Below are 56,724 nucleotides of genomic sequence, written 5' to 3'. Positions count from 1 at the left end.
GATCAACTCGCCGATCGCTTCCGCACCTTCGCGGTGGCCATGCCGGTGCCGACGCACGAGCGGATCTTCGCGAACGTCTACACCGACCCGAATCCGCAGGTGCAGCGGCAGCAGCAGGAGTTCGACGAGTACCTGGCCGGATTCGACTCGGAAGCGGGGCAGTGAGATGACCGAGACCCAGGCGCAGCCGGCCCAGCAGCAGACCGCGGAGGGCGCAGCCGAGACGCTCCAGAACCTCACCCTGGCGAAGTCGCTGAACAACGGTCTGCGGGCCGCGATGGAGGCCGATCCCAAGGTGCTGGTGATGGGCGAGGACGTCGGAAAGCTCGGCGGGGTGTTCCGCATCACCGACGGGCTGCAGAAGGACTTCGGCGAGCACCGGGTGATGGACACCCCGCTGGCGGAGTCCGGAATCATCGGTGCCGCAGTGGGTTTGGCCATGCGCGGCTATCGCCCGGTGTGTGAGATCCAGTTCGACGGCTTCGTCTTCCCCGGGTTCGACCAGATCATCTCGCAGGTCGCCAAGATCACCTACCGCTCGCAGGGCGCCTGGTCGATGCCGCTCACCGTCCGCATTCCCTACGGCGGCGGCATCGGCGCCGTCGAGCACCACGCCGAATCGCCCGAGGCATTCTTCTGCCACATCGCCGGGATCAAGGTGGTGGCCTGCTCCAACGCCCACGACGCCTACTGGATGATCCAGCAGGCCATCGCCAGCAACGACCCGGTGATCTTCTTCGAACCCAAGCGCCGCTACTGGGAAAAGAGCAAGGTCGACACCGCGAACAAGCCGGACACCACCTTCAGCACCGTGGTCCGCCGTCCCGGCGACCAGGTGACGTTGATCGGCTACGGCGCCACCATGCCGGTGGCGCTGGCCGCCGCCGATGCCGCTGCCGCAGAGGGGATCTCGGCCGAGGTGCTCGATCTGCGGACGCTCTCGCCGCTCGACCTCGACCCGGTGTTGGAGTCGGTAAGGCACACCGGCAGGGCAGTGGTGATCACCGAGGCGCCGCGGGAGGGTTCGCTGGCGTCCGAGGTGGCCGCCCGGATCTCCGAAGAGGCCTTCCACTCGCTGGCCGCGCCGGTGCAGCGGGTGACCGGCTTCGATACTCCCTACCCGCCGTCGAAGCTGGAGGAGGAGTACCTGCCCGACCTGGACAAGGTGCTCTTTGCCGTCGACCGGGCCCTTTCGTACTAGGGAGGGCGTACCAGCCGGTACTGCCGTCCCGGCACGGTGCCGATGATTTCCCAAGCTGACCTTCTATTGCGCTGAACAGAACGAGGATGGCCGTGAGCAGACTGCAGGTGTTCCCGCTGCCGGACGTGGGTGAGGGCCTCACCGAAGCCGACATTCTTGAGTGGAAGGTGGGCGTCGGCGACGACGTCACCGTCAACCAGGTGATCGTCGAGATCGAAACCGCAAAGGCCGCAGTGGAATTGCCCAGCCCGTGGGCCGGGCGGGTGCACCAGCTGCTGGCCGAGCCCGGCGTCACCATCGCCGTCGGCACCCCGATCATCGCCATCGACACCGACCCCGGTGCCGGTCCGCTCCCCGGTGACGACCCGGCCGCCGACGGTGCCGCTCCGCAGGGTGCTGCCGGTGCCCCGAACGCCGGTGCTCCGGACGCCGCCGCCGCGGTGCCCGCCGGTGCGTCCGCGGCGGCTCCGGCTGCCGGTGGTCCGGACGCGAACCGGCAGGACGAAGAGAGCCAGGGCGGCGCGAAGATCGGCGAGGTCGCCGCTGACGGTCGCATCGCGACCCTGGTCGGCTACATCCCGGCGGCCGGCTCCGGTCGCCGCCGGCCGCGCAAGGGTCATGGCGCCGGTGGCGCGGCGGCAGCGGCCGCACCCGCCCCCACCTCGTCGGTGAACCTGGCGTTCGTCGGGGCTTCCGCGCCGGTGCTGGAAGACGTCAGATCCACTGCGGCGCACGGGGAACCGGGTCACGAGCTGGCCAGCCGCCAAGCCACCTCCGCCGGGGCCGTTGGCGCTGCCGGCCCGGGAGGTGCTGCCGGTGCTGACGGTGCCGAGGGCGCTGACGGCGCAGCCGGGACGGCGGGCCGGCGCAGCCAGGCGCCGCTCAGCACCCCGCCGGTGCGCAAGCTTGCCAAGGATCTCGGCGTCGACCTGGCCGAGCTCGCCGGCAGCGGTGCGGGCGGCGTTGTCACCCGCGCCGATGTGGAAGCCGCCGCCGGTGCTGCATCATCAGGAGCCGCGTCATCCGGTGCTGGGTCATCCGGCACTGCATCATCGAGCCCTGCGGGGCTCGCTGGTGCGGTCTCCGCCGGCATGCCGCCCGGCGCGGCAGCTGCCGGCGAGCGGGAGCGCCGGGTTCCGGTCAAGGGCGTCCGGAAGATGACGGCGCAGGCCATGGTGGCCAGCGCGTTCACCGCGCCGCACGTCACCGAGTTCCTGACCGTCGACGTCACCGAGATGATGCGGCTGCGGGAAAAGCTGAAGTCCCGCAGGGACTTTGCCGGCGTCAAGGTCACGCCGCTGACGTTCGCCGCCAGGGCCGTGTGCATCGCGGCGCAGCGCACCCCTGAGGTGAACTCGGTGTGGGACGAGGCGTCCGGCGAGATCGTCTTCAAGAACTACGTCAACCTCGGCATCGCGGCGGCGACGCCGCGCGGCCTGGTGGTGCCCAATGTGCCTGAGGCACAACGGATGTCACTGCTGGAACTGGCCACCGCCGTCGGCGAGCTGACCGACATCGCGCGTCAGGGCAGGACCAGCCCGGCAGCCATGGCCGGCGGCACCTTCACCATCACCAACGTCGGCGTGTTCGGGGTGGACACCGGCACGCCGATCATCAACCCGGGCGAGTCGGCCATTCTGGCGCTGGGCTCCATCAAGGACGCGCCATGGGTGGTTGACGGACAGCTGGCGGTGCGCAAGGTGTGCCAGCTGGCGTTGTCGTTCGACCACAGGGTGATCGACGGCCAGCAGGGCAGCGAGTTCCTCGCCGATGTCGGCGCGCTGTTGTCCGACCCCGGCCTTGCGATGGTGTTCTAGCCCGGCCGCGCGGATGTGCCGGCCCGGCCCGCGGACGTGCCGGACCGGCCCGCGTGCATCAGATACCGATCGGACGTCAATGGAAGATGCCGATCGGGCATCGATGGGCCACGGGGCGTTGGCGGATCTGGCGGATTGGCCGTCGGTGGGTGCCGATACCAGTCAGGCTGCTCTCGGTCTGAACCGCAGACGTGCGGTTCCGCCCCCGGCTGCCGCGTCCATTGATGGCTGCCGGTTGTTCGTCCGTACAACGCGCAATGTGCCACGCGCCAATCGTTTTCGGGTGCCCGCACCGCGCGGAACTGCACCCTCATCGCGCCACCACCGGCGCCCGAGCGGACCCGACCCCGCTCGGCAACTCGAGAGGAACCACTCGTCATGCCTACCCGATTTGTCCGTCGCACCGTGGCGGCCGCGGCTGCCGCCCTGATTGCGCTCGGTACCGCCGCCTGCGGCAGCGACAGTGATCAGGGCTCGTCGGCGAACACCGGCACCACGACCACCAGCACGTCCACCGGAAACAACGAGTCCGCCGCCGGCGGCGCGGCAGCCTCGGCTGTTGATTCGGCAGCGGAGTCCGGTCCGGCCATGGGATCAGATTCAGCATCAGCATCAGCATCGGAATCGGCTTCGGAATCAGCACCGGCAGCCGGATCCGAGTCGATGTCGTCGGAGGCGAGCTCGGAATCGGAATCGTCCGCTCCGGCGTCAGCCGAGGCCAGTAGCGCGGGCGGCGCCGACGCCAGCGCGCCGGCCGGAAACGCGGGCGGGGCCGACGGTCTCACCCCGCCGGGCACCACGTTGAAGTTGGGCGAGGCTGCCACGGTGCCGGTGGGGGGGTGAAGACCGATGAGGCAGTGGTCAAGGTGTCGGTCGATTCGATCAAGCCGGTGTCCGCGGCCGACGTCAAGGCGCTCGAGCTGGGCGACGATGCCAAGGAGTACGACCTGTTCTACGTGACCCAGACCATGGAGTTGGTGTCGCAGAAGACCAGTCAGAAGAACCTCGAGGTGTTCAACTCGCAGTTCTACAACGGCCTCGTCGGTAAGGATCCCGCCACCGACATCATTCTGATGTCGGGCTTCGACAAGTGCGAGAAGACCAAGCTGGCCAAGGGAACCGTCGGTGAGAAGGTCACCGGTTGTGCGCTGTACGGCGCGCCCAAGGGTGAGAAGGTCACCGGCGTCAGCTACGAGCCCAACGACACCCCGTACGACGACTTCGACGGTAAGCCGATCACCTGGACCAGCTGAGCTGACCAGCGCAGCTACTGCACCGGCGGCCGCCTGCGAGTCATCGAGCTACTCGCAGGCGGCCGCCGTGCGTCCGTGCAGCCGGACCCAGGCGGCGTAGCCGCCGTCCAGCGTGCGCACCCGAAAACCGTTGTCGGCCAGCGTTTGTGCCGCTCGTGGTGACGCGACGCAGTACGGTCCCTGGCAGTAGGCGACCACCTCGGTGTCGGCCGGTAACTCCGTCAGCCGGTCGGTGAGCTCGCTCAGTGGCAGCGACACCGCACCCGGGATGTGACCGTGTGCGTAGTCGTCGGCGCTGCGCACGTCCACCAGCAGCACGCCCTGCTCGCGCAGCCGCGCCAGCTCGTCCGGACCGACCGGGTCCCATTGCCCGGCACCGCCGAGGTAGCTCTGGATCTCGGCGCGCAGATCGGCCAGTGAATCGGCCGCAAACCGTTGGTAGCGGCCGAGAAACTCCGACACCGCCGGGCCGGCCAACCGGTAGAACATTCGCACGCCGTCGCGGCGGGCGACCACCAATCCGTTGGCGCGCAGGTCTTGCAGCTGCGCCGACGTGTTCTTCAGCGCGATCCCGGACGCTGCCGACAGCTCCTCGACGGTGAGCTCGGCGGTGGTGTCGAGCAGGTCGAGCAGCCGCAGCCGGCCCGGGTTGGACATCGCCTTCGCGATGCGCGAGAGCTGTTGGTAGATGGGCTGTTCCACGAACTCGTTGCCGCCGGCGCCCGTCATGCCCGGTCACCTGCCAACGCCGGCTCCGCCGGGTGCCGCTTGCTGCCGGTGAGCTTGGCGATGCTGCGGTTGGCGGCCCATGCGGTGAGCGCGCCGGCCAATGCCAGCGCCGCGAACGGCCAGAGCAGCAGCCGCGCGGAGGCGAGCACATCGTCACCGCCACGGGCGACCAGCACCCCGGCGACGGCGGTGCCGAGCGCATTCGACATCAGCTGGACGGTGCTGACTCCGGTTGCGGCTCTGGTGGCCTCCGCGGCGTCGTCGGTCGCCTTGATGGCCGACGCCGCGCCCTGCTGGAAGGCGACACCGATACCGCACCCGGCCACCACCAACGCCAGCGCCCAGCCACCGATCACCCACCACGACGGATCGTGCAGTTGCAGCGCCGCATAGCCCGCGATGCCGAGCCCGAGCACGATCGGACCGATGAGCCGGGCGCGGCCCTGAGCCCGTTCGGTGATCAGACCGCTGGTGCCGAGCGCGCCGATCGTCCAGCCCCAGGAGAGCGCGGCACCGAGGAAGCCGGCCAGCAGCGGCCCGAGACCACCGAGCTCCTGTCCGAACAGCGGAATGAAGCCCTCCGAGGTCGAGACCACCGCCAGGATCGCCAGGCTCAGGTACACCCATTTCAGCGGATTGCCGCGCTGATAGGTGATTCCGGGCAACACTCGCACGGTGGCGGTGCGTTCGCGCAGCACGAAAGCCACCAGCATCAGCACTCCGGCGGCCAACAAGATCCCGACCCAGACGCCGTCGATGACGCCGGCGATGCTGATCGCGGTGGCCGCTGCGGACACCAGCAGCAGCGCGAGACCGGGGATGGCCGGCCCCTTTTCGCCGCGCTGGTGCCCCGGCATCCGCTTGGCCGCCATCCAGCCAAGGCCGATGGCCAGCAGCACCAGCAGTGCCATGGCCCAGCGCCACCAGCCGAGTTGTGCGAACAGGCCACCGATCGACGGGCCGACCAGGTTGCCGACGCCCCACATCGCCGACGACACTCCGAGGCTGCGGGTGATCAGATGCTCCGGCACCGCCCGGCGGATCACCGCGAACCCGAGGCCGGCCAACAGCCCGCCGCCCAGGCCCTGAATGGCGCGGCCACCCAACATGATCGGCATGGTCGGGGCCACGGCGGAGATCAGCGAGCCGAGCCCGAACAATCCGAAACCGATCAGATAGGCGGTGCGTGGTCCGACGTCGGCGATCAGCCGGCTGACGAACAGCGACGCGATCACCGACGCCAGCAGGAAGACCGTCAACACCCACGCGTACAGCTGTTGATCACCGAGGTCGGCCACCGCGCTCGGCAACAGCGCGGCGGTGAGGTACACGTTCATGGCGTACAGCAGCACCCCGCCGGCCAGCACGATCACCGCCAGCCGGTATGGCGCCGAGAACAACTCGCCCCAGCTACCGGGCTTGTGCTGTGCACCGGCGCTCTGGGGTGCCGCGTTTGGGGACGCGGTCCTGTTGGGCGCTGTGCTGTTGGAGCCGGCGTTTTCGGGTGCTGTGCTGTTGGGCGGCGGGTTATCGGGTGCGGTGCCGTTGGAGCCGGCGTTGTCCGGCGGCGATCCGTCCGGCGGCGTGGTGCTCATGTTCTAAAGACTCTTAGATTAGGTGGCGAATTGTCAACCCCGGAGTGGGTGGCGCGTGGGACGGCAGCCTGACACCGGACGCCGGGAGTGGCAAAAACGGCGTCTCGAATGACGTTTGCCCAGGTGGGGTCCGAGAAATGTGGATCGAGACACCTATTTTGCCGCTGCGGCGTAGCGAAGTGGCCCCGAGGTGGCGCGCGACTGGGACGCCTGAGTGGGTCCGCGGCGCCGAGCCACGAATCAGCGTCGCCGCGACCGCGGCCGCGAGCACGGCTCGGTCGCGTGTCCACTGGGGAACCACTGGGCTACGATGAGAACGGCGGCGGCAGGACGGCGAGCAAAAGTTGCGTCTCGATCCGATCCCGCAGAACGCGACCTGGGCAAACGCGATTCGAGCTGCCGATCTTTTCCACCGCGAACCCGGGCACGGCGTCGGCGCCACATCTGTGCTTATCGGGTGCGCCTGCCTCGCAGAGGTGCGGGCCCGCTGGGCTCGCAGGGTGCCGGTCTCGCTGTGCTCGCAGCTGCGGGGCCCGATGCTCACTGTTCCCACCGCGGTGGCCGCCGCTCGGCGATGGCGCGGCGTAGTACCGCGGCCAGCGCCGCCGCCGCGACGGTCCGGCGCTGCCCGTCGCTCGGGTCGAGCACGTCGACGGTGCCGTCGGCCGCTTCGCGCGGGCCGATGACGGCGATCAGCCCGGCACGTCGCTCCCGGGCCGCGCGGATCCGGTGCCCGAGCGAGCCGTCGATGACGACGTCCGCTCGCGCCGGCGCGCATCGATCGGCCAGCTGGGCCGCGGCGCGCCCCGCTTCGTCGCCGGAAGCGCCGCTCCCGGCGACCGGCAGCACCACCAGCTGGTGCGGGTTCAGCCAGAACGGGAGCCGTCCGGAGTGCACCTGCAGCAGCAGCGCGAGCACCCGCTCCATCGAGCCGACCACGCCGCGGTGCACCATCACCGGCCGGTGTTCGGTGCCGTCCGGCCCCACGTAGCCGAGCCGAAACCGTTGCGGTTGAACAAAATCCACCTGAACGGTGGCGACGGTCTCGGTGACCCTGGCCTGCCGTTCGGCAGGGTCGGATGCGCGGTCGTCGACGTCCATGTCAGTGTCCGCGCCTGCATCCGCATCCGCATCCGCATCAGCATCACCACCAACACCAACACAAGCTCCGGCGCCAGCACCAGCACCAGCACCAGCGCCAGCACCGGCTCCGGCACCGGAGCTGGACCCTGGCCCGGAATCGAGGATCAGCTGGACGTCGATCTTCGGGCCGTAGAAGGCAGCCTCGCCCTCCGCCCGGTGGTAGGGCACCCCGATCCGGTCCAGCGCGGTGGCCAGCGCCGCACCGGCTCGACGCCACTGCTGCGGCTCGCCGAGTATCTCAGAGTCGTTGGCGGGCAGTGACAATCGGTACTCGCACTTGTCGAAACCCAACGCCGCGTGCACCCGCCGGACCGATTGCAGCCCGGCAACCACCTCGTCCTCCAGCTGGTCCAACCGGGCGAAGACGTGGGTGTCGTCCAGGTTGATCTGCCGGACCCTGGTGAGGCCGGCGAGTACTCCGGACAGTTCGTTGCGGAACATCGCGCCCACCTCGTGGTAGCGGATCGGCAGCTCGCGATAGCTGTGCGGACGCGCCGCGAACACCATGGCATGGTGCGGACAATTGGCCGGGCGCAACAGGTATCGCTCGCCGCCGACCTGCATCGGCGGGTACATCTCTGGCCCGAACTTGGCCAGATGCCCTGAGGTCTCGAACAGTTCGGCCTTGGCCAGTGCGGGGGTGTACACCTGTTGCGCGCCGCTGGCGGCGGCTTCCTCGTCGGCCAGCCGCTGCAGCTCGCCCCTGACGATGGCGCCGTCCGGCAGCCACAGCGGAAGGCCGGGGCCCACCCTGGCGTCGGTGTCGAACAGGTCGAGGGACCGCCCCAGCTCATGTGCCGAAACGGGTTGCGGCGCAACCGATCTAGGCCGAGATGCGTCCGGCCCAAGTGCGTCCGGCCCAAGTGCGTCCGGCCCTGGTGAGACCGGGCCAGCTGAGTCCGGCGCGGGCAAGCTCTCTGCAGAAGAGTCCGGCGCAGAAGAGTTCGGCGCAGCAGAGTTCGGCGCGGGAGCGCTCGATGCCGGGGATTGCGGTGAACAGGGTTTCATGGTGCTTCCGTTCCGGTCGGGACGGCGGGGGAACGGCCGGCCGCCGAGCCGGAGCGAGAGCGCCGACGGACATCCGGTGTTCCCGGAGCCGTCGGGGGGGAGAGAAGGTGGCAGGTCAGACGGCGCCCGGATCGGGCGTCGTCGTGGTGATGGACCGTGATCTCATGGGCCTCACCGTAGAGCGCACACCCAAGCCCGCGCAACGGGTTTGCGCCGACCGAGCTGCTGCCCAGGGATGCTCAGCGGGCGAGGGGAGCGTCCAGCCGGCCGGCCAGATCGGCCAGTTCCGGCACCTCGGCGGCCGCGTCCAGCGCGTCGGCCAGCACTCGATCGTGATCGGGGCGGGCCTTGGCGAGTAGCTCGCAGCCGGCCGGGGTGACCTCGGTGTAGATGCCCCTGCGGTCGTCCGGGCACAGGTAGCGACGCAGCAGTCCGCGATCCTCCAGCCGGGCCGCGGCGCCGACCGCAACCCGGACCGGACGGTGGTGACGGCGCTGCTCGCCCTTGCCGTGGTGATGGTGCTCTTCGCGCTGACCGCGCACATCAAGGTGTTGGCGCTGATCTGGCTGATCGCGATGGGCTTCTTCGCCTTTGCGACGGTGCCAGGGCTGCAGATGCGCATCATGCAGTTCGCCGGGCAGGCGCCGACGCTGGTGTCCGGGGCGAACATCGCCGCGTTCAACGTCGGCAATGCCGTCGGTGCGTGGCTCGGCGGGGTCGGCATCGGTATCGGATGGGGCTATCGCTCGCCGATCGCGCTCGGCGCCGTGCTGCCCGCTGCCGGCCTGCTGGTGCTGCTGCTGGCGATCCGGAGCGCGCGCCGGGGCGCCGACCCCGGCTCAGGCCAGGGCGGCGAGGAACGCTTGCTCGAAAGCTGCGCGGTCGGCTCCGCTTGCCACTGAACGCCGCGGACCCTTCGCGGCCCAGCTGGTGCGACCCGCCGCAGGCCCGGCAACGGTGACGTGAACGGCGCCGGCGGTGGTCCGCACCAGCTCGGGCTGTACAAGGCTGAGCGCGGCGAGCGGGTCCCACCAGTACAGCGCTCCGGTGGCGATCATCGCCGGCATGCTCGGGTGCTGCATGATGTCGCGCACGATGTTCCCGGCCGGCGTGCGGGGGAGCCGCTCGATGAGGTCCGAACTCACCGGCACGCTGTCGGTGGCGTCCAGCGGGATGAACGTCAGCTGTCCGGGTCGGGCGGCAGCATTCACGGTGGCGGCGGCGCGCGGGTCGAGCCAGATGTTGACCTCCTGGCTCTTGTCGAAGCCGGCCGCCCTCGGGCCGAAGATGTTGACTGGCACGTCAAAGGCGCCACCCATCGCAACGACCCGGTCGATCCGGGCGCGGATGCGCGGGTCGGTGAGCAGCCTGGCCGGGGTGGTCAGCGGGCCGGTCGCCAGAATGGTCACTCTCCCGCGGCTCTCGGCGACGACCTGGCGGACCAACTGGTCGGCCGCGGGCAACGGCCCGGAGGTTGCCGCGGCGTCACCGAGGGCATCGGTCAAGACCCGCTCGAAACGCACGCGGCTGTCGGGGGAAACAGTGTTGCCGCCTGGGCTCGGTGCCGGGTTCGCGGTACCGATCGGCACCGTGGGAAGGCCGCAGCGGCGCAGGATGGTGGCGGCGTGCACCTCGGCGCGGCCCGGGAGACCCATGCCGTTGCCGGTGATGGTGACGGCGCGCAGGTCAAGGCGTCCCTGCAGATCGAGATTGCACAGCAGGGCCAGCGTCGATGCGTCGTCGAAGTCCATGTCGCTGTCGAAGACCACCGCGGGCGGTCGCTGAGCCGGGCCGGGCACTGATGTCACCGGCCGCTCGGCCGCGGCGGTCGGCGTGCCCAGCAGGGACGCAAGGACGACCATGACGAGCACCACCAGCGCTGACCGTCTGGTGGTTGCGGAGCGGGTGGCGCTGGAGCGGCGGGGCATGGACACGTGGGTTTCCTTCTCATCGGTCACGTCGGGTACCTCAGGTTGTCGGGTACCTGCGGCTGTCTGGTTCCGCTGTCTGATCTGTATTTCTGATCTGTGTTTCTGGTTCGTGCGGCTGTGACGGTCGGCCGGTGACGGTCGGCCGGTGACTGTCGGGGGCGCGGCCGCGAACGGTTCCGGCTCCGGCTATGCAGGTGGCCCCGCTTGTCGGCCACCTCCGGTCGCCCTGCTTGCCGCGGCACAGCCGCAACGAAGAGTGTGCTTCGAACGGTTCCCGCGCTGGGAACGGTTCCTACGCCGGGCCTGGTCCGGCAGCGGATGGGACGGGGTTCGAGCGAGCGCGTCCGGGTGCCGGCGAGCACCGGCCGGCGCCGATGGCTACGGGCGCCCCGGCCGCCGCGGACATCGACGTCGTGGGGAACAAAGCCGTCGATCGTCCGGTTAGCACCGGTGACACTGCCGGATGATCTCCGGGATGTGTCCGGTTTCACCGGAGAATTGGGCGCCGAGTGGCGACTGATTCGATACAGTGGACTGGTCACGAAAGATTCGATCGTCGCGCCCGGGTCAGCGGGCTTCCGGATCTGCGTGTCGGAAGAGGGAGCAATCATCATGAACCGCCTCGCGAAGGCCATCGCCAGCCGCCGTGAGTCCCACCGCAACCGCCGCGAGCTCGACCGCGCCCTGCGCAACGCCAGCCCGGCCATGCGGGACGAACTGACGGTGTTCGCCCAGCGTCAGGTCCTGCGCTAAATCGCTGGATCGCCGGCATTCGGCCGCCGCTGACGCCCACCGCGTCCCGGCGCCGGATGCAGCCCGGCGGCCTGCGCCCCGGGCCAACAAACTCCATCTCGGATCCACCGGATCCTTCGGTCGCTGCCGGTAGTCTCCGCCAGTTTCTGGCACCAGCACTCCCATCGGTGCAGGTCAGAGCCTTACCGGCGAATCGGGCCAGAGAAATTCCATGAATCTTCACGATTCCTGTAACGAATCGGCCCCCTATAGCGACATACCCAATGACCCCGGACCGCTGCCGGACCCCGACCTGGTAGCGATCCGGGGTCATTCCATGTCTTGAGCCCGGGTGTCGCCAGCCCGGGTGTCGTCAGCCAGGGCCAACCCGCCGTGATCCGCCCGCCGTGATCCGCGCGGAGCGCACGGCGGCCGTCCCTCTACCCTGGCCCGGTGCCTGAATCCCCGCGCGCCATCCAGATGTTGCACGACCGCATCATGATTCGCCCCGGCCAGGCCGGCGAGCGCACCAGTCGCGGCGGCATTCTGATCCCGGCCACCGCCGAGGTCGGCAAGCGACTCGTCTGGGGCGAGGTCGCCGGCGTCGGGCAGCACGTGCGCAGCGTCAAGGTCGGCGACCAGGCGCTATTCTCGCCCGGCGACCAGTACGAGGTGGAGGTCGGCGGCGAGACCTACCTGGTCCTCCGCGAACGCGACCTGCACGCCGTCGCCAGCGACTCGGGGCAGGGCGGCACCGGACTGTATCTCTAGGTATCTCTGGGTCTGGGTATCTCTGGGTCTGAGTAGCAGCAGCACCGCCGGCGCCGACCCGACGGTGCCGCGCCAACCCCCGAGCCAACGCCGAGCCAACCCCCGAGCCAACGCCGCCGGCCAGATAGTTCTCGATACGCAGAACGGTTTATCGAAAAGTATTGAGCGCTGACCACGGCCGCCCGGCGACGGGACGGTCAGCCCGCGCGCCGGCGGGCCCGCGACTGGGCCGCCGCCATCCGGTTGCCGCAGCGGGTGGAGCAGAAGCGGCGTGCGGCATTCTTCGACAGGTCGACGAACACGTCGTCGCAGTCGCCGGCGTCGCAGACCCGCAGTCGGTCCTGGGCGCCTGCCCGCACCAGCTCGGCCAGCGCCATCGCCACGTCCAGTGCCGAGCGGACGGCAACAGGGCGGTCGGCGTCGGTGGCGTGGAAGTGGTAGTCCCAACCGTCGTGCCTGACCAGCTGCGGCAGCGCTCGGTGCCGGTGCAGCATGTTGTTGATCCACCCGGCCAGCTCGTCCCGGTCCAGCGACCAGGCCTCGCGCAGCGCCGGCCGCAGCCGTTGCACCGCAAGCAGTTCGGCGGCGTCGTGGGTCCGGCTGCCGGTCACTTCCCAGCGGTCGCAGAACGCGTCGAGCTCGTCCTGCGAGGCCAGCAGGTCAACCCCATGACCGCCGGAGCGGCCGGCGCCGCCGGGGCCACGCGCCCCGCCCTGCCCGCTGCTCGGTGCGGTGTTCACCAACGCGGCCGCGAACTGCAGGTTGAACTCGGTGTCATGACCGAACAGCTCTTGACCCATGACCAGCCACCTCTCTATCGTCACGAGCATAATCACTTTCGATCATGACGGGAGTTGGGTGGATGGCCGATCAGCGCACGGCGGCGGGCGTCGGTCTCGGGCTGCTGGCCGGGCTCAGCTTCGGCAGTTCAGGGCCGGCGGCCAAGCCGCTGCTGCAATCCGGTTGGTCGCCGGGGGCGGTGGTGCTGGTGCGGATCGGACTGGCCGCGGCCGCGCTGCTGCTGCCGACGCTGTGGCTGCTGCGCGGCCGGATCCGGCCGGCCCGCGGCGCCGTCGGCCGGCTGGTGGTGTTCGGGGTGCTGGCCGTTGCCGGCATGCAGATCTGCTATTTCGCGGCGATCAGCCAGCTGCCGGTCGGGGTGGCGCTGCTGGTGGAGTACTCGGGCATCGTGTTGGTGGTGCTCTGGCAATGGGCGGTGCGGCGCAGTCGCCCGGCGGCGCTCACCCTGGTCGGTGCGGCGGTGGCGCTGGCCGGGCTGGTGCTGGTGATCGATCCCTTCGCCGGCGCCGGCGCCGGGTCGATCTCGGTGACCGGACTGCTCTGGGCCTTCGGCGCCGCGATCGGGCTGGCCGCCTACTACCTGTTGGCCGGACGCATCGATCCGCAGCTGCCGCCGCTGCTGGTGGTCACCGGCGGCATGGTGGTCGGCGTCCCCGCGGTGGCGCTCGCCGGGGTCACCGGGCTGCTGCCGTTGACGGCCGGCACCACCCCGGTGACCATGGCCGGGCACTCGCTGCCGTGGCTGCTGCCGGTGCTCTGGCTCGGCCTGGTGACGGCCGCGGTCGCCTACGTCAGCGGGGTGCTCGCGGTGCAGCGGCTGGGGTCGACGGTGGCGTCGTTCCTCGGGTTGAGCGAGGTGCTGTTCGCCGTGGCCATCGCCTGGCTGCTGCTCTCCGAGATTCCCACCGCGGTACAGGGTCTCGGCGCGGTCGCCGTGCTCGCCGGCGTTGTCGGCGTGCAGTGCGGAGAGGCACGGTCCACCAGTCCGACGGTGCCAACGTCGGATCCGTCCCCGAGCTGCCCGATCGATGCCGCAACGGTCGAGCCCGGCGTCAGCCCGCGGGAGTGAGGTGTGACGGTGCCGTCACGACGGCACTTTGTCGAGAAATCCGATCACCCGCCCGATCCTGCCGTCGGTATCGGTGCTGAGCACGTCGAATCCGATCACCACCGGCTCGTCGCCCTCCGCCCCCAAACCCCATTGGAAGCGAATGTGCTGGTGGTGCGCGTCCGGGGTTCCGATCAGACTGAAGGTGAAGCCGGGAAACTGCCGACCGACGGCGGACATGATCGCCGCCAGCGCATCGCGGCCGTTGCCCTCGGCCATCGGATCGACGTAGCTGGCATCCTCCGTCCAGAACCGGTCGAGCAGCTCGCTGCGGGCCGCGGGATCGCTGCAGTTCCATGTCGACAGATAGGCATCGACGACGGCATCGGTGCGGCTGGTTGCGGTGTCCATGGTGGTATCCCTTCTGAGCGTCGTCACTCCGGAGCGTCCGAAGCGCCACCACCATGGCCGCGCCGGCGCAGGCGTGTCGATGACCTGCCGGGTCATGGCGCGAGCCATCCGCGCCGGTCAGGATCAGGTCATGACGACGCACACCCCCTCAGCCGCGCCGGAACCGGTCGGGCAGCTGCTGCGGCAGTGGCGCGAACGACACCGGTTTTGCTGGGCATGGCGCCGCGGATCCGCAACCTGGCGCAGTGGCGCGCTCGCCTGCTGCACCAGGTGGCGGCCCGCGCCGACCGCACGGCTGATCCGCGGCTTCGCGAGCTGCTCACCGAGCTGCGGTCGTACGCCGGCGCGGACGATGGAGTTGGAGCGCCGGGCGGGAGCTACCGAGCCGCGCACGGTGACGTGGTGGTTCCGCTGCGCGTACTGGTCGGTGGCAAAGAGCTGTCGCTTGTCAGCATGACGACCACCACCCTCACCGCCGGTGACGTCACCATCGACGAGTTGCAGATCGAGGCGTTCTATCCCGCCGACGACGCCACCGCGGCCGCGCTCCGCTGAGCGCGCCAGGCCATGCGCGGTGCGCTGATCGCCCCGATCAGCGCAACCGGGCGAGCAGCTCGTCGGCGGCAGCGAACTCGGCGACCACCTCGGCGGCGGACCGCGCCGACTCCACCAGACCGACGGCCTGGCCGGCGTAGACCGCGGCGAAGGCCACATCGCCGGCCTGCCTGGCCGACTTCAGCTGGTCGGCCAGCGCGACGACGGCGGGACCGCCGCGGGCCAGCTCGTCCTCCCGGCCGGCCCAGGCCCTGGTCACCTCGTTGCGCAGCGCCCGGCCGCCGTACTGCGGCGGCCACGGCAACGACTGCGCCAAATCGAAGATGCGCGAGTAGATGGTGTCGGTGCTGCGCGCCTCGACGACGGCCTGCTTGGCCTCGGCCGGGTTCGCCGCCTCCGGGCAGGCCAGGAACGCCGAGCCGACCAGCGCCCCGTGCGCGCCCGCCGCCAGCACGGCGGCCAGCCCGCGCCGGTTGCCGATGCCACCGGCAGCGAGCACCGGGGTGTCGACCGCGTCCAGCACCTCCTGCAGCAGCGGCAGCGTCGCCACCTCGTTCCGGCCGTGACCGCCGCCCTCGCCGCCGCGCGCCACGATGATGTCGACCCCGACGGCGTCGGCGGCCAGCGCCTCGTCGACGTTGCCGGCCTGCGTCAGTACCGCGATGCCGGCGTCGTGCAGCGGGCCGACGTGGTCGGCGATCTCGCCGAAGCTGATGCTGATCACCGCGGGACGGGCGTCGATGGCCACCCGAAGCAGCTCGTCAGGGTCGGGTTGCCCCGGGGCGGCCGCCGACAGGGCCCAGCCGATGAAGCCGATACCGAACGGCCGGCCCGGCGCCGCGGCCGACCCGATCTGCTCGGCCAGCCAGTCGGCCGAGGCACCGGGGTGCACACCGATGAGGCCCATTCCGCCGGCCGCACTCACGGCGCCGGCCAGCCGGCCGCCGGCGACTCCCGCCATCGGTGCCGACAGCACCGGAACGGAAATCTCGAACTCATCGGTCAGCCAGCTGCGCATGAAACCATTCTCGGGCACCGGCGGTCCGGGCCGGTTTCCGGCGCCACGGCCACGACCAGTAACTTTGCTCACGTGAATCGGATCGGTGTGGACATCGGCGGCACCAAGATCGCCGCAGGGGTGTTCGACGACTCGGGCGCGTTGATCGAGCGGTTCCGGCGGGACACGCCGCGCACCGGGTCTGGCGCTGACGTGATGACGGCCGTCGTTGAACTGCTCGGCCAGGTGCGGCAGAAGTACCCGTTCGCGGCGGTCGGGTTGGGTGCCAAGGGCGCGATCTCCGACGACGGAGTGGTGCTGCACGACGGTGACACGCTGCCGGGGTGGAGCGGCACCGATGTGGCAGGGCCGATCCGGGCTGCTTTCGACGTTTCGGTCGCCGTGCAGAACGACGTGCGGGTCACCACCTTGGCCGAGGCCAGGCGCGGCGCCGGCCGCGGTTACCCGCGGATGTTGTTGGCCGCCTTGGGTACCGGCGTCGGCGGTGGATTGATCATCGATGAAAGATTGCTACTCGGCCGGCACGGCACCGCCGGTGAAATAGCCCATCTGCTGGTCAACACCCGCGGGGCAATCCCTTGTGGCTGTGGACGTTTCGACCACCTTGAGGCAGTGTGCGCCGGACCGGCGATCGAGGCGGAGTATGTGCGCCGCAGCGGCGCCGACCCCGACATCGAACTCCCGGAGATCGCCGAGCGGATGCGCGCCGGCGACGAGATCGCCAGGGCCACCATCACCGACGCCGCCAGGGTGCTCGGTGCCGCGCTCGCCGGCCTCGCCACCGCCGTCGACGTCGACGTGCTGGTGATCGGCGGCGGGGTGGCGCAGATCGGCGCCGACTTCCTCGATCCGGCGATCGCCGAGTTCAGAGCCGCTGCGCTGCAACCGATCAAACAGATCCCGGTGCTGCCGGCGGCGCTCGGCACCGACGCGCCGTTGGTGGGTGCCGCCGAGTTGGTCACTGAGGTCTGAACCCCGCCGGACCCGTCCGGCACGAGAACGCGAGAACGCCGGCACCGCAACAGCAAAGGGCGCCCATCGCTGTGCAGCGATGGGCGCCCTTTGCTGTTCGGGATTGCTGTCCGGTTTGCTGTGCGGATTGTTGTTCCGGAGATCAGAACGCGGACTCAGGTACCTGCATCAGCGAGGTGTCCGCAGCTTCGATCACCTTACGGCGGCCGGTCAGCTCCGGAAGCATGTTGCGGGCGAACCACGAGGCCACCGCCACCTTGCCTGCGTAGAAGTCGGCGTCCGGCCCGGTCGCGCCGTTGTCCAGTGCAGCCTGGGCGATGACGGCCTGCCGCAGCAGCAGATAGCCGATCATCAGGTCGCCGACACTCAGCAGCAGCGAGACGGCGTGCTCGCCGACCTTGTACACGCTGGCCGGATCCTGGGCGGCGCCGGTGGCGTACGAGGTCAGCGTGCCGATCATGCCCTGCACGTCGGTCAGCGCACGGCCCAGCGCCGCGAACTCGGTCTTCAACCGGCCGTCACCCTCACCGGCATCGGCGGCCGCTGATCCGTTGCGCTGCAAGAACTCCAGCATCTCGCCGGCGACGGCACCCAGTGCCACCCCGCGGTCCTTGAGGATCTTGCGGAAGAAGAAGTCCTGCGCCTGGATGGCGGTGGTGCCCTCGTAGAGGGTGTCGATCTTGGCGTCCCGCAGGTACTGCTCGATCGGGTAGTCCTGGGTGTACCCGGATCCGCCGAAGGTCTGCAGCGACAACGCCAGGTTCTCGTAGGCCCGCTCGGAGCCGACACCCTTCACCACCGGCAGCAGCAGATCGTTGATCCGCTTGGCCAGTTCCACCGACTGCTCGTCGGTGTCGGTGGTAGCGGTGGCGGCGAAGATCTGGTCCTGCAGGTCGGCGGTGTAGCTGTACACCGCGCGCAGACCCTCGGCATATGCCTTCTGCCGCATCAGGATCCGCCGCACGTCCGGGTGGTGGATGATGCTGACCCGCGGCGCGGTCTTGTCCGCGGCCCTGGTCAGATCCGCGCCCTGCACCCGCTCCTTGGCGTAGTCGAGGGCGTTCAGGTAACCGGTGGACAGCGTCGCGATCGCCTTGGTGCCCACCATCATTCGGGCGTACTCGATCACCTTGAACATCTGCGCGATGCCGTCGTGCACGTCGCCGACCAGGGTGCCGACGGCGGGCGTCCCGTCCAGCCCGAACGACAGCTCGCAGGTGGCCGAAACCTTCAGCCCCATCTTGTGTTCGACGCCGGTGACGAACACCCCGTTGCGCTCGCCGCGCTCGCCGGTCTCCAGATCGACGTGGTACTTCGGCACCGCGAACAGCGACAACCCCTTGGTGCCCGGCTTGGTCTCGACGCCGGGGCCCTCCGGCCGGGCCAGCACCAGATGCAGGATGTTGTCGGTCATGTCCTGGTCGCCCGAGGTGATGAACCGCTTGACACCCTCGAGATGCCAGCTGCCGTCGGGCTGCCGGATCGCCTTGGTGCGGCCGGCGCCGACGTCGGAGCCGGCGTCCGGTTCGGTGAGCACCATGGTCGCGCCCCAGCCCTGGTCGATCACCAGCTTGGCGAGCTTCTTCTGCTCGTCGGTGCCCATGTAGTAGAGGGTCTGCGCGAAGGTCGGCCCTGCGGCGTACATGAACAGGGCGGGGTTGGCACCGAGGATCAGCTCGGCGCAGGCCCACCGCAGCGACGGCGGGGCGCCGTAGCCCCCGAGCTCGTCGGTCAGCTCCAGCCGCCACCACTGGCCGTCCATGATCGCCGCGAAGCTCTTCTTGAAGCTCTCCGGTACCTGCACGCTGTGGTTCTGCGGGTCGAACGTCGGCGGGTTGCGGTCGGCGTCGGTGAACGAGGCGGCCAGCGGGCCGGTCGCCAGGTCGGTCAGCTCGCGCAGCACGCCGCGCGCGGTGTCCGGGTCCATCTCGGCGAACGGGCCGGTGCCCATCCGCTGCCCACCACCGAACACCTCGAACAGGTTGAACTCCAGATCACGCAGATTCGCCTTGTAGTGGCCCATGGCCTTGTCCTTCCAGCCTTGTGGTGCTCGTTGGTGGTGCTTGTTTGGTGGTGCTTGTTTGGTGGTGCTAGCGGGTGCTGCTCGGGCGCAGTGGCCGGCGTGGCGGTAGCGGAACCGCAAGTTACCGACGAGTAGCTTCCAGGTTATTACTCGTCAGTAACTTGTCGCAACCAGGCCGGATGGGAGTCGAGTGGGAGGTGCCCGACCGGCGCTGACGGCACCGAGCTGACGGGGCCGCACCGCCGCTGACGGAGCGGAGTGGGAGCATCGCCGTCGTGGCCGACACTCCGATCCCCGCGGCGCCGTACCTGGCACTGGTGCCGCTGCCGCCGGGGGCCGGTGCAGCACCGCAAGCCGAACTGGCGCCGGCACCAGCGGCGGACGCCGCGGCGCGGGCGGTGGGCGCCGGGACGGGACCGGCGGCGGGTGCCGGGACGGAACCGGCACCGGGGATCGGTCGGGCCCAGCCGCGCTGGCTGGTCCAGCCGCTCGGCGCCGACGGCACCCCGTACCGCGCCGACGGTGGCTCGCCGACGGTGATGACCGCGGCGCAGCTGGCGGCCGCCGACGCCGGGCGTCCCCGCTGGGTGCTGGACGGCGCCGACCGGCACTACCCGGCGCTGCTGCGCGCGGGCGTCCGGCTCACCCGATGTCACGACATCGTGATGACGGAGCGGCTGCTGCAGGGCAGGGTCGGCGAGTTCGGGGTGCCGGTGGCGGCCGCCGCCGTGGTGGCCAGGGCCACCGGCGCCCCGGTACCGGCCGACCCCGGCGCGCAGCCGGCCGCCGACGCGGTGCCTGCGCTGTTCGACACCCCAGCTGCCGGGCCGCAGCCGGAGCGCCCGGATGCCGTGCTCGATCGACTGGGCGCCGCGCTGCGCGATCAACTCGGCCGGCTCAGCAGGCAGCCCCAGCCGGCGCCGCTGCGGCTGTTGGTGGCCGCCGACTCGACCAGCGCGCTGGCCGCGGTGGAGCTGTCGGCCGCCGGGATGCCGTGGGACGCCGACGAGCACGACAGATTGCTCAGCGCCCTGCTCGGCCCGCGGCCGCGGCACGGCGGCCGCCCCGCGAAACTGCAGGCGCTGGCCGACCAGGTCGCCGCGGCGCTCGGCGGCCGGGTGAATCCCGATTCGCCCACCGACCTGCGACAGGCGTTCTACCGCAACGGGATCGAGCTGACCAGCACCAGAAGCTGGGTGCTGAAATCGATCGAGCACCCTGCGATCGCGCCGCTGCTGGCCTACAAGGAGCTGGCGCGGCTGTACACCGCGAACGGCTGGAACTGGCTGAGCACCTGGGTGGTCGAGGGCCGGCTGCACACCGAGTTCGTCCCGGCCGGTGTGGTGTCGGGACGGTGGGCCACCCGCGGTGGCGGGGGCCTGCAGCTGCCAAGGGCCTTGCGCGCCGCCGGCCGGGCCCGTTCGGGCTGGACCTTGGTGGTGGCCGATGCGGCTCAGCTGGAGCCGCGGGTGCTCGCCGCCGTCAGCGCCGACCCGGCGCTGCAGCAGATCTGCCGGCAGGACGATCTCTACGTGGCGCTGGCCGCCGACGGGTTCGGGGGTGACAGGGCAGCCGCCAAGCTGGCCATGCTCGGTGCCATGTACGGGCAGACCTCGGGGGAGGCCGGGCGGCTACTCGCCACCCTGCGGGCCAGGTATCCGGCGTCGATGGCGTTGCTGCAGCGCGCCGCCGACACCGGCGAGGCCGGCGGCGTGGTGCACAGCGTGCTGGGGCGGGCCAGCCCGCCGCCCTCGGAGGCTTGGCGCACCGTCACCGCCGCCGACACTCCGCGGGCCAGGGAACAGGCCCGCTCGTGGGGGCGGTTCACCCGCAACTTCGTCGTCCAGGCGTCAGCGGCGGACTGGGCTGCGGTGTGGCTGTCGCTGCTGCGGGCCGAGCTGCTGGCGGGTGCCGCGCCCGGCGCCGAGTTGGTGTTCTTCCAGCACGACGAACTGATCCTGCACTGCCCGTCCGAGCAGGCGCAGACGGTGTGCGAGCTGGCCAGGAGCACCGCCGATGCGGCCAGGGCGCTGGTGTTCCCGCGCAGTACCGCCGCCACCCCGGTCCGCCCGGTCGCGGTCGGCTGCTACGCCGACGCCAAATAGCGCGGCCCGCACCTGTGGCGCTGCCCGCCCCCGCCGATCGGCAAGAGTGATCGGATGGTGATCTTGGGGTGGCACCATGCCTGGGTGGCGCGCTCTGACGACGACGCACACAACTGAGCGCCGACAATTCAGACAACTGAGTACCAACAGTGGAGTTCCGACAACGAGTGCAGTCACCGGCTGGGGTCAGGACGACGGGCAGAGGACGACGCGGTGAGGATTGCGTGGTGAGGATGGCGCGCCGCCGGAGCGCGGCGGCGTTGCTGACGACGGCCGCCCTTGCCGGGGTGGCCGTGCTGTCCGGCTGCACCACCTCGACAGCGCCGCCAGCACCGACGGCAAGCCCGTCACCGTCGGATTCGGTGGCCCCGCCCAGCATGACGGAGTCGGCGGGCGTGCCATCGGTGGAACCGTCGACGGCGCCGGCCGTTCCGCCGACGCCTACCAGGGCCACCCCCTCCGGAGCGCCGACGCAGCCGGCCACCCCGGCGGCTGCCCGGTTGGACGGGCTCAGCGGCAAGGCGCCGACACCGGCGGCCTCCATCAAGCTCGGGTCGCTCACCCGCACCCAGGGCGGCACCCCCGGTGAATACACCGAATCCAGCCCCGGTGGCGGATTCCATTGGTTCGGTGCCGACGGTGCAACGGTCGGCTGCCGCACCGGGACCGTGTGCGTCGGTTACGACGCGGCCGGCAACACCGTTGCGGTGCCGGACGGCAAGGTTCGGCTGGTCTACGGGCCGGACGGAAAAGCGTTGGGGCGCTTCGACTCTTCCGGCCGACCGGTGGGCGGTGGGCAGCCGCCGATGGAGCAGGCCGTCGCCGCCACCAGGGTCGACGTCGCCGGGCTGGTGGATGCGGCCAGCCGGCGGGTGCCGTTCGCCGGCGGAGTCACCGGTGATCCGCACCTGATCACCGCGGGCGGCACCAGATACAGCACCCAGCTGCTCGGCCAGTTCGTCGCCAGGGCCAACGACCCTGAACGCATGGTGCAGTTGAGTTTTGTGCCGCTGCCCAACTCCGGTGCGGTGTCCATCGTCTCGGCGCTCGGCGTGCGGACCGGCTCGCAGACCATCGAGCTTGGCACCGACTCGCTGGCAGCGTTGGACGGCAAGACCCTGCCGGCCCCGCAGCCGATGATCCAGCAGGAGTTGGCCAACGGTGCCGTACTGGGGCGTTGGCAGGGCAACGATCAGCAGACCGGCTACGCGGTGCTGCTCTGGCCGGACGGCGGCTCGCTCGTCGCCATCGCCGACCCCAACCTTGGCATGACGGTGGTCACCTTCCTGCCGCAGATCCAAGGGCAGGGCGGACTTTTCGGCACCGGGCGGCCGTCGCTGCCGGGTGCCACCATCACCCCCAACCTGCTCGACCGGTCAGGGAACGTCCGCGGGGTCAACGAGGTGGTGGCGGACTGGCGGGCCCGCGACCAGGAGCGGCTGTTCGCCGAGACGCCGGCGACCGCGTCGTCGACACCGGCACCGGTGCCGACGGTGCCGTCGAAGGCCGCCGAGTTCGGTCAGCAGCAGTGCGAGCGGGCGGGAATCACCGCCAGCCTCGACGTCAGCGCCTGCAGCTTCGACGTCGGCCTGACCGGTGACCGCGGGTTTTTGCCCGGCCACGTCGCGATGAGCACTCCGGTGGAATCCACCCTGGCCCCCGCTATCGGGCGACGGTGGACAGCGCTCACCATGACGGCGGAACTGCCTGCGGCCCAGCCGGTTCCGGAGCTGATCGACACGGACGTGCAGCCGCGGCGGCCGCAGTACTTCACGGTGCCGATCCGCAAACCGGGCCCGGTCGGGCTGGAGTTCGTGTCCGGTTGCCGCGACAATCAACCGGCCCATCCACCCGCGGACGCCGCGGCGGTGCGGCTGTTCGACGCCGCCGGTCGGGCGGTGACGCCGCGCTGGCCCACCTGCGGCCAGCCCACGTCCGCGGCGCTGCCGGCCGGCACGTACTACCTGCAGATCGCCGCTCCCGCACAGGGTTCGGCGCAGCAGGTTCGGGTCGAGGTGCAACTGCCGTAGTCCGGTTTGCGGTGCTTGAGCGGTCTACGGCGGTCTAGGGAGACCGCCGCTGGTCGCCCGGTCCGGCCGGGCGCCGAGGGTCCGATGCGGGCGGTTAAGCGGCCCGGAGCCAGTAGCCGACCAGCAACCCGGCCCCGGCGGCGAGTACCCCGGCGATCAGCATGCCGAGGCTGGTCAATGCACCTGCGCGATAACGCCGCTGCTCCAACAGTCGCACCGACTCGACGGCGGCCGCACTGAAGGTGGTGTAACCGCCGAGCAGGCCGCCGCCGGCGATGGTGAGCCATGCCGGGCTGTTTCCGTGCCCCAGCGCCACGCCGGTGAGCAAACCGAGCAGCAGCGACCCGGTGAGGTTGACAAGACTCGTCGCGATCGGAAAGTCGGTGCGCCGCAGGGTGTTGAGCGCGCTGTCGACGGCGAACCGCAGCGCGGCGCCCGCCCCGCCGGCCAGTGCGGCGGCCAGCAGCGCCCAGGGCTGGTTCATGCCGACTCCGACCGTCGTTGCGACTGCCGTCGCCGTGGTAGCCGCAACCGCCCGGCCCAGATCCCGAGCGCCGCAGCGAGCAACCCGCCGGCAACGGTGCCGATCGCATACCCGAGACCGACAACCGGCCGATGGGAGATCAGGTACGCGCTGTCGGTGGCCAGCGCGCTGTAGGTGGTGAAACCGCCGAGCACGCCGGTCCCGGCGAACAGCCGGGCGGTGCGGCGCCCGCCGGTGTCGGCCCCGCGCCGGCCGAGCAGTTCCAGCAGCAACCCGAGCAGAAGGGCGCCGCACAGGTTGATCCCGAATGTGGTCCAGCCGAAATCGTTGCGGGAGAACGGGAACACCATGGACAGCCACTCCCTGGCGGCGGTACCGATGGTGCCGCCCATGGCCACCAGCAGCAGCAGCCGCAGCCGCTGGTGCGGGGGAGCGTCAGCGCCGCCGGGCCGGCCACGCGTGAGGTGGGGACGCCGGCCGTCAGGGTGAAGGCTGCCCGTTTGCGGGGTGGGAGTGTGCCTCGCGTCCGGGTCCGGCGGCAGCGCCGGCTGGGCGGTGCTCATGCCGGCCTCACTGCGCCGGCAACGCTCGGTGCGGGCATGCTGATCTCCTATCCGCTGGCCGCATCCGCGGTCGGATGCTCGGATAGGGACTGTTGTCGGCGGACTGCCGAGGTTGGTTGCGGTGAGCCCCACCACCGCTGGGCCGGCTGCTCGGCCCGGGTGCGCATCACGCTCAGCTCCAGCGTGATACGTCTCAAGTAAAACATCCGGCCGGGGGCCGGGCCGCAGTGCCGTCCGCTGCAGCCTTTTCAGCCGCGGCCTTCTTCTCCGGCTCAGCCGAACAGCCGGTCCAGCTGGTGGTCGAGCGTTGCCAGCGCCTGCTCAATGGTGCGCAGCCCGGCGAGGGTATCGGCGCCGATGCTGAAAGCCAAGGCCAGTAACATCTCTGCCTCCTTCAATGCCGCTCCCGCTGGCAGCGGACCGGACGCGGCGCCCTCGTCGATGAGGCCGGCCAGCAGCAGCTCCAGCTCGCCGGCGTCGACCCCGTCGGGCGTCCGCAGCGCGGCGGCGAGGGCATCGTCCGACAGGGCGCGGACGAAGTAGGCGATGTGCACCAACAGCTGCTCCCGGCGTTGGGCATCCAGCGGCATGCTCTCCAGCAGGATCGCCCTGGCCAATTCCTTGGGGCCCATGGAGTCTGCCGCGGGTTCGATGCGGGCCCGCGCGGACTCGGTGCTGCGCTCGTTGAGTAGGCGCAGACTCTGCAGCAGCAGCTGGTCACGGTTGCCGAAGTAGTACTGCACCTGCCGCAGCGACACCCCGGCGGTGGCCGCCACCTGTCGCATGGTGACGCTCTCCAAACCCTTGCTGGCGGCCAACTTCCAGACGGCAGCGGCAATCTCCCGACGACGCTGCTGGTGATCGACGACGCGCGGCACGCTCGCTGCCTCCCCTTGTTCGGCCCGGCGGCGTGCGGGTTTGCCGCCGCCACGATCTTATGGATACGATCGTACCGTAACGAATCGGGAGCACCGTGGAGGCGGATCGTGGGAGTGCTGATCTTGATCGCCGGCATCGTTGGCGTTGGTGTTGGCGGCCAAGGGGTGATCAGGCTGCTGTTCGACCACAGCAAGACCGGGCTGCTGGGCGGGCTGCGCCTTGGCTTCGGTTGGACGCTCGCCGGCTACCTGCTGATGGTTGTCGTCGGGCTGGCGCTGGGTGGTTGGGGTGATCGGCTCCAGAAATCGCGCCAGAAACCCGCCCGGCGTACCCCGCCGGAGCGCCGGTGACGGCACCGCGCTGGGAGAGCTCTGAGAGCGCTGAGAGCGCCGATGAACCTGACCAAACCTGACGAACGCTGATGAACCTTGATGAACACTGACAAATCCGGTCACGCCGAGAACACCGACATCGAGGTGCCGACCCGGGCCGCGTCGACGGACGGCTGGGCACTGCGCCCGCCGCGGGAGCCCGTCGACCGGCGCTGCCTGCCGTGGTGGAGCTGCCAGCTGGTGGTCGCCGCTGCCGTCGTCGTACTGATGCTGCTGGGGGCGGCCTGGTTCATCCCCGCCGCTCGGGCCTGGCTGCTGCCGGCCGCTGCGGTCGCCGCGGTGCTCGCGATCCCGGCGGTGATCGTCGTCCCGCGGGTGCTGATGCGCGTCCATCGCTGGGAGGTGACCGACGAGGCCGTCTTCACCCGCACCGGCTTGCTCTGGCAGCAATGGCGGGCCGCTCCGCTGTCCAGGGTGCAGACCGTCGACACCGATCGTGGTCCGCTGCAACGGCTTTTCCGGTTGGCTACGGTGACCGTCACCACGGCGTCGGCCAAGGGGCCGGTGCGGATCGAGGCGCTGGACTGGGCGCGGGCCGAAGAGCTGGCGCACCGGCTCACCCGGCTCACCGAGCAGCGACCGGCCGCTGACGATGCCGCTGCCGGCGCAGCAGGGTCCGCGGCATCGTCGGCCGTGGCGGCGGACGGTCCCGGCATGGCCGGCCCCGGCGACGACAGGGACGGCACGTGAGGCAGCGACCCGACTCGCGGACCGCCGCTGCCGACGCGCTTGCCGCCTTCGGCACGCTGGCTGCCGGGGCGATCGGTGTGATCATCGGGGTGCGGCTGGCCGGTTTGAGCTGGCTCGCGGCCGTCGGGGTCCCGTTGGCCGGCGTGTTGTTCGGCACCGTCGTGGTCGGCGCGCTGTCGGCGATTACGGTGCGCTGCACCAGCTTTGCGGTGACCGACGATCGGATCGACCGGGAGTTCCGGCTCGGGGTGCGGCATCGCCAGTTGGCCCCGGTGCGCCGGATTCGGTCGGTGGAGCTGTCCGCGAATCCGGCGCAGCGGGTGTTCGGCCTCGCCGACGTGCACATCGGTACCGGCCAGCGGACCGGCCGGCTGTCGCTGCATTCTTTGCGCCGCCCGGAAGCGGAATCGCTGCGGCACAAGCTGTTACGCGGCAGTGGCCTGGTCGAGTCGGCCACCGCCGACCAGCGCTCGGGCGAGCTGGCCAGGTTCCGATGGTCGTGGTTGAGGTTCGCGCAGCTCAGCTTCTGGACGCCGCTGCTGGGCGCCGGCGCGGTCGGGATCAGCTTCCGGGTGGCCGACTGGTTCAACGCCGACGCGGAGTTGTGGCGCTGGTACAGCCGGTTGCCCGGCGGAGCCGGCTGGGCCGACGGGGCGCTGCTGGTGGTGATCGCGGTGCTGGTGGCCCTGCTGATCGGTGCGGTGGCCGCGACCGCGTTGGTGCTGGAGAACTGGTGGAACTGCCGGCTGGTCCGCGATCCGGACGGGACGCTACGGCTGACAAGGGGTTTGCTCAACCAGCGCTCGAGCACCGTCGACGGCAGCCGGGTGCGGGGCGCGATGCTGGTGGAGCCGCTCGGGGCCCGGCTGCAGGGCGCGGCCAGGGTGCAGGCTCTCGCGGTCGGCGCGGTCGGCGGCAACGACAACGGATCGGACGGCGGCTCGTCGTCGGCCGATCTGCTGTTGCCGGAAGTCGCCCGGCCGCTGGCGATCCGGGCCATGGCGGCGATCGTCGGGCCGGTGCTGGCCGAGCCGCTGCAACCGCATCCGCCGGCTGCGCGGCGCCGCCGCTGGGTCAGGGCGGTGGCGGGCGCGGTGGTCAGTGCAGCGGTCTTGCTGCCGGTGGCGCTGGTCATCGACCGGGCGGCGGCCTGGGTGGTGGCAGCCGCCGCGCTGGTGGTGCTGAGCGGCGCATATGGCTGGTCGGCGGCCACCGGCTACCGGTCGCTCGGCCACCTGCTGACCGATCGATATGTGATCTTTCGCAGCGGCGCATGGTCCCGGCGGACCAGCGCGTTGCAGCGCTGTGGAGTGGTCGGCTGGCAACTGCGCCGGTCGCCGCTGCAGCGGCGGGCCCGGCTGGTGACGCTCACCGCGCTCACCTCCACCAGGACGCCGGCCCTGACGGTGCCGGACGCCTCCAACGCGCAGGCGCAGCGGTTGCTGCTGGCCGCCGCTCCGTACTGGCGCGCACTGGCCGTCGAACCGTCCGCCGGGACGCAGCCCGGCGCAGGACTCGGGCCGGTGCCAGGTGCGGACGTCGGCGGCACCACGATCACCGCCGGAAAGTGAGGCTCACCCGCACTCATCGCAGCGGGACCGGTCGCAGCGGGGCCGATGGGTTAGTGCGAGCGGCCGCCAGGCAATAGTCTCGAATTCTTTTTCACCCGGGGACGCGCTATTGTTCATGGCGTGACAGAAGTCGAGAACACCAACGGTTCCAACGCCGGCTCCCTGCGCAAAAACCCTGCAGGACCTGCTGATTCCGATTCTCATTCGGATTCTCAAACCCACTCGCCGAAAGGCGAGAAGGGCGGGTCGTCGCACGGGCATTCGCACGGATTCTCCGCGGCCGGCAAGCATCGCTGGCGGTTAGCCGTCGCTTTTAGCATTACCGCGTCATTCTTTGTTGTGGAATTGATTGTCGGTCTCATTTCCGGGTCGCTGGCGCTGCTGTCCGATGCCGGCCACATGGCGGCCGACGTGGTGGCGCTCGGTGCCGCGCTGGTGGCCACCTCGATCGCCACCCGGCCGGACCGCTCCGGTCGGCGCACCTACGGCTCGTACCGGGCGGAGGTTTTCGCGTCAGGGTTGGCCGTGCTGCTGATGCTGGGTGTCAGCGTGTACATCGCCATCGAGGCGATCGCCCGCATCGGCGAGAAGGTCGAGGTCGGCAGCGGCGCGATGATGCTGGTCGGTGCGCTCGGCCTTTTGGTGAACCTGATCGCGATCGTGCTGCTGTCCGCCGGCTCCAAAGAGAGCCTCAATCTCAAGGGCGCCTACCTCGAGGTGATGGCTGACACCCTCGGCTCGGTCGGCGTCATCGTCGCCGGCGTGCTGGTGCAGAGCACCGGACAATCCTGGTGGGACACCGTCATCGCGCTCGCCATCGCGGTCTTCGTTGCGGTCAGGGCGATCATCCTCGGCCGGCAGGTGCTCGCCGTGCTCGGACAGCACGCTCCCGAGGGCATTCAGCCGGAGGCGGTTGTCGAACAACTCCGCACGGTCGACGGGGTCGAGCAGGTCCACGATCTGCATCTGTGGGCGCTCACCTCTGGCATGAACGTGGCCACCGCGCACCTGGTCACCAGCAAGGACGCCGATCCGACGCAGGTGCTCGCCGGCGCCCGTCAGGTGATGCTGGACAAGTTCGAGATCGATCACGCCACCCTGCAGGTGGAGCCGACCGGAAGCGGGCATTGCGGCGAGATCAACTGGTAAGCCTCGCATCGGCTGGTGAGCCGCGCATCAGCTCTGGACTCGACGAGCACAACCGAATTCGCACGCCACAACCGTTTCAGTGCGCTGGAGCGGTTGCGATGTACCGGAACGGTTGTGATCGCGGGCGGCGGTGCGGAGCGAGCGCTGTCCGGGCACCGCGGCGGGATGGTGAGGCGGCAGCGACTGGTGAGCCCGGGCGCCGATCCGGCTGTCGGGCCTGGTCGGCCGACCCGCCGGCGCCGCTATACTGAGCGGCACGTCCGGGTCGCCGCCCGGCCGCGCGAGTGTAGTTCAATGGTAGAACTTCAGCTTCCCAAGCTGACGGCGCGGGTTCGATTCCCGTCACTCGCTCCACCTGTCGCCCGGCGGCGGTCAGCTCGGTTCAACCTGCTGCAGCCGGTAGTGCAATTGCAGGGCGGGCGCCGCATAGACGTGCAGCCAATGATCAGTGCGCAGCACCCCTTCCGCGTCGCCGCGTTCGCCGGTGCTGCGGTACACATGGAAGCTCTCCCGGATCGGGGTGTGCGCGGCGTACCACCGTTCGGCGCCGGCCGGTCCGAACCCGGCCAGCACGTAGGCGCCGTCCGCGCCGAACCGGTGACCGTCCGAGCGCAGCCAGAGTGAACCGCCTGGACCGACCTCGGGGCGCAGAAACACCTGCACGTTGCCGCGTTCCAACGGGAACGTCACATGCACCCTTGGCTGAGCGAGCGACGGCAGCCGTCCCACCCGGTAGTAGCCGGAGTACACCGCAGACCCGTCCAACCGCAGGGTGCGCAGCCAGGCCGCGCCGTGACGGGTCCCGGGTTCGCCGTGCACCAACCGCACGGTGGAATCCATCCCGCGGGAGACCTGCAACGGCTGAACCGGCAGCGCCAGCTGACGCACCCTGCGGCCGTACAGCCTGGCGATGAGCTCGCCCGGCGGTGCCGCCCAGAACCGCCACGACGACCACACGTCCAACTGCCAACCGGCGGTGTGCTCGTAGAACGCCCGTACCAGCGGATCCAGTTGTGCCGCTTGGAAATCCGGGCCGTCTAGCTCCGACAGGTCGGCGAGCAGGCCGTCGTCGGGGCCGGCCGGTGCCACCCGCCCGGTGGCCTCCAGCCGCTCGAGCCAGGCGTCGCCATGGCCGCCCGGGGGATTGCGCGGGCCTTCGGCGAGCCAACGGGCATCGCCGGTCAGGTCCACCGGTCGGCCGAAGACGCGCCAGAGCGACCGGGTGGCCCGGTCCAGCGCACTGCCCAACGGAATCGGCACGGTTGCATCCTTGCGCACATCTGCACCCGCGATGGGCGCAGGGCGAACGATCCGGTGTGGTGGGCGCGCAGCCGCACAACTCGGAAGTGTCGCGAATCGGGGTCTGGTGGCCTCGTCGGGGGCAGATAGTGGGATGCGCGGGCGACGCGACCCGGATCCGCGACATGCACCGGGCGACACACACCGGGCGGCCCGTGCTGGGCTTCGGCGTTGCTCCGTGAGACGGAGCGCTGCCGGAGCCGCCGGGCATTACCGAAGGCTCAGATCTGATGAGTGGGCAGCACCACCATCGAGGAGATGGTGACCACCGGCGGCTGCGCCACCGCGAACGTGATGGCGTCGGCGATTGCGCTGGCCGGCATCGGCGGGACCGCAACGGCGAAGTCCGCCAACGCTTGTCGGCTCGCCTCGTCGCTCATGTCCTGGCCGAGATCGGACTTGGTCATGCCCGGCTCGATGGAATGCACCCGCACGCCCCGCGGCCCGAACTCGATGTGCAGGTTGGTGGCGAGGTGGCTCACCGCGGCTTTGCTGGCGAAGTACACGGCGTAGCCGGGCATCGCCACCCGCGCACCGATGGAGCTGACCAGCACCAGATCGGCGGGCCCGCCTCGCGCGCCGGCCGCCATTAGATCGTCGGTGGTGGCCCGCGCGGTGTTCAGCAGACCGAGCACGTTGGTGTCGAGCATGCGTTGCCACTCGCCGGGATCGGCGCTGGCGAACGGTGCCGCGAACATGCTGCCGGCGTTCGCCGACACCAGGTCGAAACCCGCGCCGAGCTGGTCCCTTGCCCGGTCCAGCGCCATCGTCAGCGCGGCCGCGTCGGTGACGTCGGCCGTCACCGCCACCAGCTCGGGAACCTCGGTTCCGGCATCGGCCAGCTCTGCCGTCAGCCGCTCTGTCACCGCCTGCAGCCGGTCGGCGCGGCGACCGGTGAGCACCACCCTGGCACCGGCGGTGGCGAGGGCTGCTGCGGTGGCGGCGCCGATACCGGTGCCGGCGCCGGTCACCAGCGCGGTGCGGCCGGCCAGGGCTCGCCGGCCGACCCGGTGCAGCGCAGGGCCGGGATCGGCGGTTGAACGGGTCGGGTTGGCGGTCGGAGCGGTGGTGTTCGTCATGCCGACGACGCTGCCCGCCGGCGCGCGGCCCAGCCAGACCGCGATTCTCCGGGGTAGTCGCACTACCTGGCAGCGGGCTCCCGGCTGGGTAGCGTTGGCCGGGTGAGTGACAACCTGCTCGGCGAGTTCCTGCGGGCCCGCCGCGAGCGCCTCGACCCGGCATCGGTCGGGTTGCGGGCCGTCGGCACCCGCCGCACGCCGGGGCTGCGCAGGGAAGAGGTCGCGGCGCAGGCCGGGATCAGCGTCGAGTATCTGGTCAGGTTGGAGCGCGGCCGCGACCGGAACCCCTCGCCGGCGGTGGTGGACGCGCTCACCGCGGTGCTGCAACTCGATTCCGACGCGTCCGCGCATTTGCTGCACCTGGTGCAACGGGCCGGCGGTTCCGGTGACGCCGCCGGGCCGGCCACCGAGCTGTCGCCGACGCTGCGGCGGCTGCTGGACAGCTGGCCGCAGCCGAGCATCGTCACCAACGTCTTCCTGGATCTGTTGGGCGCCAACGAATCCGGCATCGCGCTGCACCAGGGGCTGGGCCTGCACCCCGGCTGCAACATGGCGCGCGAGCTGTTCCTGAACCCACGCTCTCGTGCGGTCTTCGTCGACTTCGACAAGGTCGCCGCCGAAACGGTCGGCAATCTGCGGTCGCTGTCGGGCGTCCACCCGCGGCATCCGCGGCTGCAGGCGCTGGTCGGCGAGCTGTCGGTGGCCGACGAGCAGTTCGCCAGGCTCTGGGGCGCGGCCGAGGTGCAGGCCAAGACCACCGGCTCCAAACGGGTGGCCCACCCGACCCTCGGGTTGCTCGAACTGGAATGGAACACGTTGCACGTGGCGGCGGCGCCGGGGCAGCTGGTGGTGGCCTATCAGGCGGTCGCCGGTACCCGCACCGAAACCGTGCTGGCCCAGCTGCTGCGCGAGCTTGCCGGCCGCGGGCACGTGCACCGACTGGCCGCCACCGACTGACCGCATCGGCTCGGCGTGCTCGCCTTGGTTAGGCTGCGGGAATGCTGCTCTCGGACCGCGACCTGCGGGCATCGATCGACGCCGGGCGTCTGGCGCTCGATCCCTACGATCCCTCGCTGATCCAGCCGTCCAGCATCGACGTCAGGCTGGACCGCTGGTTCCGGGCGTTCAACAACGCCAAGTACACCCATATCGACCCGGCGACCCAGCAGGACGACCTGACGACGCTGGTGGAAACCCCGGGTGACGAGCCATTCGTGCTGCACCCCAACGAGTTCGTCCTTGGGTCCACCTTCGAGGCGGTGACGCTGCCGGACGATCTGGCCGGACGGCTCGAGGGCAAGTCGTCGCTCGGGCGGCTGGGGCTGCTCACTCATTCCACCGCCGGCTTCATCGACCCGGGGTTCTCCGGGCACATCACCCTTGAGCTGTCGAACGTGGCGAATCTGCCGATCACGCTGTGGCCCGGCATGAAGATCGGCCAACTGTGCCTGTTCACGCTGTCGTCGCCGGCCGAACACCCTTACGGCAGCCCGGTTTACGGCTCTCGCTATCAGGATCAGCGCGGGCCGACCCCGTCCCGCTCGTTCCTCAACTTCCGCCGGGACGACACCCGCCGCTGAGCCGCCGGGGCGTTCCGGGTCGCTGCCGGACGCCGGTTCCGCCAGCGGCCCGTTCAGTTGCGGACGCCGGCGCGGGCCGGGACGGTCGCCGGTTGCTGCTGTTGCGACGGAGGCGGCGTGGGCGTCGGAGGCGTTGTCGTCCGCACCGACGAGGCCCGCTGGTACAGCTGGGTGGGCAGCACCACCTCACGGCCCTTGCCTGCGTAGCCGCTCAGCCGGGACAGCAGCAGCCTGGCGGTTTCGGCGCCAACCTCGTACGTCGGCTGGCCGATGGTGGTCAGCGGCGGCTGCAGCAGTGCCGCCCAGCTCATGTCGTCGAAGCCGACAATGCCGATGTCGTCCGGCACAGCGAGCCCGGCCTCGGCGATCGCCTCAAGCGCGCCGATCGTCATCAGGTTGTTGGCGACGAACACCGCGTCCGGCGGTGTCGGCAGCTGCAGCAGCTCAGCCATGGCGCGCTTGGCCGATTCGGTGTGGAAGTCGCCGAACCGCACCAGCTCGTCGTCCGGGTGCACATGATGGGCGATCAACCCGTCCCGGTAGCCGGCCAACCGGTCAGCACCCGTGGTGACGGCAGGCGGGCCGCTGATGCATCCGATCCGGCGGAAACCGTTGGCCCACAGGTGCTCCACCGCTGCGGCGGCGCCACCGTGGTTATCGATCAGCACCCGGTCGATGGTCGGGTCCTGCAGCCGCCGGTCGACCGTCACCACCGGGATTGCGTTGCTGTGCAACGGGTCAAGGTCGGTTTCGGTGGGTGACGCGGGAGCCAGGATCACGCCGGCCATGTGCTCGTCCACCGCCAACGACAGATAGTCGTGCTCCTTGGCCAGATCCTCTTCGGCGTTGCAGAGCATCAGCGAGTAGTTGTTGGCGTAGGCGAGATCCTCGATACCGCGCACCATATCGGTGAAGAACGGGTTGCGGATGTCGGAGATGATCACCGCCCAGACGGTGCTGCGCCGGGTACGCAGGCTGCGCGCCAACCGGCTCGGTCGGTAGTTCAGATCGGCGATGGCCTTGCGCACCCTGGCGGCGAGCACCGGATCGACGTCGGCGTTGTTGTTGATCACACGCGACACCGTCGCGGTGGACACGCCCGCCAGGCGGGCGACGTCTGCGATGGTGGCCACCTGGGCTCCTTTGCGGTTGGTGCCTGGAAGGCTATCGAATCGGCGGCGGTCCGCCAGCGGCAGCCGGCGCGCCCGCCCGGCGTTGGTCGGCGCGCCCGCCCGGCGTTGGTCGGCGCGCCCGCCCGGCGGCAGTCAGCCGCGAAAGCCCAGCGGTCACCGGCGCGGCGGCCCAGCCGCAGCCGGCGCGGTGGCCCACCGGTACCACACGCGGGCGCGTCGCGCGGTAAGTTACTGGTCGGTAACAACGCTTCGGTGGTGGGATGACGCTATGACGGTTCTGAACTGGACGCTCGGCCTGGCGAGCGTGGTGCTGCTGATCGTCGGGTTCGGCATGCTGGGCCGGGCCGGCTGGTCGATCTACCGCACCGTGCAGCTCGGCGCTCCCGACCCGACCCGCGCGCAGCCGGTCGGGCCGCGGTTGCGGGCCATGCTCACCGAGGTTCTCGGGCACACCAAGATGCTGAAGTGGGGCATCGTCGGGGTGGGGCACTGGTTCGTCATGGTGGGATTCGGCGCCCTGGTGCTGACGCTGGTCGAGGCCGTCGGCGAGACCTTCGCCCCGCGCTGGGAACTGTGGGGCTGGTCGGTCTACGGGCTGTTCATCGAGCTGATCGCGCTGACGACGGTGCTCGGCATCGGGACGCTGATGGTGATCCGGCAGCGCTCGCATCCGCGCCGGGCCGGGGCCCGCTCGCGGTTCTCAGGGTCGAACTTCGCCCAGGCCTATTTCGTCGAGCTGGTGATCCTCAGCATCGGTATCTGCATCTTCCTGATTCGCGGCTTCAAGGCGGCGAACGGCGATCTGCACTACCCGGTGTGGGCCGCCCCGATCTCCCGCGGCCTCGGCGCGATCCTGCCGGCGTCGCTCGCCGCGGTGTCGATCGTGGCGTTCGTCAAGGTCGCCGTCTCGATGGCGTGGGCCATGGTGGTCGCCCGGAACCTGACCATGGGTGTTGCCTGGCACCGGTTCACGGCGTTCTTCAACATCTATTTCAAGCGCGAACCGAAGGCGAACACGCCCGCTCTCGGCGGGCTGAAGCCGATGCTGTCCGGTGGTGAGGTGCTCAACCTGGAGGAGGCCGATCCGGACACCGACACCTTCGGTGCCGGCAAGATCGAGGACTTCTCGTGGAAGAGCTGGCTCGACTTCACCACCTGCACCGAGTGCGGCCGCTGCCAGTCCCAGTGCCCGGCCTGGAACACCGCAAAACCGTTGTCGCCCAAGCTGCTGGTGCTGGGCCTGCGCGACCACGCCTACGCCAAGGCGCCGTACCTGGCCGCCGGCGGCGGCCGCGACGCCGAGGGCGAGGAGAAGGCAACGCCGGAGCAGTTGGCCGGGGTGCCGGCGTCGGCGCTGGCCGAGGCCGAGCGTCCGCTGGTCGGGCCCGCCGAGGCGAACGGCATCATCGACCCCGAGGTGCTGTGGGACTGCACCACCTGCGGTGCCTGCGTCGAGCAGTGCCCGGTCGACATCGAACATGTGGACACCATCGTCGACATGCGCCGCTACCAGGTGATGATCGAGTCGGAGTTCCCCAGCGAACTCGGCGGGCTGTTCCGCAACCTGGAGAACAAGGGAAACCCCTGGGGGCAGAACAACTCCGACCGGCTGGCCTGGGCCAAAGACCTTGACTTCGAGGTGCCGGTGGTCGACGGTCCGCTCGCGGACGACGTTGAGTACCTGTACTGGGTCGGCTGCGCCGGCGCCTTCGACGACAGGGCCCGCAAGACCTCGAGGGCGGTCGCCGAACTGCTGCACCTGGCCGGCGTCAGCTTTGCGGTGCTCGGCGAGATGGAGGGCTGCACCGGCGATCCGGCTCGCCGGGCCGGCAACGAGTTCCTGTTCCAGATGCTGGCGCAGCAGAACGTCGAGACCCTCGGCGAGGTGTTCGGTGACCGTCCGAACAAGAAGCTGATCGTCACCTGCGCACACTGTTTCAACACCTTCAAGAACGAGTATCCGGCGCTGGGCGGGCACTACGAGGTGGTGCACCACACCCAGGTGCTGAACAAGCTGGTGCGTGAGAAGAAGCTGGTGCCGTTGGCCCGGCCCGAGCGGGACGCCGCCGTCGGCGGCCGGCCGGTGACCTACCACGACCCGTGTTATCTGGGACGGCACAACAAGATCTACGCGCCGCCGCGCGAGCTGATCGAGGCCTCCGGCCTGCAGCTGGCGGAGATGCCCCGCAACTCCGAGCGGTCGTTCTGCTGCGGCGCCGGCGGCGCCAGGATGTGGATGGAGGAGCGGATCGGCAAGCGCATCAACCTCGACCGGGTCGACGAGGCGTTGTCCACCGGTGCCGAGCAGATCGCCACCGGCTGCCCGTTCTGCCGGGTGATGCTGTCCGACGGGCTCACCGCACGCGCGTCGGAACCGGACGCTGCCTCCCAGGTGGCCGAGGCCGAAGTCCTCGACGTGGCGCAGCTGCTGCTGGCCGGTGTCAAGGGCGAGAGCAGATAGCTCGGCAATAGGCCGCGACCAGCAGGGCCGGCACAACACCGAGACGCCCCGGTACGCCGACTTCCTTCGGTGTACCGGGGCGTTCCTGTGGTGAGCCTTGGGGCGGGCTCACCAGTCTTCGGTGCTGGTCCCGATCGGGGCCGGCGGACTATTTGACCGGTGTCACGAAGGTGACCACCTGGCTGTTGCTGATCGACATGGTCCGCTTGGCGATGTGGGCGTTGTTGGGGCCGGAGTTACCGCCGATGGCGGTAAAGGTGTTGCCGGACACCGCGATCACGATCTCGACGTGATCGATCAGCCCGTCGCCCCGCCAGTCGTAGGTGACCGCGTCGCCGACCTTCGGGTTGTTGCGGTGGTTGGTGCCGTGCCGCTTGCCGTACACGTCACGGAAGTTCGGGGCCCACGGGCTCAACCCGGCAACGTCGGCGCCGGCCTTGTACCAGACATACTTGGCGAAGTCCGAGCACCAGGCCTCGGAGCGGTTGCCGTTGCCACCGCAGCTGAAGTTGCCGGATTTCCAGAACCCGCTGTAGTAGTTGCAGTCGAAGCCGCCGCGTTCCACGTTGCGCCAGGTGTTGGCCAGCTCACCGCGGGCGATCTGGGCGATCTTGCTGCCGAGTGCGGACGCCGGCGGCGCCGGCGCCGGCGGCGGGTTGAACAGATAGGTCCAGGTGACGTAGTCGACGATGCCGGTCTGCGGCAGGCCTTTTGCCTTCTGGAAGTTGATGGTGTTCATCCTGGTGACCGGGCCGAAGTCGCCGTCGGCCACCTGGTTGTAGCCGAACTTGATCAGCAGCTGCTGCACGGCCTTGGTGGTGTTGCGGTTCGGCCAGCGGTACCGGGCAGCGGTGTTGGCGCCGCCCACCATCGCCTTCATGGTGATCGGCCCGGCAGCACCGTCGGTCACCAGGCGCTTTGCCCGCTGGAACTTGATCACCGCGTTCTTCGTCGCGGTGTCGTACTTGCCGGTCCTGTACACGTTGAACCCATAGGCGTTCAACAGGAACTGCAGCGCCCTGATGTTCGAGTACGGCGAGCTGGCGCTCACCCAGAACTGGCCGCGGGCGATCGCGAACCTGGCCGAGTCTGCCGGCGGGGCACCGGTATCGGCTGCGGCGTCGTTGCTCACGATTGCGGCGGCCGGCGCCGGCGCCGCGCTCGACCCCGAGCCGAGTTGAGTGGCGGTGACGGCACCGGTGGCCACCACCACCGCTGCGGCGGCCGCGGCGACGGCCCGCCACCTGCCGTGGCGTCCGGCCGTACCAGGCCGTCTGGTCGGTTCGTCCTGCACAGGCACATCCATGATGGTCTCCTCGCATCCGGGTGGGTAACCGTAGGTAGCTGGGGGCAGCTCTCCGGTCGGTGGAAACTGCTTTCCGGCAGCAGGTTTCCGCGAGGTGGCACCGCTGTCGATGGATGCGCCGGCCTGGTCAGCACGGCCTGGGCATCGCTATCCATGCCCGGGTACCCGGGGTACCCACCGCGCGGCGCCGGGCTGCCGACCGCCAACGGCTGCCGACCGCGAAGGGCTGCCGACCACCCGGATTCGGCGGGAGGCGTTCGGGGCGGCATCATGTTCCGGTGACTGTCCCCACCGACCACCCGGACTCCCGCGGCACGTCCGGCGGTTCGTCCGGTCCGCTGTCAGACGCGGTGCCGCCCGCGGCCGCCGCGGCCGCAACCGGTGCGCCGTGGCAGGTCGAGGCGAACGGCATCAACGTGATCCCCGAGGCCGAGCGCAAGGGTCGTCCGCGGGGCCTGTTCTGGGTATGGGCGGCGTCCAACGTTTCGGTGCTCGGAATGTCGTGGGGCGCCTACACGCTCGGTATCGGCGTCAGCGTTGGCCAGGCGCTGGTGGCCGGAACCCTCGGCACCGGGCTGAGTTTCCTGTTGGTCGGACTGGTGGCGATTGCCGGCAAGCGCGGCTCGGCGCCGACCATGACGTTGTCGAGGGCCGTCTTCGGGGTCCGCGGCAACGCGTTGCCGTCGGTGGTGTCGTACCTGCTGCTGGTCGGATGGGAAACGGTGGCCGTCTCGGTGGGCACCCTGGCCACCTCAACGGTTTTCACCCGTCTTGGCTGGGCCGGCGCCGACGTGGCGAAGGTGTTGGCGTTCGTGGTGATGTTGGCGTTGATCATCGGCGCGGGGGTGACCGGATTCGACCTGATCATGCGGGTGCAGAAGTGGCTCACCCTTGCCACCCTGGTGTCCACTGCGGTGTTCGTCGCGCTCACCCTGCACCGGCTCGACCTCGATGCCATGCGCAGCCACCCTGCCGGTCCGCTGACCGCTGCCATCGGCGCCGGCATGCTGATGTTTGCCGGCTTCGGCATGGGTTGGATCAATTGCGGCGCCGACTATTCGCGGTACCTGCCGCGTACCGCCAGTAGCCGCGGCATTGTCGGGTGGACCACGTTCGGGGCGTCCCTTCCGGTGGTGTTGCTGCTGATCTGGGGGCTGTTGCTGTGCGCGTCCGACCCGGCGCTGGCTACCGCGATGGCCGGCGATCCGGTCGGCGCGATGACGGCGCTGGTTCCCACCTGGTTCGTGTTGCCGTTCCTGGTGGTGGCGCTGCTCGGACTGGTCGCAGGTGGCCTGATGGACCTGTACTCGTCCGGATTGTCGTTGCTGGCCATGGGCTTGCGGGTGCCGCGGTGGGCGGCGGCGGCCTGCGACGGCGTACTGGTGCTGTTCGGGACGGCGTACGTGGTCTGGCTGGCACCGAACTTTCTCACCCCGTTCCAGGGCTTCCTCATCACCCTCGGGGTGCCGCTGGCCGGCTGGGGCGGGATGTTCCTGGCCGACATGCTGGTGCGCCGCAACGACTACGACGCCGCGGCGCTGTACCGCCCCAGCGGCCGGTACGGGTCGGTGAACTGGACAGCGGTGGCCCTGCTCGTCGTCGCAACGACATGCGGCTGGGGACTGGTGACCAACGAGTACGCCGACTGGTTGACCTGGCAGGGGTATCTGCTCGAGCCGCTCGGGCTCGGCGGCCGCACCGGTGACTGGGCGGTGGCCAACATCGGCGTTGTGGTGGCGCTCGTCATCGGGTTTGCCGGGCAGCTGCTCACCGGAAGAGCCAGGGTTCGGCGGCAGGAGCTGGTGCTCGCGGCCGGTGCAGCCGCGCCGCGGGGCACCAGCGGCTGACCCTGCGAGATCACCGCGGGGTCAACGCGGGATCGCCCTGAACCACTGCTCCCGGTTCGCCGGATCGACACCCGAGCGTTTCCTGGCCGGTGGCCGCCGGTCCGAAACCGGTTGGTAGCACGCCAGTTCCGAGGCGAACACCGCCTCGCCGCCGGACAGGTCGGGCAACCCGCGCATCAGCTCGGGGACGGCGGCGGTGGGTATCAGACCGGTCAGCGTGACGTCGTCCTGCCCGCCGATGTCGGCGGCATCGCCCGCTGGTTCGGCGGCAGCCGGGACGGCGGTGCCGGCCGCGCCGGCGTCGAGCTGGGCGCCGCTGCGGCCGAGGGCTTTGACCATCGCGGCGATCCGGTCGGTCGGGACGGTCAGCTCGAAGGCGTCCACCGGTTGGCACACGGTGGTGCCTGCCCTGCGCAGCGCCGTCATCACCACCACCTGGGCCAGCAACCGAAAGTCGGCGCCAACGCTGGACATCGCCTTGTTGAACTTCTGATGCCGATGGCTCTGCCGTGGGCAGTAACCGGACGCCGTCATGGTGATCGTGCAGTCGGTCACCTGCCAGCCGAACCGGCCCTGCTGCAGCGCCGCCCTGACCCCCTCCTCGGTGGCCGCGATAAAGGCCGGCGGCAGATTGCCCCGCTGCACGCCAGGATCGAAGCGGACTCCGTGGTCGACCGGAGCCGGATCGATGCGCAGCCCGATGCCGGCCAGGTACGGATTGCCGTTGCGGTTCAACCATTCCGCCGCTTCGCCGCTGCCGCGTACCCGTTCCAGGCAGATCACCGAAAGCTCGGAGAAGCGGGCGGTGACGCCGAAACGCTCGGCCAGTACGGTTGCGATCACCTCGCGTTGGACCTCACCGTGCACCGCCACCGCCGCCCGCGGAGCGTCAGGGTCCGTCTGGTCAAGGCGCAGACCGATCAACGGATCCTCGTGCGCCAGTTGGGTCAGCGCGGCGAACAGGGCGCCGCGCCGGCGCGGATCCACCGGCGTCACCAGGGTCTGCAGCACGCCGGCCGAGAACCGGTGCCGCCGCCGCGCCGGCGGCTGGCCGATGCTGTCGCCGATCCGTAAGGCGCTTGGGCCGCGCACCGCAGCCACCTGACCGGCGGTGGCGCGCTGCCGATCTGTGCCGTCGGCGTCGCGCGGCCGGCTGACCGTGACCTCGGTGACCCGTTCCGGTCGTCGTCCGGCAACGGACACCAGCTGCCGGGCGCTGAGCTCGCCGGCCCACAGCCGCAACCAACTGCGCCGCCCACGGTCGTCGTGATCCACCGCGAACACGGTGGCGGCCAACGGTCCTGCCGGGCGCGGCGCCGGCGGCAACAGCTGCCGGATGGCCGAACGGAGCCCGTCGACGCCGGCACCGGTGATGGCAGAGCCGGCACAGACCGGAGTCAGCGTGCCCGCCGCCACCGCGCGGCGCAACGCCTTCCGCACCGCGCCGGTCCCGGGATGCTCGCCGTCGGCCCAGGCCCTCAGCAGCGCCTCGTCCTGCTCGGCCACCGCCTCCAGCACCGGCTCGCTGGTCAGCGAGAGTGGTTGCACGGCAACGGACTGGGTTCCCTGGCCGCTGGCAGCGTTCAGGGCCACCAGCCGCGGCGTCAGCCGACGCCTGATCGCTGCGACGGTGCGGGCCAGGTCGGCGCCGGAGCGGTCCAGCTTGTTGACGAACACCACGGTCGGCACGCCGATGCGTTGCAGCGCCTTGAAGATGACAACGGTTTGCGGCTGCACCCCCTCCACCGCGGAGAGCACCAGCACCGCGGCGTCCAGCACGGTGAGCGAACGCTCCACCTCGGTGATGAAGTCGGGATGGCCGGGGGTGTCGACGATGGTCACGTCGAGGTCGGCGATCGGCAGCGAGGTGACAGCGGCGCGCACCGTGATGCCCCGCCGCCGCTCCACGTCCATGGAATCGGTGCGGGTGGTGCCGGCGTCGACGCTGCCGAGCCGGTCGGTGACGCCGGCGTCGTACAACAGTCTTTCGGTCAGGCTGGTCTTACCGGCATCGACGTGCGCGACGATGCCGAGGGTCAGCAGCTCACGCGGGTTCGAAGCGGGGTCGGGTACTGGGGACGGAACGGGCAAGGGTCAGCTCCACGGCGGGACGGAAGGGTGTCCGGGGCGTGGAAGCTGCTCGCATGGGTCGTCCTGTCTGTGCGGTGGCCGGGTCGGCGTGGGCGTGGCTGATGAGCCACGCCACCGTGCCACACCGCCGGCGGCGCCGGCCAACGAATATTGGGTAGCGGCGCGGGTGCCCGGCGCCGTGATGGCAAGCTGGGCGGATGGCGTCCGACCAGCAGCGTCCGCAGGGCGGGGAGCCGGCTGACCAGCGCTCGGCGCAACCCACCGGCGGGCACGTGCCGACCGAGGTGATCGCCGGCCGGTACGCCCTGTGCGACCCGATCGGCAGCGGCGGCAGCGGAACCGTATGGCGGGCCTGGGATCGCACGCTGGGCATGTATTGCGCCGCGAAGGTGTTGCGCCGGCGCGACGCCGGGCAGCTGTTGCGGTTCGTGCGGGAGCAGGCGGTGCGGCTGGACGGCCCCTACCTGGCCAGCCCGTACGCCTGGGCCGCCGAGGACTCCGATGTGTTGATCGCCGCGGAGTTGCTGGACGGCGGGTCACTGCACACCTTGATCAGTGACTATGGTCCGCTCGCGCCGGAAACGGTCGCCGTGCTGCTCGGGCAGTTGCTTGACGCGCTGACCGAGGTGCACGCCGCCGGGCTGGTGCATCGCGACGTGAAGACCGCCAACATTCTGCTGCACGCCACCGGCACCGGCCCGATCGTCAGCGCGCTCACCGACTTCGGCCTGGCCATCTCCGAGTCGGACGCCAGGCTGACCGAGGTGGGCTCGGTGATCGGCACCCCTGGGTACCTGGCGCCGGAGGTGCTGCGCGGCAACGCCGAACTTGCTCCGGCACAAGACCTTTACGCCGCCGGGCGGGTCGCGGTCGCGCTGCTCACCGGCGCCGAACCGACGCTGGGACAGCCGCCGGTGCTGACGGTGTCGGAACTGGCGGCGTCAGTTCCGGCAGCGTCCGACCCGGCGACGTCCGATCCAGCCCTGCTGGCGTGCGTGACGGCGCTGCTGGCACCGGACCCGGTGGATCGGCCGGCCAGCGCCGCCGCGGCGAAGGAGCTGCTCGCCGGTGCGGCGGCAAACCCGTTCCCGCACACCGTATCCGGTGATCCGGTCGAGGTACTCGATCAGCTTCCGCCGCTCCCGCCCGGCTGGAATCCGGTGACGGGACCCGAGCTCGTCCTCGACACGCCGCCGGCCAGAAGCGGTGCGGTGCGCGGCCTTCCGGCCCGCGCGGCCACCCGGGCCGAACCCACCAAAGTGGACGAGGCATCGGAGCCGGCCGGGAGCGTGGCCAGCGGCTCGGGCGGGGAGCCGGAACCGGCGTGGTTGACCGGCCGCACCCGCCCCGGCCCTGACGCTGGGCAGCGATCGCCGATGAGCAACCGGCGGATGATGGCCTGGGTGCTGGTCGCGGCGATCGTCGTCGGAATCGGGGTGACGCTGGCGGTCACGTTGCTGCAGAACGGTTCCGGTGACGCCCCGTGGCCACGCACTCCGCCGCCGGCCAGCAGCGAAGCGGCCAGCAGTACCTCCTCGTCCGGCAGTCGGGAATCAACGGGCACACCGGAGAACCCCGGCCGGACCGCCGAGCAGGTAGCGGCCGGTTCGGAATGCGCATGGTCACAGGCCGGGAACTCGGCCGTTGCCCCTGGCGGTGCCCAGCTTCGCTGCCAGCAGCAACCCGACGGCGGCTACCGGTGGCTGCCGCCGCAACCGGCCGCCAGCGGCTGACCGGCCGGGCACCGGCGGGATCCAGCGGTAGGACGGGCCGGCCCAAGAGGGGCGGCCCGCCCGCGCCGGACTCAGCTCGATCCGAGCTGGTACCGGTTGTGGCTCAACGATTCTGGCCGTCGGGCGGTCCGGCTGGACCGGGGCCGTTGGGCTGTTGGGTGCCGTAGACCGTTGCGCCGCGGCCGCGGCCGCGCAGCACGGTGGCGAGCGCACCGCCACCCAGCACCACCACGCCGGCGATGACGCCCCACAGCCACGCCGGCATGCCATCGCTGCCGGAGGAAACGACGGCGGCGTTGTCGGTAGCGCCGCCGGCCACGGCACTGTCGCTGGTGGCCGCTGCGGTTGCACCTGCAGTTGCAGCCGTGGCAGAACCTGGTGTGCTGGCGACGGCCGCGGTGGCGGAACCCGATGCGCCGGTAGCGGTTTCGGGTGCTGAGCTGGACGTTGCTGCGGTGCTGGGATCCGTTTCGCCGGTAGCGGCCGCGCTGCTCGCTGCGCTGGCCGGCGGATCACCGGCCGTGGTGTCGCCGCCGGTGGCGGACGCGGCGGTGCCGGGAGTCTGCTGGTCGGCCTTGCCGCCGGCGGTGCCGCGGGCTGCTCGATAGCTCGGCCCCGCTTCCGGTTTGCCGCTGAGCTCGGTGGTGAGGGTGAACGGAACCTGGAACCGCTGCTCAGGGTTCGTCACAGGGTCAAGGGTGACCACCGCGTAGTAATAGCCGTCGACGGCGGCCTCGCACACCCTGGTGACGTTCGAGTCACGGTTCGTCCAGCGCGCCGGTGCCGGCATCGCGACCGTCAACGGCCGGTTGGTTGCCAGCGAGGAGGACCGGGAGCTGTCGTTAGCGGTGATGTCCTGCCGCATCGGGCTGTACAGGTCGAGTGTCATGTTGGTGCCGACAGCCGGGCCCGCGCCGGTTTCCGGCGGGGTGAAGTCCACCCGCACCGACAACTGCTGGCCCACCGCACGGGGATGCGGAAGATGCGTCGCTCCGCAATGGCGATGGTGTCGCGGATGGCTTGTGGTGCACCGATTGCCGGTGAGCTGTTGAAGTCGGCGCCGCCGGCAACCTTCTTGCCGGCGGTCCGCGGAGCGGGTACCGGCGGCGTGCTGACGTCTTCGAAGGGCGCAGGCAGGCCGGCGGTGTTGTCCACCGGCGGTTCGGCTCGCACCTGAATCTCGACCGGCAGCTCTTTGTCGGCGGCCAGGCCGCCACCACGGTAGACCTTGAGCCAGACCCGTTGTGGGTCAGGACAATTCCGCCAGGTCTTGGGGTCGTACGGGCTCGGCTTGGTCACCGCCGTCACCACGGTAGGAGTCCTACCGCCCATGCTGAACTCGTTGACGTCCGAGTAGCGGCAACTCTGCCCGTCCGGGCCGACCAGGTCGACTCCGAGGTTGAGCCCGTCGCTCAGCGCCGACGGCTCGCCGATCACCGTGGCCGACGCCCAGGTGGTTGCCCCCGGTGTCTGTGGGACGCGGTAGAAGCGTGGTTTTCCCTTAGGCGCACCGTTGCCGCCGGTGGGCAGGCGATCGAGATACTGGCCGGGAGCCAGCACCGGCTCGTCGGTACCGACCACCGTTGCTCCCTTCACCGGGGTGCCGGACGGCCGGTACGGCGCGGCGGCGCGGGTGAACGTGCGGGTGACCGAAGCCGAGAGCGCAGCGGCGTCACCGGCATCGGTGTAGGTGCCACCGGTGGCGGTGGCGACGCAGGACAGCTGCGAGCGGGCGGGGGCGTCCACCTTGAATCCGATGGTGTGGACCGTCAGGTCGATGCCCTGCTGCTTGAGATCCCTGGCGACGTCGCAGGGCTGTGGCGGTGCGCAGGTGTCCCCGCCGTCGGAGACCAGCACGATCGACCGCGGTCCCTGCGCGGGGAGCGCGGCCGCGGCCGATTTCAGTGCATTGCCGATCGGCGTGTAGCCGGAGGCGGTGATGCCGTTCACCGCCGTTGTCAGCTTGGTCTTATCGAGCGGTCCGACCGGCGCGATGGTCTTGATGTCTCGGCAGCCGGCCGTCTTTTCGGCGTCGGAGTTGCCGGTGCCGGTGCCGAACACCTGCAGACCGACCTTGCTGTCCCCCGGCATGTCCGCGATCAGTCCGTTGACGGCCTTCCTGGCCGCGGCGATCCGGGATCCGGGGGCGTCGTCGGCGTTCATCGAGCCGGACGCGTCCAGCACGATCATCACCGGCGGGCGCTCGCCGGCTTGCTCCGCCGCAGTCGCCGCGGCGCTCGGGGCGGACAGCAGCCCGGTGGCAGCGGTCAGGCCGAACGCAGCCAGCGCGGCCAGCCCGGCGGTGCTGCGGCGTCCGGCCCGGTGGTGGTGATTCCGATTCCTGCTCATGTGTGGCCTCTTGGGATTCGCAAGTGCAAACGTAACCTAGCTCAGATGTTTGCAGATGTAAATCCGTTCCCCGGTGGGCGCGGATTCGTGGCGGACGGGGCCCGGGTCTCGGGAGTGCGACGTGCGGAGCAGGCATCACCCCCGATCTCGTAGATTAGCAATAGCAAACGCCGCGCCGAAACCGGTTGCTGCGGGTGCGCGAGGAGAAGGAGCAGTGACCGCATGGACGCCGCCGCGATCGCCCGGCAACAACAGCAGTTGTACGGCCAGGCCTGGGCTCCCCGGCTGCGCGGGCTGATGGAGCGCTACGCGATCCCGCAGTCCCGGCTGGCCGCGGTGGTCGGGCTCAGCGCGCCGATGCTGTCGCAGCTCATCAACGCCCAGCGGGTGAAGGTCAGCAACCCCGCCGTGCTGGCCAGGATCGTCCGGCTGGAGGAGCTGGCCGAGCAGCGCGGCGGCGACCAGGCCGCCTTGGCCGCCGGTCTCGACGAGGTCGCCGGTTCGACGCCGACGCTGTCCACGGTGCAGCGGGTGGTGCCGGGCGCCGTTGCCGGACGGGAAGAACTGCTGGCCGCGCTCGCCACCTACCCGGCGGCGGAGCTGCGGGCCGCTGCCCAAGCGGCCCAAGCGATGCAGTCGCCCCTAGCAATGCAGCCGGACCCGGCGTCGCTGGCGGCGTTGTTGAACGCGGCGGCCGACCGCGCCGGGTGAGCCGCGTGCGGACGTCACCGGGTGCCGCCGGTTGAGCCCGCGACGGGTGCGGCCGGGCGTTGCGCACCGGCGGTGAGGGTCAGCCGGTGAGCAGATCCAGCGCCCGGTCCGCGCTGACATTGCCGGCGGTGGCCAGCTCAAGATTGCCGAGCGAGGCGTCGTGGATCTCCGCGGTGGCGGCGGCAACGCAGTCGCTGACCACATGCACGGTGAAGCCGAGATCGGTTCCGTGCCGGGCGGTTTGCTCGACGGTGAGGTTGGTGGCGACGCCGGTGATGTACAGCGTGTCGATGCCGGCGGCGCGCAACCGTTCCGGCAGATCGCTGCCGGCCAGCCCGGAGAGCCGCTGGTTGTCCTGCACCCAATCGTCGGAGTCCGGCGCCATCTCCGGGATCACCGCGGCGCCGGGGCCGTCCGGGCGGAAGGCGTCCTGGTGTTCGGCCACCGCCTCCATGAAGGCGGTGTTACGCACCAGCCGGCCCTCGTCCTCGGGAACGGTGAACCGGGTCCAGACCACCGTCGCACCGGCGTCGCGGGCGGCGCGGTGGAACGTTGCAGCCCGGCCGATCACTCCGCTCGCGGCCACCGGCTCGGCCAACATGGCGCCGAAGAATCCCTCGGGCGCAACCACATTGGTCTGCCAGTGCAGCGCGAGCACCGCGGCGTTTGCCGCCGGGCTGGTGCCGCCGGGGTCTGGGGTGGCCGACTGGTTCGCGGAGCTCATGGCCTCATGGTGGCAGATCCGCGCGGACGGTGCCGAGCCGTCCGGTGCGGCTGTGCCGGCGGTCGTTGCGACGTACGGTGGGAGTCCCAGGAGCCCCTGTCCCAGGAGAGTGCCGTGGTGAACCAACCGAACGCTTCCCAACCGTCCGATCCGTCCGACCCGGCCGGCACCGGCGAGGGTGCCGACGAGGTGGTCGAGGGCCAACTCGTTGACGATGCTGACAACGCTGGGGCTGGTCCCGGCAGTGGCACCGGGGTGGCCGGTGCCGATGTTTCCGATGCCGACGACGACTCCGATGACGACGATGTTGCCGACGCCGAGCTCGCCGACGAGCCGGGCCCCGCGGGTGCGACGGCAGAGGCCGAGCCTGCGGTGGGCGCTGCGGCCGGTGCTGACGCCGGGTCGGGTGGCGGCGCTTCCGCGGAAGCGCGCGGCGAGGCCGAGTCAGGCCCGGGCACGGCGGGCACCGGTGCCGGGCAGCAGCCAAGCACCACGGTCGATAGGCCACCGCTCACCACGACGGTGCCGCAGACCGTTTCGCCCACCGTGGTTCCGGGCTCGCCGGGGACGCCCACCGCACCCAGCTTCGACTACACCGACGACGGCGTTCCCACGCTCGACTACGTGCGGGACCGGATCGAGCAGCGCTACGGCACCGCACTCGGCGGTACCGAACTGGCGGAGAGTTCGGCGGCCGGCCGGGCGCAACGCGACGCCGAGGCCGAGCGGGCTCGCCTTGCCCAGGAGAAGCTGGCGGAGCTGCGCGCCCAGGTGGACGGCAGCAACCGCACCGTCGACAGCGCAGACCCGGCCACGAACGCCGGCGACGACGGCCGTCCCGGCGGCCGCCAGGTCGACCCGCCGCCCGCCGGCTGAGCCCGGCACGAGAGTCTCAAACGTCGCCGAGCGCATCTGCCCGAGCTGCCTGGCATGGCCGCCTCCTCGCACAAAGGAAAAATGCGTGCCTCGATGCCGCCTTGCGAAACCCGACCTGGGCAAACGTCTTTCGAGCCGCCGATTTTTCCGCTGCCAGCGCCGGCCGGCCCACCCGGCTGATGCGTTGGCAGCTGCAGCTCAGGGGATCTCGACCAGGTCGAGCGGATGTCGCTCGGGAAGCGGAATGTCGGCCAACAACGCTGCCAGGTGTGGGTCGCTGGTGTGTCCGTCGAACTCGACCCTCGTGACACCGGACGCCGCCGCCACCTGCAACGTTCTGGCGACCCCGCGGGCCAGCAATCGACGGCCGTCCGGCTGGTCGCGCCGCAAGGTCTCGCACACCAGCTCAAGGTCGGTATCGGTACGAAACGCAAACACCACGGCAGCGGCGCGGCCGCCGACCCTGACCAGGCTGCTGAGCCGGCGGTCGCACTCGGCCGCGGCGGCGTCGGAGATGGCGGCGAGCGCTGCCACATCGGCTGGTGACCAATCCTCGTGCACCCACAGGTACAGCTCGCGAAAGTACTGCGCCACCAGGCGATCCGGCAGCTCATCAAGGCTGCTGACCGCGCCCGCATCCGCATCGTCCCTGTCGGCAAACCAGCACGCCATCGCCGCCGACCTCGGATCACCGACCGGCGCCGGGCAGTGCTGGTACACCCGTGCACCGTTGGCGGCGGCGAAACCCGCTGCGCCGCTTCCGGTGCGGACCTTTCCGGACAGCGGCAGCCGGGGCGCCCGCAGCCGATGGCGGGCATCGAGCAGGCACCGGAGCAGAGCCGAGCCGATTCCCTCGCGTCGCCGCTCCGGCCGCACCTCAATAGCAGTGTTGATCCTTCCGGGATGCACGGCGTTGGTGCGTGCCGTGCCCAATCCGATCACGGTTCCGTCCTCGACCGCAGCCATGGTGATCGACCCTGCCGGAGGGTCAGGGTCGGTGGTGCCGGGGAAGCGGTGAAAGCGATGACCCTGTGCCAGCCAGAGCGGATCCGGATCGGAGTCGAGCATCGCGTTGAGCTGGTGCCGGTCGGCCGGTTCCGCCGGGCGGATGGTCACGGCCATGGACTCAGCGCGGGATGAACTGGTCGGCAAGCGCCTCGGTGCCGCGGGCGAGGAGGGCAACGTCGGCGCCCACCAGGATGAAACTGGCGCCGGCGTCGAGGTAGCGGCGGGCGGCGACCGGATCGAAGGCGTTGACCCCCACCGGTTTTCCGGCTTCCTGCACCTCGCGGAAGGCGCCGATCACCGCGGCGACCACGTCGGGGTGGGTCTGTTGGCCGAGCAGCCCCATTGACGCGGCAAGGTCCGACGGCCCGACAAAGCAACCGTCCACCCCGGCAACAGCGGCGATGTCGCGGGCCGCGGCGATGGCCGCGGTGCTCTCCAATTGAACGAAAACGCTGACCCGATCGCCGGCGGAACCGAGGTAGTCGGGCACCCGGTTCCAGCGGGCCGAGCGGGCCAGCGCGCTGCCGACGCCGCGCACGCCCGCTGGCGGATACCTGGTGGCCGCAACCACATCCACCGCCTGCTGGACCGTGTCGACCATCGGTACCAGCAGGTTCTGGGCGCCGACGTCGAGCACCTGCTTGATCAGGGTCCGGTCGGCACTTGGCACCCGCACCATCGGTGTGCACGGATAGCCGGCCACCGCCTGCAGCTGGGCCAGCACCGACGCCGGGTCGTTGGGTGAGTGTTCCATGTCGATCAGCAACCAATCGAGTCCGCTGCCTGCGCAGATCTCGGCGACCAACGGGCTGCCCGAACACACCCAGGCGCCCACCAGCGGCCGGTCGGCTTCGGTCAGCCGTTGCGCAAAGGTTGGCGCTAGACGAAGCGACATGACACCGTCCCCAATGGTCCGTAGTCGGCGAGCACCGTGTCGCCCTGCTCCACCCACATCGGCCGGGTGAACGAGCCGGCCAGCACCAGCTCGCCGGCGGCCAGTGAATCACCGTGCTGGGCAAGCTTGTTGGCCAGCCACGCCACCCCCGCTGCCGGGTGCCCGAGCACCGCGGCCGCCACTCCGGACTCTTCGATGGTTTCGTTGCGGTACAGCAGCGCCGACACCCAGCGCAGGTCGAGTGAATCCACCGGGACCGGGTTGCCGCCGTACACCATGGCGCCCATCGCGGCGTTGTCGCTGATGGTGTCGAGGATGGTGCGGCCGGCCATTTCCAGCCGGGAGGAAAGGATTTCCAGCGCCGGCACAACGTAGCGGCTGGCGCTGAGCACGTCGAAAATGGTGGCGTCCGGTCCGTTCAGCGGCGCGCCGAGGACGAACGCCAGTTCCACCTCGATGCGCACGTTGGAGAACTGTCCGTGCTCGATCACGGCACCGCTCTGGTAGACCATGTCGTCGAAGATGGTGCCGTAGTCGGGTTCGGTGATGCCGGTGGCGGCCTGCATCACCTTCGAGGTCAGCCCGATCTTGTGGCCAACCAAGCGGCGTCCGGCCGCTTCGCCGCGGGCCCGCCATTCCCGTTGCACCGCATACGAATCCTCGATGGTCATCTCCGGATACCGTGCGGTGAGCAACGGCGCGGTGCCGCGGTCGCGTTCCGCCGCGGCCAGCTCGTCCGCGATCGCGGCGATCTGCGCAGGGTCGAGCATCACAGTCCTCCCGCCGCTCGCCGGGCGCTCATAGTTGGTGTCCCAGCTTGTATTCGCCCTTCTTCCACTCCGGCATCTCGGCCTCGGCGCCCTTGTTGGTGTACGAGAAGCCGTCAGCGCCGATGGTGACCTCCATCTCGCTGGAGTCGGTGCGGGAAGTCAGCGGCTGCACGTTGCCGTCGAGGTCAAGCACCGGTGAAGCGTCGGTGTACCAGGACGGCACCACCGGGTTGCCCCACCAGTCGCGGCGCTGATTGTCGTGCACATCCCAGGTCACAACGGGATTGTCGGGATCGCCGGTGTAGTAGTCCTGGGTGTAGATCTCGACCCGGTGCCCGTCCGGATCTCGCAGGTACAGGTAGAACGCGTTGGACACCCCGTGCCGTCCCGGCCCGCGCTCGATGGCGTCGCTGCGGCGCAGCGCCCCGAGCTTGTCGCAGATGGCCAGAATGTTGTGCTTCTCGTGCGTGGCGAAGGCCACGTGATGCATCCGCGGGCCGTCGCCGCCCGTCATGGCGGTGTCGTGCACGGTGGGCTTGCGCCGCATCCACGCCGCATACACGGTGCCGGCCTCGTCCTGAATGTCTTCGGTGACCCGAAACCCCAAGTCCTCCATGTACTTCACGGCCAGCGGAACATCGGGAGTGACCTGGTTGAAGTGGTCTAGGCGCACCAGCGCGCCGGGGGTGTACAGGTCGTACCGCCAGGCCAGCCGCGGCACGTGCTCCACCTGGTAGAAGAACTCGTAGGGGAAACCCAGCGGATCCTGCACCCGCACCGAGTCACCGACACCCTTCGTCCAGCCTTCGGGCCGCCGCTCCACCCGGCAGCCGAGCTCGGTGTAGAAGGCCACGGCCTTGTCCAGTTCTTCAGGGCCGCGCACCCGGTAGGAGAACGCGGCCACCGCCGCCACCGGTCCCTGGCGCAGTACCAGGTTGTGGTGGATGAACTCCTCCATCGACCGCAGGTAGACGGCGGTTTCGTCTTCTTCGGTGACGACAAGGTTCAGCACGTCGACGTAGAAGTCGCGGGACCGCTTCAGGTCGGTCACCACCAGCTCCATGTAGGCGCAGCGCACCACATCGGGTGGCGGCGCGCTCGGGGTGGGAATCGGGTGGTCGGTGCTGATCGGGTCGGTGTCGGTGACGACCGGTTCCGGGCTGTCCGGTTCGATGACGGGCATCTGCGGGTCCTTCCTCGGCGGTGAGGCAGATGGATGCAGGTGGATGGTGGTGGGTGAGGAAAGTTCAGTGTGCGGCGGGCTTTTCCTTGCCGAAGGTGGGGTTGGGGGTGGGCCCGAGGGTGATGTGTACGGCCTGCTGCTCGGTGTAGAAGTCGATCGACCGGTAGCCGCCCTCGTGGCCGAGCCCCGAGGCTTTCACCCCGCCGAACGGTGTCCGCAGGTCGCGCACGTTGTTGGAGTTCAGCCACACCATGCCGGCCTCAAGCGACTGCGCGAAGTTGTGCGCCCGCTGCAGGTTGTTGGTCCAGATGTAGGCGGCCAGACCGTACTTGACGCCGTTGGCCAGCTGTAGCGCCTGCTCTTCGGTGTCGAACGGCGTGATGGCCACCACCGGCCCGAAGATCTCCTCCTGGAAGATCCGGGCCTGCGGCGCGACGTCGGCGAAAACGGTGGGCGCCACAAAGTTTCCGCTGTCGAAACCTTTGGGACGGCCGCCGCCGGCCACCAGCCGGCCCTCGTTCTTGCCGATCTCGACGTAGCTCATCACCTTGTCGTAGTGCTCGGGATGCACCAGCGCGCCGACCTCGGTGCTCGGATCGTGCGGGTAGCCGACCCGCACCCGCTCGGCCTGCTCGGCGTACTTGCGCACGAACTCGTCGTAGATGGTGCGCTGCACCAGGATCCGGCTGCCGGCGGTGCAGCGTTCGCCGTTCAGCGAGAACACCCCGAAGATGGTGGCGTCGATGGCGGCGTCCAGATCGGCGTCGTCGAAGACCACCGCCGGCGACTTGCCGCCGAGCTCCATCGACAGCCCCTTCAGGAAGGGTGCGGCGTTGCCGAAGATGATCTCACCGGTGCGGCTTTCGCCGGTGAACGAGATCAGTGGCACCTCAGGGTGTTTCACCAGAGCGTCGCCCGCGTCCTCGCCGAGCCCGTTGACCAGGTTGAACACGCCTTCCGGCAGGCCGGCCTCGGCGAAGATGCCGGCCCAGAGCGACGCCGACAGCGGGGTGAACTCCGCCGGTTTGAGCACAACGGTGTTGCCGGTGGCGAGCGCGGGCGCCAGCTTCCACGATTCCAGCATGAACGGGGTGTTCCACGGGGTGATCAGCCCGGCAACGCCGATCGGCTTGCGGTTGACGTAGTTCATCTGCCGGCCAGGCACCTTGAACGCGTCGTCGGTCTGTGCCACCACCAGATCGGCGAAGAACCTGAAGTTCTCGGCGGCCCTTCGGGCCTGCCCGAGCGCCTGGGTGATGGGCAGACCCGAGTCGTAGGACTCCATCTCGGCCAGCTGCTGGTCGCGTGATTCGACGATGTCGGCGATCTTTTGCAGCACCTTCGCGCGTTCCCGCGGCTGCAGCCTCGGCCACGGTCCCTGCTCGAAGGCATGGCGGGCGGCGGCGACGGCGGCGTCGATATCGGCCGCCTTGCCGGCCGCGGCGGTCAGGTACGGCTGGTTGGTGACGGGGTCGAGCACGTCGAAGGTGGCGCCGTCGACGGAGTCGACATGCTGCCCGCCGATGTAGTGCTGCAGCTTGGTCGGCAGTCCGGCAGGTACCCGACCGGAATCGGGCGTTGCTCGGGCAACGGTCTTCTCGCTCAAGGGTTCTTCCTTCCCCGGGTGGTGGCGTTGGTGCTCGCGGTGTTGGGGCTTGCGGTGTTGGCCGTGTTGGCCGTGTTGGTAGTGGCCGAGTGCCTGGCATCGAGAAAGGCGTTCAGCGTCCGCCAGCGATGCTCTCTTGCGGCAAGTTCGATGTCGAGCGGGTCGGCGCCGGCGCGGATCATCTCGACCAGGTCGGCGTGTTCGGCCACCGAGTGCTCGGCCCGGCCGGGGATCACCGAGAAACTGGAATCGCGCAGCCCGGACAACCTGACCCAGCCGCGGTCCACCAGGTCCAACAACTGTTTGTTGGGGCACGGCGCGAACAGGATGCTGTGGAACTGCTGGTTGAGGGCGGTGAACGCCTGTGCGTCAAAGCTTTTCAGCAACCGGTGCATCTGCCGGTTGATCAGGTCGGCCTGCCGCAGGTCGCCGGGCGACAGCAGCGGCGCCGCCATGGCGGTAGCGGTGCCCTCGACGATTCCGAGGGTCTGCATGGTGTCGACGTATTCCTGTTCGTCGACCACCGCGACCCTGGCGCCGACGTTGCGCTCGAAGGTCACCAGGCCCTCCGCCTCCAGCCGGCGGATCGCCTCGCGTACCGGGACAACGCTCATCTGCAGCTCGTCGGCGATCGCGCCGAGCACCAGCCGGTAGCCGGGGCCGTAGCGATGATGGTCGATGCGGTCGCGGATCCACCGGTAGGCGCGCTCGGACTTGCTGGCCGGTGCGGACGCCGGCGGCTCGGAAAAGGCCGGGCTGCTCATCGGTCCGAGCCACCAGCTGCGCCGGCGGTCGGCGATTCAAACCGCTTGCGCCACTGCGCGTTCATCGGGAAAAGGCCATCGACCGGGTGGCCCTCGGCGACCCGCTCCGCGATCCAGGCGTCCTGCGCCTCCTGCGCCAGCGTCGCATCTGCGACCTCATCGGCCAGCTCCGGCGGGATCACCACCACCCCGTCGCTGTCGCCGACGATCACGTCGCCGGGCAGCACGGTGGCGCCGCCGCAGGCAACGGCAACGTCGACCTCCCACGGCACGTGGCGTCGGCCGAGCACCGCGGGATGCGCCCCCATCGAATACACCGGCAGCCCGATCTCGGCGACCGCCGCGTAGTCGCGGACGCCGCCGTCGGTGACGACGCCGGTGGCCCCCGCGGTCTTGGCGCGCAGCGCCAGAATGTCGCCGAGGGTGCCCGATCCGGTCTCGCCGCGGGCCTCGATGACGATCACTTCGCCGGGACGCACCTCGTCGAAGGCGCGCTTCTGGGCGTTGTAACCGCCGCCGTGCGTGGCGAACAGATCTTCCCGGCCAGGCACGAATCGCAAGGTTTTGGCGGTGCCGACCAGCTTCTGGTCCGGGTGCATGGGCCGGACGCCGTCGATGCTGACCGCGTTCAGCCCCCGCTTGCGCAGTTGCGCCGACAACCCGGCGACCGGGGCGGCGAACAGCTTGTCCCGCAGCGCATCCGACAATCTGCCGGCCGGTGCCGCCGGTGCCGCCGGTGCCGCCGGTGCCGCCGGTGCGGCCGGTGGGGCCGGAGTCGGTGATGGTGGCGCAGGGCTCGCAGAGCCCAGGCCCGCCGCCGCGGCCGAGCCGTAGGCCTCGGTGCGCTGCTTGTCGTCAGCCGATGGCAGTGAGCCCAGAGCGGGGTCGAAGGCCCGCTCGCCCTGGACGACGGTGGTGACCAGCCGGCCGCTGCTGGGCGCGCCGGGCGCCTGGGGTGCGTCGACCTCCACCTCGACAACATCGCCCGGTTGCACAACGGTGGAGCCGGCCGGTGTTCCGGTGAGGATCACGTCACCGGCCTCGAGGGTGAAGTGCTGCGACAGATCGGCGACGAACTGGGTCAGCGGGAACAGCAGCCCGCCGGTGCTGTCGTCCTGCACCAGGGTGCCGTTGACCCAGGTCCGCAGCCGCAGCTGCGCCGGGTCGATCGCGCGGGCGTCGATCAGCTCTGCGCCGACGGGGGTGTATCCGTCGCCGCCCTTGGAGCGCACGTTGGAGCCTTTGTCGTTGGCGCGCAGGTCGTACAGGCCGAAGTCGTTCGCCGCGGTCACCCAGCCGACATGTTTCCAGGCGTCGTCCACCGAGACCGACCGCGCCGAAGTGCCGATCACAACGGCGATCTCGCCCTCGAAGGCCAGCAGCTCGGTGCCGGCGGGGCGGGTGATCCGGCCGCCGGTGGCGGCTACCGAGCTGGACGGCTTGAAGAAGTACGACGGTGCTTCCGGCCGGCGTCCGCGTTGGTCGGCGCGGGAGGCATAGCTGAGGTGGACGGCAATGATCTTGCCCGGCGCGCGCGGCAGACCGCGGAATCGCGTGTCGACCGGATCGAGCGACACAGCCTGTTCAGAATCCATAACTCCTGACCTCTTGTTTCGTATGTCAAATCGTATACCATCTACCGAGTCGCGGCTACGTCAACTGCTGGGCGGTTGTCGTCATCCCCATCGCTGGGGTCCTGGCCGCCCAGCGTGACCAGCAGACAAGGGAGTCGCCATGTCGGACAGCGCCGTCAACGGCACAGCGGGCAACACCGTCCCGGCCGAGAAACACCAGCCCACCAACCCGGCCGAACTGCGCAGGGTCGCCGTTGCCACCGTCATCGGGACCACTGTTGAGTGGTACGACTTCTTCGTCTATGCCAGCGCCGCCGGCCTGGTTTTCGCCGACCTGTTCTTCAAGCCGGCCGGTAATCAGGTGGCGACCTTGCTGAGTTTCGGGACGGTTGGGTTGAGCTTCCTGTTCCGCCCACTCGGTGCCTTCATCGCCGGGCACCTCGGTGATCGGATCGGGCGAAAACGCCTGCTGGTATGGACTCTCATGCTGATGGGAACGGCGACCACGCTGATCGGGGTACTGCCGACCTACGCCCAGGCCGGGGTGATCGCGCCGATCCTGTTGATCCTGCTCCGCATCCTGCAGGGCCTTTCCACCGGCGGCGAGTGGGGCGGCGCCGTGCTGATGGCGGTGGAACACGCCCCGGCTGGCAAGCGTGGCCGCTACGGGGCCTTCCCGCAGATGGGGGTCCCGCTCGGACTGCTGCTGGCCTCCGGGGTACTGGCGCTGATGACGGGCGTGATCTCGCCGGGCGAGGCGTTCACCCAGTGGGGATGGCGGATTCCGTTCCTGCTCAGCTTCGTGCTGATCCTGGTCGGCCTGGTAGTCCGCCGCCGGGTGGAGGAGAGCCCGGTGTTCAGCGA

The 56,724-nt window shown here is 70.2% G+C and carries 50 protein-coding genes, 1 tRNA gene and 2 pseudogenes (2 of these 53 cut by a window edge); 25 read left to right on the top strand and 28 right to left on the bottom strand.

Annotated features, from left to right (window positions below):
* The 3 genes from HKD39_RS08410 to HKD39_RS08400 all read left to right on the top strand — a co-directional run.
* On the top strand, window positions 1-165 hold the 3' portion of the coding sequence (locus HKD39_RS08410; RefSeq protein WP_171199467.1) for a thiamine pyrophosphate-dependent enzyme. The gene continues 960 nt to the left of window position 1, outside the view; 165 of the gene's 1,125 nt are visible here — the last part of the coding sequence; its start codon lies beyond the left edge, outside the window; the stop codon is at window positions 163-165.
* Between the two features lies 1 nt (window position 166).
* The gene (locus HKD39_RS08405) at window positions 167-1,201 is read left to right on the top strand and encodes an alpha-ketoacid dehydrogenase subunit beta (RefSeq protein WP_171199374.1); all 1,035 of its coding nucleotides are present in this window, start codon (window positions 167-169) and stop codon (window positions 1,199-1,201) included.
* Between the two features lie 92 nt (window positions 1,202-1,293).
* Window positions 1,294-3,018 (top strand): dihydrolipoamide acetyltransferase family protein, encoded by a 1,725-nt coding sequence (locus HKD39_RS08400; RefSeq protein WP_425488426.1) that lies wholly within the window; start codon window positions 1,294-1,296, stop codon window positions 3,016-3,018.
* Between the two features lie 467 nt (window positions 3,019-3,485).
* Here the strand turns inward: HKD39_RS08400 and HKD39_RS08395 are convergent, their stop codons facing one another.
* Window positions 3,486-3,842 (bottom strand): hypothetical protein, encoded by a 357-nt coding sequence (locus tag HKD39_RS08395; protein WP_171199372.1) that lies wholly within the window; start codon window positions 3,840-3,842, stop codon window positions 3,486-3,488.
* 15 nt (window positions 3,843-3,857) lie between these two features.
* Here HKD39_RS08395 and HKD39_RS08390 point away from each other — a divergent pair, with 15 nt between their 5' ends.
* Complete coding sequence (locus HKD39_RS08390; protein ID WP_171199371.1) at window positions 3,858-4,271, top strand: hypothetical protein; 414 nt, start codon at window positions 3,858-3,860, stop codon at window positions 4,269-4,271.
* A gap of 48 nt (window positions 4,272-4,319) precedes the next feature.
* Here the strand turns inward: HKD39_RS08390 and HKD39_RS08385 are convergent, their stop codons facing one another.
* The 4 genes and pseudogenes from HKD39_RS08385 to HKD39_RS08370 form a co-directional block, all read right to left on the bottom strand.
* Window positions 4,320-5,000: an ArsR/SmtB family transcription factor gene (locus HKD39_RS08385; RefSeq protein ID WP_171199370.1), complete on the bottom strand. Its 681-nt coding sequence runs from the start codon at window positions 4,998-5,000 to the stop codon at window positions 4,320-4,322.
* A complete protein-coding gene (locus HKD39_RS08380; RefSeq protein ID WP_171199369.1) occupies window positions 4,997-6,595 on the bottom strand; it encodes an MFS transporter in 1,599 nt (532 codons plus the stop codon). The genes HKD39_RS08385 and HKD39_RS08380 overlap by 4 nt, the downstream gene beginning before the upstream one ends.
* A 540-nt stretch (window positions 6,596-7,135) precedes the next feature.
* Window positions 7,136-8,488 carry an aminoacyl--tRNA ligase-related protein gene (locus HKD39_RS08375; protein ID WP_171199368.1) on the bottom strand — a complete coding sequence of 451 codons (1,353 nt, stop codon included), beginning with the start codon at window positions 8,486-8,488 and terminating at the stop codon, window positions 7,136-7,138.
* A gap of 497 nt (window positions 8,489-8,985) precedes the next feature.
* Window positions 8,986-9,198: pseudogene (locus tag HKD39_RS08370) on the bottom strand (MarR family transcriptional regulator); the annotation flags it as partial.
* A gap of 60 nt (window positions 9,199-9,258) precedes the next feature.
* Between HKD39_RS08370 and HKD39_RS08365 the strand changes: the two are divergent.
* Window positions 9,259-9,648, top strand: a complete 390-nt coding sequence (locus HKD39_RS08365; protein WP_212754229.1) for an MFS transporter — start codon at window positions 9,259-9,261, stop codon at window positions 9,646-9,648.
* Here the strand turns inward: HKD39_RS08365 and HKD39_RS08360 are convergent.
* Window positions 9,586-10,704: a nucleoside hydrolase gene (locus tag HKD39_RS08360; protein ID WP_171199366.1), complete on the bottom strand. Its 1,119-nt coding sequence runs from the start codon at window positions 10,702-10,704 to the stop codon at window positions 9,586-9,588. The two genes, HKD39_RS08365 and HKD39_RS08360, sit on opposite strands and share 63 nt — an antisense overlap.
* A 423-nt stretch (window positions 10,705-11,127) precedes the next feature.
* Between HKD39_RS08360 and HKD39_RS08355 the strand changes: the two genes are divergently transcribed.
* Window positions 11,128-11,430, top strand: a complete 303-nt coding sequence (locus HKD39_RS08355; protein WP_171199365.1) for a hypothetical protein — start codon at window positions 11,128-11,130, stop codon at window positions 11,428-11,430.
* A 459-nt stretch (window positions 11,431-11,889) separates the two neighbouring features.
* Window positions 11,890-12,180 carry a GroES family chaperonin gene (locus HKD39_RS08350; protein ID WP_171199466.1) on the top strand — a complete coding sequence of 97 codons (291 nt, stop codon included), beginning with the start codon at window positions 11,890-11,892 and terminating at the stop codon, window positions 12,178-12,180.
* Between the two features lie 197 nt (window positions 12,181-12,377).
* Here HKD39_RS08350 and HKD39_RS08345 read toward each other — a convergent pair whose 3' ends face one another.
* Complete coding sequence (locus HKD39_RS08345) at window positions 12,378-12,980, bottom strand: CGNR zinc finger domain-containing protein (protein WP_171199364.1); 603 nt, start codon at window positions 12,978-12,980, stop codon at window positions 12,378-12,380.
* A 44-nt stretch (window positions 12,981-13,024) separates the two neighbouring features.
* On the opposite strand from HKD39_RS08345, the gene HKD39_RS08340 reads away from it, so the two are divergent.
* Window positions 13,025-14,050, top strand: a complete 1,026-nt coding sequence (locus HKD39_RS08340; protein WP_171199363.1) for an EamA family transporter — start codon at window positions 13,025-13,027, stop codon at window positions 14,048-14,050.
* Between the two features lie 15 nt (window positions 14,051-14,065).
* Here the strand turns inward: HKD39_RS08340 and HKD39_RS08335 are convergent, their stop codons facing one another.
* Complete coding sequence (locus HKD39_RS08335) at window positions 14,066-14,440, bottom strand: nuclear transport factor 2 family protein (RefSeq protein ID WP_171199362.1); 375 nt, start codon at window positions 14,438-14,440, stop codon at window positions 14,066-14,068.
* A 216-nt stretch (window positions 14,441-14,656) separates the two neighbouring features.
* Here HKD39_RS08335 and HKD39_RS08330 point away from each other — a divergent pair, with 216 nt between their 5' ends.
* Window positions 14,657-14,995: an MmyB family transcriptional regulator gene (locus tag HKD39_RS08330; protein WP_171199361.1), complete on the top strand. Its 339-nt coding sequence runs from the start codon at window positions 14,657-14,659 to the stop codon at window positions 14,993-14,995.
* Between the two features lie 37 nt (window positions 14,996-15,032).
* Here the strand turns inward: HKD39_RS08330 and HKD39_RS08325 are convergent, their stop codons facing one another.
* Window positions 15,033-16,013: an NAD(P)H-dependent flavin oxidoreductase gene (locus HKD39_RS08325; RefSeq protein ID WP_171199360.1), complete on the bottom strand. Its 981-nt coding sequence runs from the start codon at window positions 16,011-16,013 to the stop codon at window positions 15,033-15,035.
* A 72-nt stretch (window positions 16,014-16,085) separates the two neighbouring features.
* Between HKD39_RS08325 and HKD39_RS08320 the strand changes: the two genes are divergently transcribed.
* Complete coding sequence (locus HKD39_RS08320) at window positions 16,086-16,985, top strand: ROK family protein (protein ID WP_171199359.1); 900 nt, start codon at window positions 16,086-16,088, stop codon at window positions 16,983-16,985.
* Between the two features lie 142 nt (window positions 16,986-17,127).
* Here HKD39_RS08320 and HKD39_RS08315 read toward each other — a convergent pair whose 3' ends face one another.
* A complete protein-coding gene (locus tag HKD39_RS08315) occupies window positions 17,128-19,008 on the bottom strand; it encodes an acyl-CoA dehydrogenase (protein WP_171199358.1) in 1,881 nt (626 codons plus the stop codon).
* Window positions 19,009-19,367: 359 nt separating this feature from the next.
* Here HKD39_RS08315 and HKD39_RS08310 point away from each other — a divergent pair, with 359 nt between their 5' ends.
* Both HKD39_RS08310 and HKD39_RS08305 read left to right on the top strand, forming a co-directional pair.
* Complete coding sequence (locus HKD39_RS08310; protein ID WP_425488434.1) at window positions 19,368-21,113, top strand: bifunctional 3'-5' exonuclease/DNA polymerase; 1,746 nt, start codon at window positions 19,368-19,370, stop codon at window positions 21,111-21,113.
* 233 nt (window positions 21,114-21,346) lie between these two features.
* Window positions 21,347-23,143: a hypothetical protein gene (locus tag HKD39_RS08305; RefSeq protein ID WP_171199357.1), complete on the top strand. Its 1,797-nt coding sequence runs from the start codon at window positions 21,347-21,349 to the stop codon at window positions 23,141-23,143.
* Window positions 23,144-23,237: 94 nt separating this feature from the next.
* Here the strand turns inward: HKD39_RS08305 and HKD39_RS08300 are convergent, their stop codons facing one another.
* From HKD39_RS08300 to HKD39_RS20410, 3 genes are all read right to left on the bottom strand, one after another.
* The gene (locus tag HKD39_RS08300) at window positions 23,238-23,627 is read right to left on the bottom strand and encodes a fluoride efflux transporter FluC (RefSeq protein ID WP_171199356.1); all 390 of its coding nucleotides are present in this window, start codon (window positions 23,625-23,627) and stop codon (window positions 23,238-23,240) included.
* Window positions 23,624-24,190 carry a fluoride efflux transporter FluC gene (locus HKD39_RS08295; RefSeq protein WP_171199355.1) on the bottom strand — a complete coding sequence of 189 codons (567 nt, stop codon included), beginning with the start codon at window positions 24,188-24,190 and terminating at the stop codon, window positions 23,624-23,626. The genes HKD39_RS08300 and HKD39_RS08295 overlap by 4 nt, the downstream gene beginning before the upstream one ends.
* Before the next feature lie 272 nt (window positions 24,191-24,462).
* The gene (locus HKD39_RS20410; protein WP_171199354.1) at window positions 24,463-25,068 is read right to left on the bottom strand and encodes a TetR family transcriptional regulator; all 606 of its coding nucleotides are present in this window, start codon (window positions 25,066-25,068) and stop codon (window positions 24,463-24,465) included.
* A gap of 108 nt (window positions 25,069-25,176) precedes the next feature.
* Between HKD39_RS20410 and HKD39_RS08285 the strand changes: the two genes are divergently transcribed.
* The 5 genes and pseudogenes from HKD39_RS08285 to HKD39_RS08265 all read left to right on the top strand — a co-directional run bounded on the left by HKD39_RS08285 (window position 25,177) and on the right by HKD39_RS08265 (window position 29,225).
* The gene (locus HKD39_RS08285; RefSeq protein WP_212754225.1) at window positions 25,177-25,419 is read left to right on the top strand and encodes a hypothetical protein; all 243 of its coding nucleotides are present in this window, start codon (window positions 25,177-25,179) and stop codon (window positions 25,417-25,419) included.
* A gap of 81 nt (window positions 25,420-25,500) precedes the next feature.
* Entirely contained in the window at window positions 25,501-26,151 is a 651-nt protein-coding gene (locus HKD39_RS08280; RefSeq protein WP_171199353.1) for a PH domain-containing protein, read from the top strand.
* Window positions 26,148-27,722, top strand: coding sequence for a PH domain-containing protein (locus tag HKD39_RS08275; RefSeq protein ID WP_171199352.1), 1,575 nt, complete (start codon window positions 26,148-26,150; stop codon window positions 27,720-27,722). The genes HKD39_RS08280 and HKD39_RS08275 overlap by 4 nt, the downstream gene beginning before the upstream one ends.
* 243 nt (window positions 27,723-27,965) lie before the next feature.
* Window positions 27,966-28,871, top strand: a pseudogene (locus tag HKD39_RS08270) (cation diffusion facilitator family transporter); the annotation flags it as partial.
* A gap of 280 nt (window positions 28,872-29,151) precedes the next feature.
* Window positions 29,152-29,225 (top strand) — tRNA-Gly (locus tag HKD39_RS08265).
* 18 nt (window positions 29,226-29,243) lie between these two features.
* Here the strand turns inward: HKD39_RS08265 and HKD39_RS08260 are convergent.
* Window positions 29,244-30,131: a hypothetical protein gene (locus tag HKD39_RS08260; RefSeq protein ID WP_212754223.1), complete on the bottom strand. Its 888-nt coding sequence runs from the start codon at window positions 30,129-30,131 to the stop codon at window positions 29,244-29,246.
* A 260-nt stretch (window positions 30,132-30,391) separates the two neighbouring features.
* Complete coding sequence (locus HKD39_RS08255) at window positions 30,392-31,249, bottom strand: SDR family oxidoreductase (RefSeq protein ID WP_171199351.1); 858 nt, start codon at window positions 31,247-31,249, stop codon at window positions 30,392-30,394.
* Window positions 31,250-31,351: 102 nt separating this feature from the next.
* On the opposite strand from HKD39_RS08255, the gene HKD39_RS08250 reads away from it, so the two are divergent.
* Window positions 31,352-32,206, top strand: coding sequence for an MmyB family transcriptional regulator (locus tag HKD39_RS08250; RefSeq protein ID WP_171199350.1), 855 nt, complete (start codon window positions 31,352-31,354; stop codon window positions 32,204-32,206).
* 41 nt (window positions 32,207-32,247) lie between these two features.
* A complete protein-coding gene (dcd, locus tag HKD39_RS08245) occupies window positions 32,248-32,829 on the top strand; it encodes a dCTP deaminase (protein WP_171199349.1) in 582 nt (193 codons plus the stop codon).
* 53 nt (window positions 32,830-32,882) lie between these two features.
* On the opposite strand, the gene HKD39_RS08240 is transcribed toward dcd, so the two are convergent.
* The gene (locus HKD39_RS08240; protein ID WP_171199348.1) at window positions 32,883-33,962 is read right to left on the bottom strand and encodes a substrate-binding domain-containing protein; all 1,080 of its coding nucleotides are present in this window, start codon (window positions 33,960-33,962) and stop codon (window positions 32,883-32,885) included.
* Window positions 33,963-34,230: 268 nt separating this feature from the next.
* Between HKD39_RS08240 and HKD39_RS08235 the strand changes: the two genes are divergently transcribed.
* Window positions 34,231-36,423 carry a (Fe-S)-binding protein gene (locus HKD39_RS08235; RefSeq protein ID WP_171199347.1) on the top strand — a complete coding sequence of 731 codons (2,193 nt, stop codon included), beginning with the start codon at window positions 34,231-34,233 and terminating at the stop codon, window positions 36,421-36,423.
* 148 nt (window positions 36,424-36,571) lie between these two features.
* Here HKD39_RS08235 and HKD39_RS08230 read toward each other — a convergent pair whose 3' ends face one another.
* On the bottom strand, window positions 36,572-37,729 hold the full coding sequence (locus tag HKD39_RS08230) for a peptidoglycan-binding protein (protein WP_171199346.1): 1,158 nt from the start codon (window positions 37,727-37,729) through the stop codon (window positions 36,572-36,574).
* Between the two features lie 338 nt (window positions 37,730-38,067).
* On the opposite strand from HKD39_RS08230, the gene HKD39_RS08225 reads away from it, so the two are divergent.
* The gene (locus tag HKD39_RS08225) at window positions 38,068-39,576 is read left to right on the top strand and encodes a purine-cytosine permease family protein (protein ID WP_425488433.1); all 1,509 of its coding nucleotides are present in this window, start codon (window positions 38,068-38,070) and stop codon (window positions 39,574-39,576) included.
* Between the two features lie 21 nt (window positions 39,577-39,597).
* Here the strand turns inward: HKD39_RS08225 and HKD39_RS08220 are convergent, their stop codons facing one another.
* Window positions 39,598-41,667: an elongation factor G gene (locus HKD39_RS08220; RefSeq protein WP_212754219.1), complete on the bottom strand. Its 2,070-nt coding sequence runs from the start codon at window positions 41,665-41,667 to the stop codon at window positions 39,598-39,600.
* Between the two features lie 197 nt (window positions 41,668-41,864).
* On the opposite strand from HKD39_RS08220, the gene HKD39_RS08215 reads away from it, so the two are divergent.
* Entirely contained in the window at window positions 41,865-43,400 is a 1,536-nt protein-coding gene (locus tag HKD39_RS08215) for a serine/threonine-protein kinase (RefSeq protein WP_171199345.1), read from the top strand.
* 103 nt (window positions 43,401-43,503) lie between these two features.
* On the opposite strand, the gene HKD39_RS08210 is transcribed toward HKD39_RS08215, so the two are convergent.
* Both HKD39_RS08210 and HKD39_RS08205 read right to left on the bottom strand, forming a co-directional pair.
* The gene (locus HKD39_RS08210; protein WP_212754217.1) at window positions 43,504-44,364 is read right to left on the bottom strand and encodes a hypothetical protein; all 861 of its coding nucleotides are present in this window, start codon (window positions 44,362-44,364) and stop codon (window positions 43,504-43,506) included.
* Window positions 44,286-45,749, bottom strand: coding sequence for a vWA domain-containing protein (locus HKD39_RS08205; protein ID WP_171199343.1), 1,464 nt, complete (start codon window positions 45,747-45,749; stop codon window positions 44,286-44,288). Before HKD39_RS08205 ends, HKD39_RS08210 begins: the two co-directional genes overlap by 79 nt.
* A gap of 222 nt (window positions 45,750-45,971) precedes the next feature.
* Between HKD39_RS08205 and HKD39_RS08200 the strand changes: the two genes are divergently transcribed.
* On the top strand, window positions 45,972-46,460 hold the full coding sequence (locus HKD39_RS08200; protein WP_171199342.1) for a DNA-binding protein: 489 nt from the start codon (window positions 45,972-45,974) through the stop codon (window positions 46,458-46,460).
* Between the two features lie 79 nt (window positions 46,461-46,539).
* Here HKD39_RS08200 and HKD39_RS08195 read toward each other — a convergent pair whose 3' ends face one another.
* Window positions 46,540-47,184, bottom strand: a complete 645-nt coding sequence (locus HKD39_RS08195; protein WP_171199341.1) for a cysteine hydrolase family protein — start codon at window positions 47,182-47,184, stop codon at window positions 46,540-46,542.
* Between the two features lie 114 nt (window positions 47,185-47,298).
* On the opposite strand from HKD39_RS08195, the gene HKD39_RS20010 reads away from it, so the two are divergent.
* The gene (locus HKD39_RS20010) at window positions 47,299-48,060 is read left to right on the top strand and encodes a PspA/IM30 family protein (protein WP_171199340.1); all 762 of its coding nucleotides are present in this window, start codon (window positions 47,299-47,301) and stop codon (window positions 48,058-48,060) included.
* A gap of 198 nt (window positions 48,061-48,258) precedes the next feature.
* On the opposite strand, the gene HKD39_RS08185 is transcribed toward HKD39_RS20010, so the two are convergent.
* The 7 genes from HKD39_RS08185 to HKD39_RS08155 form a co-directional block, all read right to left on the bottom strand.
* Window positions 48,259-49,182 (bottom strand): GNAT family N-acetyltransferase, encoded by a 924-nt coding sequence (locus HKD39_RS08185; RefSeq protein WP_171199339.1) that lies wholly within the window; start codon window positions 49,180-49,182, stop codon window positions 48,259-48,261.
* Between the two features lie 4 nt (window positions 49,183-49,186).
* On the bottom strand, window positions 49,187-49,963 hold the full coding sequence (locus tag HKD39_RS08180) for an HpcH/HpaI aldolase family protein (protein WP_171199338.1): 777 nt from the start codon (window positions 49,961-49,963) through the stop codon (window positions 49,187-49,189).
* Complete coding sequence (gene hpaH / locus HKD39_RS08175) at window positions 49,948-50,733, bottom strand: 2-oxo-hept-4-ene-1,7-dioate hydratase (protein WP_171199337.1); 786 nt, start codon at window positions 50,731-50,733, stop codon at window positions 49,948-49,950. The genes HKD39_RS08180 and hpaH overlap by 16 nt, the downstream gene beginning before the upstream one ends.
* A gap of 28 nt (window positions 50,734-50,761) precedes the next feature.
* Window positions 50,762-51,916: a 3,4-dihydroxyphenylacetate 2,3-dioxygenase gene (gene hpaD / locus HKD39_RS08170; RefSeq protein ID WP_171199336.1), complete on the bottom strand. Its 1,155-nt coding sequence runs from the start codon at window positions 51,914-51,916 to the stop codon at window positions 50,762-50,764.
* Window positions 51,917-51,980: 64 nt separating this feature from the next.
* Window positions 51,981-53,522 (bottom strand): 5-carboxymethyl-2-hydroxymuconate semialdehyde dehydrogenase, encoded by a 1,542-nt coding sequence (gene hpaE, locus HKD39_RS08165; RefSeq protein ID WP_171199335.1) that lies wholly within the window; start codon window positions 53,520-53,522, stop codon window positions 51,981-51,983.
* Window positions 53,519-54,286 (bottom strand): GntR family transcriptional regulator, encoded by a 768-nt coding sequence (locus HKD39_RS08160; RefSeq protein WP_171199334.1) that lies wholly within the window; start codon window positions 54,284-54,286, stop codon window positions 53,519-53,521. Before HKD39_RS08160 ends, hpaE begins: the two co-directional genes overlap by 4 nt.
* On the bottom strand, window positions 54,283-55,881 hold the full coding sequence (locus HKD39_RS08155) for a fumarylacetoacetate hydrolase family protein (RefSeq protein ID WP_171199333.1): 1,599 nt from the start codon (window positions 55,879-55,881) through the stop codon (window positions 54,283-54,285). Before HKD39_RS08155 ends, HKD39_RS08160 begins: the two co-directional genes overlap by 4 nt.
* A gap of 139 nt (window positions 55,882-56,020) precedes the next feature.
* On the opposite strand from HKD39_RS08155, the gene HKD39_RS08150 reads away from it, so the two are divergent.
* On the top strand, window positions 56,021-56,724 hold the start of the coding sequence (locus HKD39_RS08150; RefSeq protein ID WP_171199332.1) for an MFS transporter. Its footprint extends 724 nt past the window's final position; the window shows 704 of its 1,428 coding nt (coding positions 1-704); the start codon lies at window positions 56,021-56,023; the stop codon falls past the right edge of the window.

It is taken from the genome of Nakamurella aerolata, assembly GCF_013002705.1.
Classification (GTDB): Bacteria; Actinomycetota; Actinomycetes; order Mycobacteriales; family Nakamurellaceae; genus Nakamurella; species Nakamurella aerolata.
The sequence above is the reverse complement of the archived record's forward strand: the minus strand, read 5'-3'. Positions and strand labels throughout refer to the sequence as shown.

What these genes read in the sequence shown, in the direction of transcription:
- HKD39_RS08405 (WP_171199374.1), top strand. Translation starts at nt 167, where the DNA reads ATGACCGAGACCCAGGCGCAGCCGGCCCAGCAGCAGACCGCGGAGGGC.
- HKD39_RS08385 (WP_171199370.1), bottom strand. Translation starts at nt 5,000, where the DNA reads ATGACGGGCGCCGGCGGCAACGAGTTCGTGGAACAGCCCATCTACCAA.
- HKD39_RS08380 (WP_171199369.1), bottom strand. Translation starts at nt 6,595, where the DNA reads ATGAGCACCACGCCGCCGGACGGATCGCCGCCGGACAACGCCGGCTCC.
- HKD39_RS08350 (WP_171199466.1), top strand. Translation starts at nt 11,890, where the DNA reads ATGTTGCACGACCGCATCATGATTCGCCCCGGCCAGGCCGGCGAGCGC.
- HKD39_RS08345 (WP_171199364.1), bottom strand. Translation starts at nt 12,980, where the DNA reads ATGGGTCAAGAGCTGTTCGGTCATGACACCGAGTTCAACCTGCAGTTC.
- HKD39_RS08340 (WP_171199363.1), top strand. Translation starts at nt 13,025, where the DNA reads ATGACGGGAGTTGGGTGGATGGCCGATCAGCGCACGGCGGCGGGCGTC.
- HKD39_RS08335 (WP_171199362.1), bottom strand. Translation starts at nt 14,440, where the DNA reads ATGGACACCGCAACCAGCCGCACCGATGCCGTCGTCGATGCCTATCTG.
- HKD39_RS08330 (WP_171199361.1), top strand. Translation starts at nt 14,657, where the DNA reads ATGGCGCCGCGGATCCGCAACCTGGCGCAGTGGCGCGCTCGCCTGCTG.
- HKD39_RS08325 (WP_171199360.1), bottom strand. Translation starts at nt 16,013, where the DNA reads ATGCGCAGCTGGCTGACCGATGAGTTCGAGATTTCCGTTCCGGTGCTG.
- HKD39_RS08315 (WP_171199358.1), bottom strand. Translation starts at nt 19,008, where the DNA reads ATGGGCCACTACAAGGCGAATCTGCGTGATCTGGAGTTCAACCTGTTC.
- HKD39_RS08305 (WP_171199357.1), top strand. Translation starts at nt 21,347, where the DNA reads ATGGCGCGCCGCCGGAGCGCGGCGGCGTTGCTGACGACGGCCGCCCTT.
- HKD39_RS08300 (WP_171199356.1), bottom strand. Translation starts at nt 23,627, where the DNA reads ATGAACCAGCCCTGGGCGCTGCTGGCCGCCGCACTGGCCGGCGGGGCG.
- HKD39_RS08295 (WP_171199355.1), bottom strand. Translation starts at nt 24,190, where the DNA reads ATGAGCACCGCCCAGCCGGCGCTGCCGCCGGACCCGGACGCGAGGCAC.
- HKD39_RS08280 (WP_171199353.1), top strand. Translation starts at nt 25,501, where the DNA reads ATGAACACTGACAAATCCGGTCACGCCGAGAACACCGACATCGAGGTG.
- HKD39_RS08255 (WP_171199351.1), bottom strand. Translation starts at nt 31,249, where the DNA reads ATGACGAACACCACCGCTCCGACCGCCAACCCGACCCGTTCAACCGCC.
- dcd (WP_171199349.1), top strand. Translation starts at nt 32,248, where the DNA reads ATGCTGCTCTCGGACCGCGACCTGCGGGCATCGATCGACGCCGGGCGT.
- HKD39_RS08235 (WP_171199347.1), top strand. Translation starts at nt 34,231, where the DNA reads ATGACGGTTCTGAACTGGACGCTCGGCCTGGCGAGCGTGGTGCTGCTG.
- HKD39_RS08230 (WP_171199346.1), bottom strand. Translation starts at nt 37,729, where the DNA reads ATGGATGTGCCTGTGCAGGACGAACCGACCAGACGGCCTGGTACGGCC.
- HKD39_RS08215 (WP_171199345.1), top strand. Translation starts at nt 41,865, where the DNA reads ATGGCGTCCGACCAGCAGCGTCCGCAGGGCGGGGAGCCGGCTGACCAG.
- HKD39_RS08205 (WP_171199343.1), bottom strand. Translation starts at nt 45,749, where the DNA reads ATGAGCAGGAATCGGAATCACCACCACCGGGCCGGACGCCGCAGCACC.
- HKD39_RS08200 (WP_171199342.1), top strand. Translation starts at nt 45,972, where the DNA reads ATGGACGCCGCCGCGATCGCCCGGCAACAACAGCAGTTGTACGGCCAG.
- HKD39_RS08195 (WP_171199341.1), bottom strand. Translation starts at nt 47,184, where the DNA reads ATGAGCTCCGCGAACCAGTCGGCCACCCCAGACCCCGGCGGCACCAGC.
- HKD39_RS08185 (WP_171199339.1), bottom strand. Translation starts at nt 49,182, where the DNA reads ATGGCCGTGACCATCCGCCCGGCGGAACCGGCCGACCGGCACCAGCTC.
- HKD39_RS08180 (WP_171199338.1), bottom strand. Translation starts at nt 49,963, where the DNA reads ATGTCGCTTCGTCTAGCGCCAACCTTTGCGCAACGGCTGACCGAAGCC.
- hpaH (WP_171199337.1), bottom strand. Translation starts at nt 50,733, where the DNA reads ATGCTCGACCCTGCGCAGATCGCCGCGATCGCGGACGAGCTGGCCGCG.
- hpaD (WP_171199336.1), bottom strand. Translation starts at nt 51,916, where the DNA reads ATGCCCGTCATCGAACCGGACAGCCCGGAACCGGTCGTCACCGACACC.
- HKD39_RS08160 (WP_171199334.1), bottom strand. Translation starts at nt 54,286, where the DNA reads ATGAGCAGCCCGGCCTTTTCCGAGCCGCCGGCGTCCGCACCGGCCAGC.
- HKD39_RS08155 (WP_171199333.1), bottom strand. Translation starts at nt 55,881, where the DNA reads ATGGATTCTGAACAGGCTGTGTCGCTCGATCCGGTCGACACGCGATTC.